53 protein-coding genes, 1 tRNA gene, 1 other RNA gene and 1 pseudogene (1 of these 56 only partly in view) are annotated in these 53,841 nt (G+C 69.3%); 25 read left to right on the forward strand and 31 right to left on the reverse strand.

All coding sequences use genetic code 11. From position 1 onward, the window contains the following. Window positions 1-345 precede the first annotated feature (345 nt). Window positions 346-1,245: an SDR family NAD(P)-dependent oxidoreductase gene (locus AC1RRF_RS16920; RefSeq protein ID WP_492836759.1), complete on the forward strand. Its 900-nt coding sequence runs from the start codon at window positions 346-348 to the stop codon at window positions 1,243-1,245. 132 nt (window positions 1,246-1,377) lie between these two features. Further along, window positions 1,378-2,583, forward strand: a complete 1,206-nt coding sequence (locus AC1RRF_RS16925; RefSeq protein WP_492836660.1) for an acetyl-CoA C-acyltransferase — start codon at window positions 1,378-1,380, stop codon at window positions 2,581-2,583. A 131-nt stretch (window positions 2,584-2,714) separates the two neighbouring features. On the opposite strand, the gene AC1RRF_RS16930 is transcribed toward AC1RRF_RS16925, so the two are convergent. Then, a complete protein-coding gene (locus tag AC1RRF_RS16930; protein WP_492836662.1) occupies window positions 2,715-3,446 on the reverse strand; it encodes a helix-turn-helix transcriptional regulator in 732 nt (243 codons plus the stop codon). 225 nt (window positions 3,447-3,671) lie between these two features. Between AC1RRF_RS16930 and AC1RRF_RS16935 the strand changes: the two genes are divergently transcribed. Then, entirely contained in the window at window positions 3,672-4,286 is a 615-nt protein-coding gene (locus AC1RRF_RS16935; RefSeq protein WP_492836664.1) for a glutathione S-transferase family protein, read from the forward strand. A 4-nt stretch (window positions 4,287-4,290) separates the two neighbouring features. On the opposite strand, the gene AC1RRF_RS16940 is transcribed toward AC1RRF_RS16935, so the two are convergent. From AC1RRF_RS16940 to otsB, 3 genes are read right to left on the reverse strand one after another with little or no spacing between them, the layout of a single operon-like run. Beyond that, entirely contained in the window at window positions 4,291-5,724 is a 1,434-nt protein-coding gene (locus AC1RRF_RS16940; protein WP_492836666.1) for an alpha,alpha-trehalose-phosphate synthase (UDP-forming), read from the reverse strand. Window positions 5,725-5,730: 6 nt separating this feature from the next. Then, window positions 5,731-7,518 carry a glycoside hydrolase family 15 protein gene (locus AC1RRF_RS16945; protein ID WP_492836668.1) on the reverse strand — a complete coding sequence of 596 codons (1,788 nt, stop codon included), beginning with the start codon at window positions 7,516-7,518 and terminating at the stop codon, window positions 5,731-5,733. Then, window positions 7,515-8,303, reverse strand: a complete 789-nt coding sequence (otsB, locus tag AC1RRF_RS16950; protein ID WP_492836669.1) for a trehalose-phosphatase — start codon at window positions 8,301-8,303, stop codon at window positions 7,515-7,517. The genes AC1RRF_RS16945 and otsB overlap by 4 nt, the downstream gene beginning before the upstream one ends. A gap of 122 nt (window positions 8,304-8,425) precedes the next feature. Between otsB and AC1RRF_RS16955 the strand changes: the two genes are divergently transcribed. Further along, window positions 8,426-9,415, forward strand: coding sequence for a KpsF/GutQ family sugar-phosphate isomerase (locus tag AC1RRF_RS16955; protein WP_492836671.1), 990 nt, complete (start codon window positions 8,426-8,428; stop codon window positions 9,413-9,415). Between the two features lie 9 nt (window positions 9,416-9,424). Here AC1RRF_RS16955 and AC1RRF_RS16960 read toward each other — a convergent pair whose 3' ends face one another. Both AC1RRF_RS16960 and AC1RRF_RS16965 read right to left on the reverse strand, forming a co-directional pair. Then, window positions 9,425-9,994, reverse strand: a complete 570-nt coding sequence (locus tag AC1RRF_RS16960; RefSeq protein ID WP_492836673.1) for a CAP domain-containing protein — start codon at window positions 9,992-9,994, stop codon at window positions 9,425-9,427. A gap of 57 nt (window positions 9,995-10,051) precedes the next feature. Then, the gene (locus AC1RRF_RS16965) at window positions 10,052-10,615 is read right to left on the reverse strand and encodes a hemerythrin domain-containing protein (RefSeq protein ID WP_492836675.1); all 564 of its coding nucleotides are present in this window, start codon (window positions 10,613-10,615) and stop codon (window positions 10,052-10,054) included. Between the two features lie 170 nt (window positions 10,616-10,785). Between AC1RRF_RS16965 and AC1RRF_RS16970 the strand changes: the two genes are divergently transcribed. The 4 genes from AC1RRF_RS16970 to AC1RRF_RS16985 all read left to right on the forward strand — a co-directional run bounded on the left by AC1RRF_RS16970 (window position 10,786) and on the right by AC1RRF_RS16985 (window position 15,125). Further along, the gene (locus AC1RRF_RS16970; protein ID WP_492836677.1) at window positions 10,786-11,163 is read left to right on the forward strand and encodes a VOC family protein; all 378 of its coding nucleotides are present in this window, start codon (window positions 10,786-10,788) and stop codon (window positions 11,161-11,163) included. A 161-nt stretch (window positions 11,164-11,324) separates the two neighbouring features. Further along, a complete protein-coding gene (locus tag AC1RRF_RS16975) occupies window positions 11,325-12,530 on the forward strand; it encodes an acetyl-CoA C-acetyltransferase (protein WP_492836679.1) in 1,206 nt (401 codons plus the stop codon). 16 nt (window positions 12,531-12,546) lie between these two features. Then, the gene (locus tag AC1RRF_RS16980) at window positions 12,547-14,721 is read left to right on the forward strand and encodes a 3-hydroxyacyl-CoA dehydrogenase NAD-binding domain-containing protein (RefSeq protein ID WP_492836681.1); all 2,175 of its coding nucleotides are present in this window, start codon (window positions 12,547-12,549) and stop codon (window positions 14,719-14,721) included. Further along, window positions 14,721-15,125 (forward strand): hypothetical protein, encoded by a 405-nt coding sequence (locus AC1RRF_RS16985; protein WP_492836683.1) that lies wholly within the window; start codon window positions 14,721-14,723, stop codon window positions 15,123-15,125. The genes AC1RRF_RS16980 and AC1RRF_RS16985 overlap by 1 nt, the downstream gene beginning before the upstream one ends. On the opposite strand, the gene AC1RRF_RS16990 is transcribed toward AC1RRF_RS16985, so the two are convergent. Then, window positions 15,122-15,553, reverse strand: a complete 432-nt coding sequence (locus AC1RRF_RS16990) for a DUF488 domain-containing protein (RefSeq protein WP_492836685.1) — start codon at window positions 15,551-15,553, stop codon at window positions 15,122-15,124. The genes AC1RRF_RS16985 and AC1RRF_RS16990 overlap by 4 nt on opposite strands. An 82-nt stretch (window positions 15,554-15,635) precedes the next feature. On the opposite strand from AC1RRF_RS16990, the gene AC1RRF_RS16995 reads away from it, so the two are divergent. Then, window positions 15,636-17,348 carry an amidohydrolase gene (locus tag AC1RRF_RS16995; protein ID WP_492836687.1) on the forward strand — a complete coding sequence of 571 codons (1,713 nt, stop codon included), beginning with the start codon at window positions 15,636-15,638 and terminating at the stop codon, window positions 17,346-17,348. Between the two features lie 38 nt (window positions 17,349-17,386). Continuing rightward, window positions 17,387-17,460, forward strand: a tRNA-Gly gene (locus AC1RRF_RS17000). A 4-nt stretch (window positions 17,461-17,464) separates the two neighbouring features. On the opposite strand, the gene AC1RRF_RS17005 is transcribed toward AC1RRF_RS17000, so the two are convergent. The 8 genes from AC1RRF_RS17005 to AC1RRF_RS17040 form a co-directional block, all read right to left on the reverse strand. Further along, entirely contained in the window at window positions 17,465-18,442 is a 978-nt protein-coding gene (locus AC1RRF_RS17005) for a TraB/GumN family protein (RefSeq protein WP_492836689.1), read from the reverse strand. Window positions 18,443-18,497: 55 nt separating this feature from the next. Further along, the gene (locus AC1RRF_RS17010; protein WP_492836691.1) at window positions 18,498-19,151 is read right to left on the reverse strand and encodes a hypothetical protein; all 654 of its coding nucleotides are present in this window, start codon (window positions 19,149-19,151) and stop codon (window positions 18,498-18,500) included. Window positions 19,152-19,160: 9 nt separating this feature from the next. Continuing rightward, window positions 19,161-19,349: a helix-turn-helix transcriptional regulator gene (locus AC1RRF_RS17015; RefSeq protein WP_291837405.1), complete on the reverse strand. Its 189-nt coding sequence runs from the start codon at window positions 19,347-19,349 to the stop codon at window positions 19,161-19,163. Between the two features lie 10 nt (window positions 19,350-19,359). Next, the gene (locus AC1RRF_RS17020; protein WP_492836694.1) at window positions 19,360-19,800 is read right to left on the reverse strand and encodes a hypothetical protein; all 441 of its coding nucleotides are present in this window, start codon (window positions 19,798-19,800) and stop codon (window positions 19,360-19,362) included. A gap of 89 nt (window positions 19,801-19,889) precedes the next feature. Further along, window positions 19,890-21,155, reverse strand: coding sequence for a DNA recombination protein RmuC (locus tag AC1RRF_RS17025; protein WP_492836696.1), 1,266 nt, complete (start codon window positions 21,153-21,155; stop codon window positions 19,890-19,892). A gap of 159 nt (window positions 21,156-21,314) precedes the next feature. Next, window positions 21,315-21,917, reverse strand: a complete 603-nt coding sequence (gene recR / locus AC1RRF_RS17030; protein WP_492836698.1) for a recombination mediator RecR — start codon at window positions 21,915-21,917, stop codon at window positions 21,315-21,317. Beyond that, on the reverse strand, window positions 21,917-22,252 hold the full coding sequence (locus AC1RRF_RS17035; RefSeq protein ID WP_492836700.1) for a CPCC family cysteine-rich protein: 336 nt from the start codon (window positions 22,250-22,252) through the stop codon (window positions 21,917-21,919). The genes recR and AC1RRF_RS17035 overlap by 1 nt, the downstream gene beginning before the upstream one ends. Next, on the reverse strand, window positions 22,252-22,581 hold the full coding sequence (locus tag AC1RRF_RS17040; RefSeq protein ID WP_291837392.1) for a YbaB/EbfC family nucleoid-associated protein: 330 nt from the start codon (window positions 22,579-22,581) through the stop codon (window positions 22,252-22,254). Before AC1RRF_RS17040 ends, AC1RRF_RS17035 begins: the two co-directional genes overlap by 1 nt. Window positions 22,582-22,742: 161 nt before the next feature. On the opposite strand from AC1RRF_RS17040, the gene AC1RRF_RS17045 reads away from it, so the two are divergent. Both AC1RRF_RS17045 and AC1RRF_RS17050 read left to right on the forward strand, forming a co-directional pair. After that, complete coding sequence (locus AC1RRF_RS17045) at window positions 22,743-23,357, forward strand: malonic semialdehyde reductase (protein ID WP_492836702.1); 615 nt, start codon at window positions 22,743-22,745, stop codon at window positions 23,355-23,357. Window positions 23,358-23,456: 99 nt separating this feature from the next. Continuing rightward, the gene (locus AC1RRF_RS17050; protein ID WP_492836704.1) at window positions 23,457-25,889 is read left to right on the forward strand and encodes a TonB-dependent receptor plug domain-containing protein; all 2,433 of its coding nucleotides are present in this window, start codon (window positions 23,457-23,459) and stop codon (window positions 25,887-25,889) included. 13 nt (window positions 25,890-25,902) lie between these two features. Here the strand turns inward: AC1RRF_RS17050 and AC1RRF_RS17055 are convergent, their stop codons facing one another. Next, entirely contained in the window at window positions 25,903-27,777 is a 1,875-nt protein-coding gene (locus AC1RRF_RS17055) for a DNA polymerase III subunit gamma/tau (protein WP_492836706.1), read from the reverse strand. Between the two features lie 135 nt (window positions 27,778-27,912). On the opposite strand from AC1RRF_RS17055, the gene AC1RRF_RS17060 reads away from it, so the two are divergent. Next, the gene (locus tag AC1RRF_RS17060) at window positions 27,913-28,530 is read left to right on the forward strand and encodes a hypothetical protein (protein ID WP_492836708.1); all 618 of its coding nucleotides are present in this window, start codon (window positions 27,913-27,915) and stop codon (window positions 28,528-28,530) included. 17 nt (window positions 28,531-28,547) lie between these two features. Here the strand turns inward: AC1RRF_RS17060 and ffs are convergent. Further along, window positions 28,548-28,641: signal recognition particle sRNA small type (gene ffs, locus AC1RRF_RS17065), an RNA gene on the reverse strand. Window positions 28,642-28,698: 57 nt separating this feature from the next. On the opposite strand from ffs, the gene nudC reads away from it, so the two are divergent. Next, window positions 28,699-29,640, forward strand: a complete 942-nt coding sequence (nudC, locus tag AC1RRF_RS17070; protein WP_492836710.1) for an NAD(+) diphosphatase — start codon at window positions 28,699-28,701, stop codon at window positions 29,638-29,640. Here the strand turns inward: nudC and AC1RRF_RS17075 are convergent. Further along, window positions 29,628-30,026: a hypothetical protein gene (locus tag AC1RRF_RS17075; protein ID WP_492836712.1), complete on the reverse strand. Its 399-nt coding sequence runs from the start codon at window positions 30,024-30,026 to the stop codon at window positions 29,628-29,630. The genes nudC and AC1RRF_RS17075 overlap by 13 nt on opposite strands. 107 nt (window positions 30,027-30,133) lie before the next feature. Here AC1RRF_RS17075 and AC1RRF_RS17080 point away from each other — a divergent pair, with 107 nt between their 5' ends. Continuing rightward, window positions 30,134-30,949, forward strand: coding sequence for a helix-turn-helix domain-containing protein (locus tag AC1RRF_RS17080; RefSeq protein WP_492836714.1), 816 nt, complete (start codon window positions 30,134-30,136; stop codon window positions 30,947-30,949). A gap of 135 nt (window positions 30,950-31,084) precedes the next feature. Here AC1RRF_RS17080 and AC1RRF_RS17085 read toward each other — a convergent pair whose 3' ends face one another. Next, a complete protein-coding gene (locus AC1RRF_RS17085) occupies window positions 31,085-31,807 on the reverse strand; it encodes a 3-deoxy-manno-octulosonate cytidylyltransferase (RefSeq protein WP_492836716.1) in 723 nt (240 codons plus the stop codon). A gap of 151 nt (window positions 31,808-31,958) precedes the next feature. On the opposite strand from AC1RRF_RS17085, the gene AC1RRF_RS17090 reads away from it, so the two are divergent. Beyond that, on the forward strand, window positions 31,959-32,681 hold the full coding sequence (locus AC1RRF_RS17090; protein WP_492836718.1) for a c-type cytochrome: 723 nt from the start codon (window positions 31,959-31,961) through the stop codon (window positions 32,679-32,681). 73 nt (window positions 32,682-32,754) lie between these two features. Here AC1RRF_RS17090 and AC1RRF_RS17095 read toward each other — a convergent pair whose 3' ends face one another. After that, a complete protein-coding gene (locus tag AC1RRF_RS17095) occupies window positions 32,755-33,528 on the reverse strand; it encodes a C40 family peptidase (protein WP_492836720.1) in 774 nt (257 codons plus the stop codon). A 156-nt stretch (window positions 33,529-33,684) separates the two neighbouring features. Beyond that, the gene (locus AC1RRF_RS17100; RefSeq protein WP_492836723.1) at window positions 33,685-35,064 is read right to left on the reverse strand and encodes a leucyl aminopeptidase family protein; all 1,380 of its coding nucleotides are present in this window, start codon (window positions 35,062-35,064) and stop codon (window positions 33,685-33,687) included. A gap of 74 nt (window positions 35,065-35,138) precedes the next feature. On the opposite strand from AC1RRF_RS17100, the gene AC1RRF_RS17105 reads away from it, so the two are divergent. The 4 genes from AC1RRF_RS17105 to thrS are packed head-to-tail and all read left to right on the forward strand — an operon-like array spanning window position 35,139 to window position 38,670. Continuing rightward, the gene (locus AC1RRF_RS17105; protein ID WP_492836725.1) at window positions 35,139-35,951 is read left to right on the forward strand and encodes a tetratricopeptide repeat protein; all 813 of its coding nucleotides are present in this window, start codon (window positions 35,139-35,141) and stop codon (window positions 35,949-35,951) included. A 29-nt stretch (window positions 35,952-35,980) separates the two neighbouring features. Beyond that, window positions 35,981-36,445, forward strand: a complete 465-nt coding sequence (locus tag AC1RRF_RS17110) for an iron-sulfur cluster assembly scaffold protein (RefSeq protein WP_492836727.1) — start codon at window positions 35,981-35,983, stop codon at window positions 36,443-36,445. A 42-nt stretch (window positions 36,446-36,487) separates the two neighbouring features. Next, complete coding sequence (yidD, locus tag AC1RRF_RS17115) at window positions 36,488-36,748, forward strand: membrane protein insertion efficiency factor YidD (protein ID WP_291834641.1); 261 nt, start codon at window positions 36,488-36,490, stop codon at window positions 36,746-36,748. Then, a complete protein-coding gene (thrS, locus tag AC1RRF_RS17120; protein ID WP_492836729.1) occupies window positions 36,745-38,670 on the forward strand; it encodes a threonine--tRNA ligase in 1,926 nt (641 codons plus the stop codon). Before yidD ends, thrS begins: the two co-directional genes overlap by 4 nt. Window positions 38,671-38,749: 79 nt before the next feature. Here the strand turns inward: thrS and phnE are convergent, their stop codons facing one another. The 6 genes and pseudogenes from phnE to AC1RRF_RS17150 all read right to left on the reverse strand — a co-directional run bounded on the left by phnE (window position 38,750) and on the right by AC1RRF_RS17150 (window position 46,412). After that, window positions 38,750-39,508, reverse strand: a complete 759-nt coding sequence (gene phnE / locus AC1RRF_RS17125) for a phosphonate ABC transporter, permease protein PhnE (RefSeq protein WP_492836761.1) — start codon at window positions 39,506-39,508, stop codon at window positions 38,750-38,752. A 231-nt stretch (window positions 39,509-39,739) separates the two neighbouring features. Further along, window positions 39,740-40,597 (reverse strand): annotated as a pseudogene (phnD, locus tag AC1RRF_RS17130) (phosphate/phosphite/phosphonate ABC transporter substrate-binding protein); the annotation flags it as partial. A gap of 50 nt (window positions 40,598-40,647) precedes the next feature. Continuing rightward, on the reverse strand, window positions 40,648-41,664 hold the full coding sequence (phnD, locus tag AC1RRF_RS17135; RefSeq protein ID WP_492836731.1) for a phosphate/phosphite/phosphonate ABC transporter substrate-binding protein: 1,017 nt from the start codon (window positions 41,662-41,664) through the stop codon (window positions 40,648-40,650). Beyond that, window positions 41,661-42,458 carry a phosphonate ABC transporter ATP-binding protein gene (gene phnC, locus AC1RRF_RS17140; RefSeq protein ID WP_492836733.1) on the reverse strand — a complete coding sequence of 266 codons (798 nt, stop codon included), beginning with the start codon at window positions 42,456-42,458 and terminating at the stop codon, window positions 41,661-41,663. The genes phnD (AC1RRF_RS17135) and phnC overlap by 4 nt, the downstream gene beginning before the upstream one ends. 123 nt (window positions 42,459-42,581) lie before the next feature. After that, window positions 42,582-45,365 (reverse strand): M16 family metallopeptidase, encoded by a 2,784-nt coding sequence (locus AC1RRF_RS17145; RefSeq protein WP_492836735.1) that lies wholly within the window; start codon window positions 45,363-45,365, stop codon window positions 42,582-42,584. 99 nt (window positions 45,366-45,464) lie between these two features. After that, the gene (locus AC1RRF_RS17150; RefSeq protein ID WP_492836737.1) at window positions 45,465-46,412 is read right to left on the reverse strand and encodes an amidohydrolase family protein; all 948 of its coding nucleotides are present in this window, start codon (window positions 46,410-46,412) and stop codon (window positions 45,465-45,467) included. 258 nt (window positions 46,413-46,670) lie between these two features. Here AC1RRF_RS17150 and AC1RRF_RS17155 point away from each other — a divergent pair, with 258 nt between their 5' ends. After that, the gene (locus AC1RRF_RS17155) at window positions 46,671-47,936 is read left to right on the forward strand and encodes a type III PLP-dependent enzyme (RefSeq protein WP_492836739.1); all 1,266 of its coding nucleotides are present in this window, start codon (window positions 46,671-46,673) and stop codon (window positions 47,934-47,936) included. 100 nt (window positions 47,937-48,036) lie between these two features. Next, entirely contained in the window at window positions 48,037-49,092 is a 1,056-nt protein-coding gene (locus AC1RRF_RS17160) for a 1,9-bis(guanidino)-5-aza-nonane synthase (protein ID WP_492836741.1), read from the forward strand. Window positions 49,093-49,164: 72 nt separating this feature from the next. Here AC1RRF_RS17160 and AC1RRF_RS17165 read toward each other — a convergent pair whose 3' ends face one another. Together AC1RRF_RS17165 and AC1RRF_RS17170 are read right to left on the reverse strand one after the other, a co-directional pair. Continuing rightward, window positions 49,165-49,530, reverse strand: coding sequence for a SpoIIAA family protein (locus AC1RRF_RS17165; RefSeq protein ID WP_492836743.1), 366 nt, complete (start codon window positions 49,528-49,530; stop codon window positions 49,165-49,167). A 103-nt stretch (window positions 49,531-49,633) separates the two neighbouring features. Beyond that, entirely contained in the window at window positions 49,634-50,080 is a 447-nt protein-coding gene (locus AC1RRF_RS17170) for a PadR family transcriptional regulator (RefSeq protein ID WP_492314103.1), read from the reverse strand. 352 nt (window positions 50,081-50,432) lie between these two features. Here AC1RRF_RS17170 and AC1RRF_RS17175 point away from each other — a divergent pair, with 352 nt between their 5' ends. The 3 genes from AC1RRF_RS17175 (at window position 50,433) to AC1RRF_RS17185 (ending at window position 52,090) form a co-directional block, all read left to right on the forward strand. Further along, window positions 50,433-50,723, forward strand: a complete 291-nt coding sequence (locus AC1RRF_RS17175; RefSeq protein ID WP_492836745.1) for a ribonuclease — start codon at window positions 50,433-50,435, stop codon at window positions 50,721-50,723. Between the two features lie 105 nt (window positions 50,724-50,828). Then, window positions 50,829-51,317, forward strand: a complete 489-nt coding sequence (locus AC1RRF_RS17180; protein ID WP_492836747.1) for a hypothetical protein — start codon at window positions 50,829-50,831, stop codon at window positions 51,315-51,317. Next, window positions 51,299-52,090, forward strand: a complete 792-nt coding sequence (locus AC1RRF_RS17185) for a phosphatase PAP2 family protein (protein WP_492836749.1) — start codon at window positions 51,299-51,301, stop codon at window positions 52,088-52,090. The genes AC1RRF_RS17180 and AC1RRF_RS17185 overlap by 19 nt, the downstream gene beginning before the upstream one ends. Before the next feature lies 1 nt (window position 52,091). Here AC1RRF_RS17185 and aguB read toward each other — a convergent pair whose 3' ends face one another. Continuing rightward, a complete protein-coding gene (gene aguB, locus AC1RRF_RS17190; RefSeq protein WP_492836751.1) occupies window positions 52,092-52,958 on the reverse strand; it encodes an N-carbamoylputrescine amidase in 867 nt (288 codons plus the stop codon). Next, on the reverse strand, window positions 52,958-53,841 hold the 3' portion of the coding sequence (locus AC1RRF_RS17195; protein ID WP_492836753.1) for an agmatine deiminase family protein. The gene runs 121 nt beyond the window's last position; only the last 884 of its 1,005 coding nucleotides appear in the window; the start codon falls outside the window, past its right edge; the stop codon is at window positions 52,958-52,960. Before AC1RRF_RS17195 ends, aguB begins: the two co-directional genes overlap by 1 nt.

The following is a 53,841-nucleotide window of genomic DNA, read 5'->3' on the forward strand; positions in this document are numbered from 1 at the left end:
CTGTTTTGCGACGTCAGTTCAAGGTCGTCGATGGTGTGGTACCCGGCGTCAATCGCCCCGTACCAACCGTTCGGCTCTGCCGCGGCAGCGCCAGCTGCAAACAGCCCCGCCATCGCGACGCCGGCGAGAAGTTTCACCTTCATCATATCCCTCACTCAAGGTTGCCCGATAGAGCCACGCTTTACACGGGGCGCTCCCGGCACCTAACCACAATGTACCCTTCCGGTTCCGCAATCTGGCTCTGAATGCGGCGACTGTGGCGCCGTTTCAACACATTGGCCGGGTTTCCCCGGATGAAACGCCTGCTAGGAGAATACTCACCACAGGGAGAATGTTCGAATGACGATGAGTTTTGAGGGCCGCGTGGCCATCGTGACCGGCGCCGGGGGCGGTTTGGGGCGCGAACACGCCCTCGCCCTCGCCAAACGCGGCGCAAAAGTGGTCGTCAACGATCTGGGCGGCGCCCGCGACGGATCGGGAAGCTCCGCCACCGCCGCCGAGGCCGTGGTCGCCGAAATCGAGGCCCTGGGCGGTGAAGCCATCGCCAACGCCGCCTCGGTCACCGACTACGCCGCCGTCGAGGCCATGGTCGCCGCCGCCATGGCGAAATGGGGCCGCGTCGACATCCTGGTGAACAACGCCGGCGTCCTGCGCGACAAGAGCTTCGCCAAGATGGAGATCGCCGACTTCCAGTTCGTGATGGACGTCCACCTGATGGGCGCGGTGAACTGCACCAAGGCGGTGTGGGAGATCATGCGGACCCAGAACTACGGCCGCATCGTCATGACCACGTCGTCGTCGGGCCTGTACGGCAATTTCGGCCAGGCCAACTACGGCGCCGCCAAGATGGCCCTGGTCGGTTTCATGCAGACCCTGGCCATCGAGGGCGCCAAGAACGACATCCGGGTCAACAGCCTGGCCCCGACCGCCCACACCCGCATGACCGAAGACCTCGGCGCCGCCCTGCCGCTGGAAGCCCTGGGGCCGGAGCTGGTCTCGCCGGGCCTGCTGTATCTGGTCAGCGAGAACGCCCCCACCCGCTGCATCCTGGCCGCCGGCGCCGGCGGTTTCGAGCGCGCCTACGTCACCCTGACCCAGGGCGTCCGCATCGTGGGCGAGGACGCGCCCGAACAGATCGAGGCGCGCTTCGCCGAGATCTCGGACCGCGCCGGCGAGATCGTGCCGGAGATGGGCGCCGCCCAGGGCATGATCGAACTCACCAAGGCCCAGCAAGCCCACGCCTGATCGCGACCTCCCGCCGCCGCGCCACACTTGCGTTGACGTGGCGGCAGGAGCCTAACCTCGTCTCCTCCCCGCGCTCATGCAGCGAGCGACCGCGTCGCGAGCGATAGCGCCCCTAAAGAGAGAACATCGAAGATGTCCCGCGAAGCCGTCATCGTCTCCACCGCCCGCACCCCCATCGGCCGCGCCTATCGCGGGGCCTTCAACGACACCCAGGCCCAGCAGCTGGGCGCCCATGCGGTGCGGCACGCCGTCGCCCGCGCCGGCGTCGATCCGGCCGAGATCGAGGATGTGGTCATGGGCGCGGCCCTGCAGCAGGGCTCGACCGGCACCAACGTCGCCCGCCAGATCGCCCTGGCCGCCGGACTGCCCTCCTCCGTCCCCGGCATGTCGCTGGACCGCCAGTGCGCCTCGGGCCTGATGGGCATCGCCACGGCGGCCAAGCAGGTCATCTTCGACCAGCAGAAGATGGCGGTCGGCGGCGGCCTGGAGAGCATTTCGCTGGTCCAGAACCAGTACATGAACCTGTACCGGGGCAAGGACGAGGACCTGCTGAAGCTGGCGCCGCATATGTATATGTCGATGCTGGAGACGGCCGAGGTCGTGGCCCGCCGCTACAACATCGACCGCGACCGGCAGGACGAGTACGCCCTGCAGTCGCAGCAGCGCACCGCCCGGGCACAGGCCGAGGGCCGTCTCGACGCCGAGATCGTGCCGATGACCACCACCATGCTGGTCACGGACAAGGCCACCGGCGAGACCTCGAAGAAGGAAATCACCCTCTCCAAGGACGAGGGCAACCGCGCCGACACGACGCTGGAGGGCCTGAAGTCGCTCAAGACCGTGTTCGGCTCGGGCGAGGAGATCCAGCAGGGCGAATTCATCACCGCCGGCAACGCCTCCCAGCTGTCGGACGGCGCCTCGGCCTGCGTGATCATGGAGGCGGGCGAGGCGGTGAAGCGCGGCCTGCAGCCGCTGGGCGCCTATCGCGGCATGGCCGTCGCGGGCTGCGAGCCGGACGAGATGGGCATCGGCCCGGTCTTCGCCGTGCCCAAGCTGCTCAAGCGCCACGGCCTGACCATCGACGACATCGGCATCTGGGAGCTGAACGAGGCCTTCGCCGTGCAGGTGCTGTACTGCCGCGACACCCTGGGAATCCCCAACGAACTGCTGAACGTCTCGGGCGGCGCCATCTCGATCGGCCACCCCTACGGCATGTCGGGCGCCCGGATGACCGGCCACGTCCTCACCGAAGGCAAGCGCCGCGGCGCCAAGTACGGCGTCGTGACGATGTGCATCGGCGGCGGCATGGGCGCGGCCGGCCTGTTCGAAATCTACTGAGAACGGCATTCCTCCCCTCGGGGAGGCGGCGTGGCGCGCTTGCGCCGTGACGGAGGGGGACCTGGGCCAGGCTCGGCGCCGCCGCATCCCCCTCCACCGCTTCGTGGTCCCCCTCCCCCGCGGGGGAGGAACTAGCTGTGCGGATCCGGTTTGCCCGCCACGATCCAGGCCGCTCTGTCGGCCTCCACCTTCGCGGTCCATCGGGCGCGCAGCACCGCGGGCCGGCCCGGATAGCGCTCTTCCAGGAACTCGGCCGACACCACCCGGTCGGTGCGGAAGGTGCGGAAGTCGTCGCGCGCCTCGCACCATCCGACCAGCAGCCGCGTCGTCTCGCGATAACCGACCAGGAAGGGCCAGATGGTGCGCGTGGTCTCGCGCCCCTGCTCGTCCGCGTAATGCAGGGCCAGCTTGCGGCCCGCGTGAATCCACATCCGCACCTGCGCCATGTCCAGCGCGTCCGTCTTGCGTTCCTTGGTCCACACCGGCGGACCCGCCACGGCGGGCTCCAGCACCACGGGCCGCAGGCGTTCCGGCACGGTGGCGGCGATCTTGGCGATCAGGTCGCGCGCGGCCCGGGCCAGCGCCGGGTCGCCCCGGCCGGCCACCCATTGCGCGCCCAGCACCGCCGCCTCGATCTCGTCGGAGGTCAGCATCAGGGGCGGCATGTCGAACCCGCCCTCCAGCACATAGCCCAGCCCGGCCTCGCCCCGGATCGGCACCCGCTGCCCCATCAGGGTGGCGATGTCGCGATAGATAGAGCGTTTGGATGTTTCCAGCTCGGCGGCGATCGCGTCGGCCGTCACCGGCTTGGACGAGCGCCGCAGCACCTGGATGATCTGGAAGAGGCGGTCGGCGCGTCTCATGGGTGTCCTTTGGCGCTATCGCTCGCGACGCGGTCGCTCACGGCTTGAGCGCCGCCTTCTCCTTCTGGACCACGACTGCTGACAGCATGCTGGCAGCAGGGTGGCAGTAGTCAATGGTCTGCCGGCGACGAGGGGTCGCCGGACGCCGGGCCCCAACCGCGAATTGTCATCCCCACGAAAGGGAGGACGGGTAACGGGCGGCGGCCGCCAAGATGGAGAGACACGATGCTGACCCTGTTTCACGCGCCCTGGTCCCGCTCGGGCCGCATCGTCTGGCTGATGGAGGAGATCGGCGCGCCCTGCGAGATCGAATACGTCGACATCATCCGCGCCCAGACCGCCTCGGGCCGCCGCGACCCGGCCAACCTGCATCCGGACGGCAAGGTTCCGGCCCTGCTGCACGACGGCGCCCTGGTCACCGAATCCGCCGCCATCGCCCTGTATCTGACCGACCTCTTCCCCGCCGCCGACCTCGGCGCGCCGGTCGGGTCGCCGGAGCGGGCCGCCTATGTCACCTGGCTGGCGTGGACGGCGGGCGAGATGGAGCCGGCCTACTGGGGCAAGATCAGCGGCCTGACCGAGACCGATCCGGCGGCGCAGGCCCGCTATGATCAGGTCAACGCCCGCATTCTGACCGCGCTGGAGCATGGCCCCTATCTGATGGGCCACCGGTTCACGGCGGTGGACGTCATGGTCGGCTCGGCCATGGCCTGGGGCCGGGAGTTCGCCCCCAAGAGTGAGCTGATGGACCGCTGGCTGGCCCGGATCACGGACCGTCCGGCCAACCTGTTGGCGACCGCCAAGGACGGCACGCCGCCGGTGATGGCCGAGGTCGCCTGACCGATCAGGCGGCGTGGGTGGTGGCGCGCCCGCCGCCGCCCACGTCCCCGGCCGTTCGCACGACCGCCTGCAGCGAGGCCACGAAGTCGTCGCGCCAGACCCCCACGTCGGTCTCGCGCACGACCTGCATCAGCGCCTCCCACTTCCGCTTGCGCTCCTCCAGCGGCATGTCCAGCGCCCGCTTGATGGCGTCGGACAGTTCCTCGCGGCTGAACGGATTGACCAGCAGGGCCTCGCCCATCTGCTCGGCCGCCCCGGCGAAGCGCGACAGCACCAGCACGCCCGGATCCTCCGGATTCTGGGCCGCCACATATTCCTTGGCCACCAGGTTCATGCCGTCGCGCAGCGGCGTCACCAGCCCGACCCGCGCGGCGCGGTAGATCCCCGCCAGCTGGTCGCGGCGGTAGGTGCGGTTCAGATAGCGGATCGGCTGCCAGTCCATGTCGGCGAACTCGCCGTTGATCCGGCCGGCCAGACCTTCCAGCCGCCCGCGGATGTCCTGGTAGGTGTCCACGTCGTCCCGGCTGATCGGGGTGACCTGCAGCAGGAAGACGTCGCCCCGCTTGTCGGCGTTGTCCTTCAGGAACTGCTCGTAGCCCAGCAGCCGCTCCTCCAGCCCCTTGGAGTAGTCCAGCCGGTCCACCCCGACCATCATCGAGCGGAAGGCGGACGACGCCGCCATCCGGTCGTAGGTCCGGCGGCCGAAGGCCGAGTTCCGCGCCTTCAGGAAGCCGTCCACGTCGATGCCGATGGGGAAGACGCCGGTCTGGACCGTCTTGCCGAAGGCTTCCAGCGCGTCATGGGGCAGCAGCCTGCCGTTCACGCTGGGCTCGGAGGCCACATAGTCGCGGAACAGGTCCAGCCACTCGCGGGTCTGGAATCCGAGCAGGTCGTAGTCGAACATCGACTCCACCAGCCGCCGGTGATGCGGCAGGGTCACCAGCAACTGCCGCGCCGGCCAGGGCGTGTGCAGGAAGAAGCCGATGCGGTTCTTGATGCCCAGCCGGCGCAGGTCCCGGGCCATCGGGATCATGTGATAGTCGTGGATCCAGATGACGTCGTCCGGCTGGATCAGCGGCGCCAGCACCTCGGCGAACCGGGCGTTGGTCCGTTCATAGCCTTCGCCGTACGACCGCTCATAGGCCGCCAGGTCGGTGCGGTGATGGAACAGCGGCCACAGGGTCTTGTTGGCGTAGCCGTTGTAGTACTCCTCGACGTCCTGGGCCTCGAGATCGACCAGGGCGACCGTCACCCCGGCGCGATCCTCGATCTGCAGTTCGCCTGTGAAATGCTCGACCGTCTCGCCCGACCAGCCGAACCACAGGCCGTCGTATTTCTTGAGCGCCGCCGACAGGGCCATGGCCAGCCCGCCGGCCGAACCCGCGGCGGGGTCCTTGGGGGCCGAGACCCGGTTGGAGACGACGATCAACCTACTCATGGAAACTCACCGGACATCCGTCCACGACCGGCTCAGCAGCACGGCGCAGTTGATGATGCCCACCAGCGAATAGGTCTGCGGGTAGTTCCCCCACAGCTCGTCATCGCCCAGCGAGATGTCCTCGCTCAGCAGGCCCGCATGGGTCCGGCGGCTCAGCATCTGTTCGAAGATCTCGCGCGCCTCGTCCGTCCGACCGTTCTGGTGCAGGGCCTCAATGAACCAGAAGGTGCAGAAGTTGAACGCCGTCTCCGGCTCGCCGAAATCGTCCGGCTCGACGTAGCGGAACAGGTAGGGGCCCTTCTTGAGGTCCCGTTCGATGGCGTCGAAGGTCGCCACCTGGCGCGGATCGCGGGCGTCCAGGAAGCCGAGATCCGTCATCTGGAGCAGGGAGGCGTCCAGCTCGCGGTTGCCGAAGCTGGCGGCGAACCGGCCCTCGTCCGGCAGGAAAGCCTCCTTCTCGATCCGCGCACGGATCTGGTCGGCCCGCGCGCGCCAGACCTCGGTCCTGGAGGTCAGTCCGAGATGGTCCGCCGCCTTGGCCAGACGGTCGCAGGCCGCCCAGCACATGACCGAGGAATAGGTGTGCACCCGCGCGATCGTCCGGAACTCCCACAGGCCGGCGTCGACCTGGTCGTGCATGGCGAAGGCCCGCTCGCCGACCTTCTCCAGGGCATGGAAGTCGTCGATGGTGCCGGGCCGCAGGAGGCGCTGGTCGTAGAAGGCCTGCACCAGAGGCAGAACGATCTGTCCGTACACGTCGTGCTGCAGGTGTTCGCGCGCCTGATTGCCGACACGGACCGGCTTCATGCCGCGATAGCCGGCGACCGTGTCTGTGATCCGCTCGTCGATGTCCTCTTCCAGACCGACGCCGTAGACCGGTTGCACATGGCCGCCGCCCGAGGCGTCGACCAGATTGCGCAGATAGCCGAGATAGTTTTCCAGCAGATCCACCGCGCCCAGACGGTTCAGCGCCCGCACGACATAGTAGGCGTCGCGGATCCAGCAGTAGCGGTAGTCCCAGTTGCGCCCGCTCTCCGGGAACTCGGGCACCGAGGTGGTCAGGGCCGCGACGATGGCCCCCGTCTCCTCATAGGCGCAGAGTTTGAGCGTGATCGCCGCGCGGATCACCGCCTCCTGCCAGTCCAGCGGCAGGTAGAGCTTGCGCACCCAGTCCTGCCAGTAGGCCACGGTGCGATCCAGCGCCGCCGACACGCCCGGCCCGACATCCTGGTCGTAACCCTCGTCCGGCCCCAGGAAGAAGGCGTGGGCCTTCTCCAGCCGGAAGGTCCGCTCGTTCATCACATGCGACACCGGGCAGTCGGTCGTCAGCCGCAGGATCACGTCCGTGCACAGATAGCGGATATGATTGGAGCCGCTGGTGCGCTCGGCAGGGCGCGCGCCCCAGTCCGCCGAGGGCCGCAGCCGCACCCGGATGCGGGGCGATCCCTCCAGCGGCCGCACGATCCGGGCGAAGGCCAGCGGGCGGTAGGTGCGGCTATGCTTGGGGTGGCGCGGCGCGAAGTCGAGGATCTCGACCATGGCCCCGTCCACGCTGGTCAGCACGGTCCGCAGCACGGGGGTGTTGCGGACATAGGCCTGGCTGATGTGCTTCAGCCCCTCCAGCTCGATGTCCCAGAAGCCGTGCTGCGGATCGTTGCCGTCCATCAGCGCCGAGAAGACGGGGTCGCCGTCCACCCGGGGCGCGCAGGCCCAGACGAAGCGACCGCGCCGGTCGATCAGGGCGCTGATCGAGCAGTTGCCGATGGGGGCCAGGTCCAGGTCGGGCTGGGTCATGCCTCCACCTCGAGCTGTTCCAGCCAGTCCAGCACGGCGTCCACTCCGGACAAGCCGTAGAGGGCGGCGGTCTCGCGCGGCGACCCGACCAGAACGCCGAAGCCGCCCAGTTCGCTCGCGGCCCGAAAGCCGTCCTCGTCGGTCAGGTCGTCGCCCAGCATGACCGGGACCGCTCCGGCGAAGGGCGCTTCGGCCATGAAGGCCTTCAGCGCCGTGCCCTTGCTGGCCCCCGGCGTCTTCAACTCGATGACCATGTTGCCGGGTTGGAGCGTCAGGCCGGTCTCGGCGGCCAGGCGGCGGGTCAAGGCCTCGACGTCTCCCGCCGTCTCGGGCGCGCCGCGATAGTGCAGGCCTGCGGCCACGGCCTTGTCCTCGACCACCACGCCGGGGCGGGTGCGGGCGAAATCCTCGAAAGCCCGCACCGCGCCGCGCATGGCCTCCGACGCCTCGGTGCGCAGGAATGCGCCGTCGGCGCGGCGGCGCTCCAGGCCATGCACGCCCGAAGCCGACGCCATGCTGGAATCCGAGATCCGGTCGATGTCGGCGATGGTCCGCCCACTGATGATCGCCACCCTGCCGTTCAACCGAGGCGCCAGCGACTGCAGCACGGCGGTGCGGCGGGCGTCGGGGACCACGGCGTCTGGCGTCGGGGCCAGCTCGGCCAGCACGCCGTCGAGGTCGAGGAAGAGCGCCGGTCGGCTCAGGCGCGCGGGCGGCGCGGGCAAACGCGGGATGGCATCGACCGCCGCGGCGTCGGCGTCGAGAGTCAGGTCGGACGTCCCCATGGCCGTCCTAACGCATCAGGCCCCAAGGGTTTCCCTCAGCTTGGCCTTTTGTTTCGCAGGTGCAGCAAACAGCGGCGCGCTTCCGAGTTGGCAAACGGCCCGCAATCCGCCAATTCCTCGCCATGACCGAACCCACCCTGTCCGCCGATCCCGCCGCCATGGTCGCCCGCGCCCGCGAGGTGATCGAGATGAACATCGCGGCCCTGCAGCAGCTGGAGGCCGCCATCGACGACAGCCTGGCCAGGGCGGTTGAGATCATCCTGTCGCGGCCCGGCTATCTGGTCGTCACCGGCATGGGCAAGTCGGGCCATATCGGCGGCAAGATCGCCGCCACCCTGGCCTCCACCGGGACCAACGCCTTCTTTGTCCACCCGGCCGAGATGAGCCACGGCGACCTGGGCATGCTTCGCAAGGACGTGACCCTTCTGGCCATCTCCAACTCGGGCGAGAGTCGCGAACTGCGCGATCCGCTGATCTATTGCCAGCGCGAGGGCATTCCGGTCATCGGCATCACCCAGCGCCCCAACAGCTTCCTGGGCCGCTCGTCCGCCGTCTGCCTGACCCTGCCCAATGCGCCCGAGGCGCATCCGGACGGCCTGGCCCCCACCACCTCGACCCTGATGACCCTGGCCATGGGCGACGCCCTGGCCATGGTCCTGACCGAACGGCGCGGCTTCACGGCCGAGGACTTCGGCCTGCACCATCCGGGCGGCAAGCTGGGCATGAGCCTGCAGAGCGTGCGCGACTGGATGGGCGACCGCCCACCGACGCCCGCGACCGTGCCCCTGACCGCGACCTTCGCCGAGGTGGTCTCGGCCATCACCGAGGGCCGCAAGGGCGCCGCCGCCGTGGTCAACGGCGACGGGACCCTGGCCGGGATCGTCACCGACGGCGACGTCCGCCGTGCGTTCGCTCGCGGCGACCTGTCGGGCCTGACCGCCGCCGATGTGATGAGCCCCCGGCCCAAGGTCATCGATCCCAGCGCGCGCATGAGCGACGCCATCGACCTGATGACCCAGAACAGGATCGCCACCCTGCTGATCGTCGAGGACGAGCGCCCCCTGGCCATCGTCCACATCGCCGAGCTGATGCAGGCGGGGTACGTCAGCTAGCGAAAGAGTTCAGTACGCCCGCATCCCGTCGATGTTGCCCGGCGGGGAATAGCGGCAGTTCAGCACCGACCGGTCGCCGCGCCGGACGACGGCGCAGCCCACATGCGTCGTGCCGCTCCAGACCAGCTGGGTGTAGTGACCGACGGCGGTCCAGTCGCCGGTGCGGCTGACGGCGGGGAAGACGCCGTGACGGTACTGGGCCTTCTCGTCGATCCATTCCCCGACCATTTCCTCGGGCGTCCAGCGGCGATCGCCCCATCCGGTCCACAGGTTCTCGCCATGGCCGTGCTGGGCCGGGTCGTGCGCGAAACTGCCGGTGTCGATCAGGTGCTGGGCCCAGACCCGCGCCTCACGCTCCAGCCCCTCGTCCCAGATCAGCGCCGGCGCCCCGACCCGCGCCCGCTCGGCGTTGTGCGCCCGCAGCACCCGCACCTCGATCGCGTCCGAAGGCAGCCCGTCCTGCGGCGGCCGGACCGGCCGCACCGCGCGCGGCCCGTCGCCCGGATCGGACGCGGCGGCGCAGCCCGGCGTGGCGGACAGGACGCTCAGGACGAGGGACAGGCAGGCGAGACGGCGCATCGGATCTCCGGACAGGACGGACCGGATCAAAGCGTACGCCGCCCGTTCGCGTTCCGCCTAGCGCTCAAGCGGGACCCCTTGCCCATCCATCGGCTCGTCGGTCAGGGCGCTCTCGACATCGTCGCCCTCGAAGGTGCGCGTCTGGGCGGGCTTGCCGGCCTGAAACTCCTCCATCGCCGTCGCCTTGCGAGCCCGCATCCGGTCTGCCAGGTCATCCATGTCCAGGCCGGCGTCGCGAGCCTGGCTGAACATGCCTTCAACGCGCTGCTCCTCTTCCTTGACGTGGTGCTCGATCATCTCGGACAGCACCTTCACCTTGGCGTCGTAGAAGTCCTCCGCCGGGCTGCCCGCCTCGATCTCGTTGATCAGGGTCTTGGCCGCGTCATGCTCGACGTAGCCCTCATCCAGCAGATCGTCCTCGATCCGACCGCGGCAGGCCGGATAGAAGATCTCCTCCTCGATGGCGGTGTGGACCTTCAGTTCCAGACAGGCCTGTTCGGCCAGCGCCTGCTTGCGGTCGCGGCTGGTCGCCTTTTCGAACGCCTCGAAAATTCCTTCCACCTTGCGGTGGTCAGCCTTCAGCATCGCGATCGCGTCCATCTCTTCGTAGGTCTGGGCCATGGGGTTCCTCCTGAGCGGCTTCGACCCCGGGTAAGCCGGCGTGGTCACTAGCGTTCCGACGGTGAAGCTAGCTGAGAGTCGTTCGCTCGAATTCAGCCCTTTGGCCGTCCGGTCGCTGACACAATGGCCCGTTTCGCGCGTTTGAAACCGGACACAGGAGATCGCCCGCCATGCTCGACCACATCGGCCTCGACGTCGCCGACATCGCCCGCTCCCGCGCCTTCTATGAAAAGGCCCTCGCCCCGCTCGGCTACGCCGTGGTGCACGAGATCGCCGAGGACGGGACCACCGTCGTCATGTTCGGCGTCGGCGGCGAGATCGATTTCGTGATCGCCGACAAGGACCGCCCGGGCGAGGCCAACCACATCGCCTTCCGCGCCGCCAGCCGCGCCCAGGTCGACGCCTTCCACGCCGCGGCGCTGGCGGCGGGCGGCCGCGACAACGGCGCCCCGGGTCCCCGCCCCCACTACGGCGCGACCTACTACGCCGCCTTCGCCCTCGACCCTGACGGCTTCAATGTCGAGGCCGTCTGCCACGCGGCGGAGTGACGCCGCCCACACCCCCTTGCGGACGCCTTCGCGGTTGTTACTTGACGTTGACGTAAACGTACGCTTTCTGCTGCCCGAGTTTCAATTCCGCACCCTCCCCCTCAAGTCGCGAGGCGCCGCGCGCCGAGCGTTAGGGGGGACTCAAGAAAGAGACCTCCTCCATGGCCGACGCCTATATCTACGACGCCGTGCGCACCCCGCGCGGCAAGGGCAAGAAGGACGGATCCCTGCACGAGATCACGGCCCTGTCGCTGGCCACCCAGGTGCTGGAAGCCCTGCGTGACCGCAACGGCCTGGACACCTCCAAGGTGGACGACGTCATCCTGGGCTGCGTCTCGCCGGTGGGCGAGCAGGGCGCCGACATCGCCCGCACCGCCGTGCTGAACTCGGGCTGGGCCCAGACGGTCGCCGGCGTCCAGATCAACCGCTTCTGCGCCTCGGGCCTGGAAGCGGTGAACATGGCCGCGGCCAAGGTGAAGTCCGGCGAGGCCGACTTCGCCGTCGGCGGCGGGGTCGAGGCCATGAGCCGCGTGCCGATGGGCTCGGACGGCGGCGCTTGGCCGGTCGATCCGTCCTCGGCCTTCCCGACCTGGTTCGTGCCGCAGGGCGTCTCAGCCGACATGATCGCCTCCAAATGGGGCTTCAGCCGCGACGACGTCGACGCCTACTCGGTGGAAAGCCACAAGCGCTCGGCCAAGAGCTGGGCCGAGGGCCGGTTCAAGGGCTCGGTCGTGCCGGTCAAGGACCAGCTGGGCCTGATCCGTCTGGACCATGACGAGACCATCCGCCCCAACACCGACATGCAGACCCTGGGCGCGCTGAACCCGTCCTTCGCCATGATGGGCGAGATGGCCTTCGACGCCGTGATCAACCAGCGCTACCCCGAGGTGGCGCGCGTCAATCACGTCCACACCCCGGGCAACTCCTCGGGCATCGTCGACGGCTCGGCGGGCGTGCTGATCGGTTCGCTGGAAGCCGGCAAGGCCCTGGGCCTGAAGCCGCGCGCCAAGATCCGCGGCGCCGCCTCGATCGGCTCGGAGCCCTCGATCATGCTGACCGGCCCCGAGTTCGTGGCCAACAAGCTGCTGGGCAAGCTGGGCATGTCCAAGTCGGACATCGACCTGTGGGAGCTGAACGAGGCCTTCGCCGCCGTCGTCCTGCGCTTCATGCAGGCGCTGGATATCCCGCATGACAAGATCAACGTCTGCGGCGGCGCCATCGCCATGGGCCACCCGCTGGGCGCCACCGGAGCCATGATCACCGGCGTGGTGCTGGACGAGCTGGAGCGCTCGAACAAGGAAACCGCCCTGATCACCCTGTGCATCGGCGGCGGCATGGGCACCGCCACCGTCATCGAACGCGTCTGATCCGGAGATCATGAACATGGAAAACTTCAAGATCGACGTCGACGCCGACGGCATCGCCCTGATCACCTTCGACGTCCCGGGACGGTCGATGAACACCCTCACCGGCGCTGTGATGCAGGAGATCCCCGAGTGGGTCGAACGCATCAAGACCGACGACGCCATCAAGGGCGCGGTCCTGACCTCGGGCAAGACGAGCGGCTTCTGCGCCGGCGCCGACCTGGGCGACATGGCCGGCGGCATGCTGGCCGGCGGTTCACTGCAGGAGGCCTATGACGCAGGCTGGAGGCTGAACGGCGCCCTGCGCGCGCTGGAGACCTGCGGCAAGCCGGTGGCCGCGGCCATCAACGGCCTGGCGCTGGGCGGCGGCCTGGAACTCACCCTCGCCTGCCACTACCGCGTCGTGGGCGACAGCTCGAAGATCCAGCTGGGCCTGCCCGAGATCAAGGTCGGCCTGTTCCCCGGCGGCGGCGGCACCCAGCGCCTGACGCGCCTGATCGGCGTGCAGGCCGCGATGATGGCCATGACCGAGGGCAAGTCGTTCCGTCCGAATGACGCCAAGGGCGCCGGCTTCGTCCACGAGGTCGTTCCCGTCGGCACCGAGGTCGAGGCCGCCAAGGCCTGGATCAAGGGCGGCGGCAAGGCCGTCCAGCCGTGGGACACCAAGGAATTCAAGCTGCCCGGCGGCGGCCCCTATCACCCGGTCGGGGTCCAGAACTTCATCGTCGGCAACGCGATGATCCGCAAGCAGACCTACGGCAACTATCCGGCCGCCATCAACCTGATGAAGGCCGTCTATGAGGGCGTTCAGGTCCCGATGGACGCGGCCCTGCGCATCGAGACCCGCTACTTCATCAAGACCCTGATGACGCCGCAGGCCCAGGCCATGATCCGCTCGCTGTTCCTGTCCAAGCAGGAACTCGACAAGGGCGCCGTCCGCCCCGCGGGCGTGCCCAAGTCGGACCCCAAGAAGGTCACCGTCCTCGGCGCCGGCATGATGGGCGCGGGCATCGCCTATGTGCAGGCGCTGGCCGGCATCGAGACCATCCTGATCGACCAGACCCAGGAAGCCGCCGACAAGGGCAAGGCCCACGTCGAGGAACTGCTGAAGAAGCGCCTGTCGCGCGGCCAGATCGACCAGGCGAAGTACGACGCCCTGCTCGGCTCGGTCACCGCCACCACCGACTACGACCTGATCAAGGGTTCGGACCTGGTCATCGAGGCCGTGTTCGAGAACCGCGAGATCAAGGCCGAGGTGACCAAGCGCGCCGAGGCCCAGCTGGCTCCGGGGGCGATCTTCGGCTCCAACACCTCGACCCTGCCGATCACCGGCCTGGCCGAGGCCTCGGTCCGTCCCGAGGACTTCATCGGCATCCACTTCTTCTCGCCCGTCGACAAGATGATGCTGGTCGAGATCATCCTGGGTGAGAAGACCGGCGAGGCGGCCATCGCCAAGTCGCTGGACTACATCCTGAAGATCAAGAAGACCCCGATCGTCGTCAACGACGGCCGCGGCTTCTACACTTCGCGCTGCTTCGCCACCTACGTCGCCGAAGGTCTGGCGATGCTGGAGGAGGGCTACGCCCCGGCCCTGATCGACAACCTGGGCCGCATGACCGGCATGCCGCGCGGCCCGCTGGAAATGCACGACGACGTCGCGCTGGACCTGTCGGTCAAGGTCGCCAAGCAGACCGCGCTGGACCTGGGCGACAAGTACGTGCCCTTGCCGGGCTCCGAGATCGTCCGCGTGATGGTCGAGGACCTGGGCCGCTACGGCCGCAAGAACGGCAAGGGCTTCTACGACTACGACACCAAGCCCAAGACCCTGTGGGCCGGCCTGTCGGATCTTGCTCCGGTGAAGATCAACGACTCCACGCCCGAGTTGGTCGAGGACCAGAAGCAGCGCCTGCTGTACCGGCAGGCGGTCGAGGTCGCGAAATGCTGGGACGAGGGCGTCATCGACGACCCGCGCGAGGCCGACGTCGGCGCCATCCTGGCCTGGGGCTTCGCGCCCTGGACCGGCGGCCCGATCACCTTCATCGACCAGACCGGCCTGAAGGCCTTCGTGGCCAAGGCGGACGAGTACGCCGAACGCTACGGCGACCGCTTCAAGGTCCCGCAGTTCGTGCGCGACATGGCCGCCAAGGGTGAGACCTTCTACGGAAACTTCGAAGGCAAGAAGGCGGCGGCCTGATGGAAGGGACAGCGGTCAATGCGGGTTTCGCGGCCGCCGCCGTCCTCTCCCTGATCACCTTCGCGGTGCACACCTTCGTGGGCGGGCGGTTCGCCGCCCGTCCGCTGCTGGCCTCAAGCGAGTTGCCCAAGGCCAGCCTGTGGCTGAACTATTTCACCTGGCACATGGCCACGGTGATGCTGCTCTTCATGGCCGGGGGCTTCGGCGTGGCCGCCCGCTACCCCGGCGCCCTTGCTGCAGGAGCGTTGCTGACCTTGATGGCGGCGACGTTCTCGCCGCTTTGCATCTGGGTCGCTCTCAAGGGCGGCATTTCCCCTTGGCGTTTCCCGGCCTCTTGGCTGTTCGCCCTGATTGCTCTGGTGGCGTACCTTGGCCAAATCCAGTTCACGATCCGGGAGGTCTAGAGGTTCACCACCTCGAACCCGTCCTCGCCCGCCAGCCGCTCAGCCAGGACCGCGCGATGACACCCGGCGTGGTCGGCCTCAAAGCACAGCAGCGCCGTCTGCTTCTCCGCCGCCAGCGCGCGCAGCTGCTGGAACGCCGCCTCTGAGGCGGGTTCGGCCATATGGCCCGCGAAGATCTCGCGCATCTCGCCGATGCGGCCCTTCTTCGCCGCCTCGCGCCCGGCCTTGGGCGTGCCAAGGGGGCGCAGGTGGAGATAGTCGATCCCGGCCTCACGCAGGCTGTTCCCCAGCACCGTCTTGGAGAAGCCCGCCCGCCGTGATGCAGCGACCGCGCGCACATCGACCAGCACCTGGACGCCCGCCGCCTTGAGCCGGTCGATCACCGCCGCCTGCGGTTCGCCTTCATAGCCGATGGTGAAGAGCCTCATCCCGAGGACATGGGAAGGCGCTCGCCTTGACGCCAGCGGTTTTCGGCTCCACCGCTCGGGGATCGACTCGGGGAGCCGTCGTATGATCCGTTCCGTCGCCATCGCCCTGATGCTGTACGCCGCCGCCTCGACGGCCCAGGCGCAGGACCTGCTCATCCGGGGCGGGCCGATCTACACCGGGGTCGAGGGCGCGCCGACCGCCGAGGTGGTCCAGGTCCGCAGCGGCCGCATCGCCTATGTCGGACCGGCCCGGGGCGCGCCGGACGCCGCGGATCTGGAGGTGGTGGACCTGCAGGGTGCGGCCCTGTTCCCCGGCTTTACCGACGGCCACGCCCACCTGGACGGCGTGGGCTGGCGCGAACTTACCCTGAACCTGGAGGGCTCGACCTCGGTCGCCGACGCCATGGCCCGGCTGACGGCCTGGGCTCAGGCGCATCCGGACGGCCCCATCGTCGGGCGCGGCTGGATCGAGACCCACTGGCCGGAGGGCCGCTTCCTGACCGCCGCCGACCTGGACGCCGCCGCGCCGGGGCGCATCGTCCTGCTGAGCCGCGCCGACGGGCATGCGGTCGTCGCCTCCTCCCCCGCCCTGGCCGCCGCCGGGGTGGACGCCGCCACCGTCGCCCCGGCGGGCGGCGAGATTCTGAAGAGCGCCGACGGCCGGCCCGCAGGCATGCTGGTCGACGCCGCCGAGCAACTGGTCGCGGGCCTTCAACCCCAGGCCGATCCGGCCGCGACGCGCGAAGCCTATCTCGCCGGCTTCCACGTCGAGGCCGCCTATGGCTGGACCGGCGTGCATTTCATGAGCGCCCCTTGGAAGGACGTGCCCCTGCTGGAGCAGATGGCCCGCGACGGCGAGGTCCCCCTGCGCATCTACAACAGCGTCACGCCGGATGGGGCTCGCGCGCTGTTCGCCTCCGGTCCGCGCAGCGTCGCGGACGGCCTGGTCGTCACTCGCGCCGTCAAATACTACGCCGACGGCGCCCTGGGGTCGCGAGGGGCGGCCCTGTTCGAACCCTACGCGGACCAGCCGGGCACGGTCGGCCTGATGCAGGCCACGGCCGAGGAAGCGGTCCCGATCTACGAGGCTGCCCTTCGCGCGGGGATCCAGGTCGCCACCCATGCGATCGGGGATCGCGGCAACGCCGAGGTCGCCGCCTGGTACGCCCAGGCCCTGCAGGCCGTGCCGCCGGCCGAACGGCCGAACGGCGCGGACGTCCGCTGGCGGATCGAGCACGCCCAGATCGTGCGCCCGTCGGACTATCACTGGTTCCACGACCTGCCGATCATCGCCTCGATGCAGCCCAGCCACGCCATCGGCGACCTGCATTTCGCCCCCGCGCGACTGGGCGACGCCCGGCTGGACGGCGCCTACGCCTGGCATAGCCTGGTCGACCGGGGCGTCATCGTCGTCGGCGGCTCGGACGCGCCGGTAGAGCGCGGCTCCCCCCTGATCGAGTTCTACGCCGCCGTCGCGCGGCGCGATCTGGAGGGCTTCCAGGGCCCGGACTGGCGGCCGAACGAGGCGGTGGACCGCGCCACGGCTCTGAAGATGTTCACCCTGTGGCCGGCCTACGCCAGCTTCCGCGAGGCCGAGCTGGGCACCATCGAGGTCGGCAAGCGCGCCGACCTGACCGCCTTCGACGTGGACCTGATGACCGCGCCCCTGGCTGACATCCCCAAGGGACGGGCCGTGCTGACGATCGTGGACGGCTCGACCGTTTATGCCGTCATCTCGGCCACAGACGGCGTGGAGTTCCGTCTGCCCGGAACCCCTGCGCGCATCTCGCCTTGATGCGCCGCGGGGTTCCGCCTAAGGCTGCGTTTGGCTGCGCGGGCGTGATGTAGTGGTAGCCTGAAAGCTTCCCAAGCTTTTCGTGCGGGTTCGATTCCCGCCGCCCGCTCCAGCCCCTACTCGACCCGCGTGGCGTGGACGCCGCGACGTTCGAGGATCGACTGGACGCTGTCAGCCCCCGCCAGGTGAGCCGCGCCGACCGCGATGAAGACGGTGCCCGAGCCGTCCAGCAGGGTCTGGATCTGCCCCGCCCAGTTGACGTTCCGGTTGGTCAGCAGGGTGTCGTAGACGACCTTGTTGTCGTCCTTCATGTCCTGCACGCCGTAGCGCTCGATGGCCGCCACATCGCCCTGCGACCAGGCGCTGACCAACCGGTCGAGCTCGACGGTGGCGTTGTCATAAGTCTCCAGCGTGCTGCGCAGGAAGTCGAGCTGGGCGTCGTCGGGCAGGCCCGCGATCAGCCCGACCTGTTCCTCCAGCGTCTCGAAGCCGTGGAGCGGCTTTCCGGCGGCCTGGGCGCGGGCCTTCAGCACCAGTTCGACGCCCGAGGCCGGATCGTAGCCCGCCTTGACCAGCGGCGCGATCGACAGGGTCAGGCCGGCCAGCCACGGGCGGAAGATGTCCATCCGGGCGGCGGGCATGCCGATCGAGGCCGCGGCCGCCTGCAGGTCGGCGTTCTCCTTGGCGTTCAGCAGGCTGGACAGGGGCGTCTGCGGCGAGAGGCCCAGGCGCTGCACGATCGGCATCATGGCCGCCTGATCGTCCGGGTTCGAGATCTCGAACCAGATCTGGTCGGCGCTGTCGAAGGCGGTGTCGATCCGGTCGGTAGCCCAGCCGGTGGTCGGGCGCAGCACGTGGACGGTGCCGAACAGATAGATGGTCGAGTCCGCGTCGCGGATGACCCACAGGGCGGGACCGGCGCCCTCGGCGCGCGGCGCGGCGGCGGCGACCGGGGCGGCGGGCGCGGCGGCCTGGGCCAGCGCCGGGGCGGGCTGGAAGGCGATGGCGGCGGCGAGGCCCAGCCCCGCGGCGACACCGAAGACGGTGCGACCGGTCAGGGCGGCGGTGGATTTCAGGCGCGAGGCGAGCGTCATCAGAACTGTCTCCTGGAGAAAGGCTGGATCGGAAAAACGGTGGCGGTAGGGCGGATCAGGCGAGGCCGCGGCGGAAGGTCACGACCATCGACACGACGAGGTAGACGCTCATCAGGACGACATAGATGTCCCAGGCGGTGAGCGGCGGGGCGACGGCCAGGCGTTCGGCGGCGGCCCAGATGAAGAGCAGGCCCTGTCCGAGCCAGAAGGTCAGGGCGCCGGCCTCGACCACCACGCGGCGGAACAGTTCGTCGACCGAGCGGTAGAGGCGCAGGTTCAACGCCGTATGCAGGACCAGCAGGAGGCCGATCCCGGCGAGGGAGGCGGTCACCGGCACGGCCAGGCTGGAGAGGATCATCGGCAGGACCATGATGACGCCCGACAGGCCCAGGATGGCGGCCTGCACGCGGGCGTCGCGGACCTCGGCGTCACCGGCGGGGCCTTCCAGCTTGAGGACGCGCCCCAGGCTCTTGCGATAGAAGGAGGTGATCCCGGTGCCGAGGCAGCTGACCAGCAGCACCGCGGCCACCAGGCCGGCGACGATGTCGGCCCAGCGCAGGTCGGGCAGGTCCGGATCGAGGCCGGGGAAGAGGCGGGCGGCGAGCTGGCCGATGGCGTAGCCGACGGCGCCGAAGACGGCGCCCGCGAGGACGGCCTTGCTCAGCTGGCGGGCCCATTCGGGCGTGGAGGCGGGGAAGAGGCCGGACATCGCAGGCTCCTATTCCGAGAAGATGGATTCGATGGGTTGGTCGAAGACCCTGGCGATCTTGAAGGCCAGCGGCAGGGACGGGTCGTAGCGGCCGGTCTCGAGCGCATTGACGGTCTGGCGGGACACGCCCAGCGCATCGGCGAGATCGGCCTGGCTCCAGTTGCGCTCGGCGCGCAGCACCTTGAGACGGTTGTTCATGACAGGGTCCTCACCGGCGCTTCGCCCACCACACCGCCCAGGCGATGCAGTAGCCGATGACCTGACAGGCGAACATCAGGGTCATGCCCGCGACCAGGATGTCATTGGGCGGCATGCCGCCCAGCCCCATGTCGCCGTCCCGGTGCAGGGCGGTCAGCAGGATGGCGCCGCCGACGAGCGCGCCGGAGCAGCCGCCCCACCACCAGGCCCATTTGTGAGCCTCCTGCGCGGCCTCATCGATCCGACGCCACCACCAGATGCAGAGGAACAGGGCTGCGGCCATGGCGGCGCCGTTGACAGCCAGCGACGCGGCCAGTCCTGGCGCGCCCGGAACCTCGCCGGCGAAGACGCTGCCGACGCCCGCGAAGACGCCGATGAGGATGGACAGGCCGAATATGAGGCCGAAGGCGGCCACGCCGGTCAGGGGGCGTTTGGGTTTGGCGGACGACATGACAAGCTCCCCTGTCTGTTTGACAAGGACGTTTTACACTATCGCCAATGCGTGTCAAGCGCCCTTGTCATTGGACATCAGGCCGTGTCTCAGCCGCCTTCGGTCAGACTCAGGCGGGCGTTCTCGGTGAGTTCGGGGCGGCTGAGCGTGCGGGGCGCCTGTTCGACGGGGGCGAGCTCGGGAATGTCCTTGCCCTCGTGATCGACGTGCAGGTCCTCGAAGCGGCGCGCCGAGACCATGACCTGGCTTTCCAGCGAACCGACGAACTGGTTGTATTTGCCGACCGCGGTGTCGAGCGCCCGCCCCACGGCGGCGGCGTGGCCGCCCATGACCGACAGGCGCTTGTAGAGTTCCTTGCCCAGCTTCGCGACGTCCTCGGCGTTCTTGGCCTGCTCCTCGGCGCGCCAGCCGTACGCAACAGCTTTGCACAAGGCGAACAGGGTGGTGGGGGTCGCGATGAGCACGCGCGACGCCATGGCCTGGGTGATCAGTTCGGGCTCGTGGTCCAGGGCGGCGGCGAGGAAGGACTCGCCCGGAACGAACATAACGACAACGTCCGGACTGGGCTTGAACTGGTCCTGATAGGCCTTGGAGGCCAGCTGGCGCGCATGGGTCTTCATGCTGGCCGCGATCCGCATCGAGGCGGCCCGCGCCTGGGCCTCCTCGTCGCCGTCGGCGGGATCGTCGAAGGTCAGGGGCACCTTGGCGTCGATGATGAACATGCCGCCGCCGGGCATGCGGACGATGAAGTCGGGCCGTTTCTGGCGCCCTTCCTCGTCGGCGTAGGACGACTGTTCCTCGAAGTCGAAGCGGCCGGCCATGCCGGCGGCCTCCAGCACGTTGCGGCAGGTCTGCTCGCCCCAGCGGCCGCGGCGGCCGGTGTTGCCGCGCAGGGCCTCGGTCAGCTTGCGCGCCTCGTCGCGGGTGGCGCTGGAGGCGGTCATCAGCTGGGCCAGCTGTTCCTTCAGCCCGCCGGTCTCCTCGACGCGGGTCTTCTCGAGGGCGGCGACCTGCTCCTGGAACAGCTTGAGGGTATCGGCCACCGGCTTGAGCTGGGCGTCCATGCGCTGCTGGGAGAGCAGTTCGCGGTTTCGGAAGGTCTCATCGGTGCGCTTGAGCACCTCCTCGGCCGCGGACTGGGCCGACTGCGCCGCCTGGGCGCGCAGCAGTTCGGTCTGGGTGGCGGCCATGTCCTCGGCATGATGCAGCCGGGCCTCGGTGGCGGCGAAGCGCTGGGACAGGTCCCAGGCCCGGGCGTCGGCGACGGCGGCCCGGCGGCGCTCCATCACCGCCCATGCGAGGGCGATCAGGGCGACGACGGAGGCGGCGAGTGCGGCGACGAGCGAGGCGTTCATGCTCCGTTCCTTATCCGGAGTCGCGGGGGGCCGCCACGTCCGACTGAAAACACCGTCCGATGCGTCCGATGCGTCCGGGAGTGTGATGAGTCGTCCGGGAAGCAACAGGCCCCGGTATAGCCAACGGCTGCGTCAGAAACGGACGCACCCCGCCGGCCGTCAAGCCGGGCGGCGGGCCCGCAGGGCCTGGACGATGGTGCCGTCGTCCAGCCAGTCCAGCTCGCCGCCGACGGGGACGCCACGGGCCAGGCTGGTGATCTCGACGCTGTCGCCCGCCAGCCGTTCGGCGATGTAGTGGGCTGTGGTCTGACCGTCGACGGTGGCGGGCAGGGCCAGGACCACCTCGCGGGTTTCGCCGCCGCGCACGCGCCCGACCAGTTCGGCGATGCGCAGGGCGTCCGGGCCGATCCCGTCCAGCGCCGACAGCAGGCCGCCCAGCACATGATATTTGCCGCGGAAGGCGCCCGACCGCTCCATGGCCCACAGGGCGCCGGCCTCCTCGACCACGCAGATCAGGCCGTTGTCGCGGGCGCCGTCCGAGCAGATGGAGCAGGGGTTGCGGGTGTCCGGCGCGCCGCAGACCGAGCAGGACGACACCTTCTCGGCCGTCTCGGCCAGGGAGGCGGCCAGCGGGACCAGCAGCTGTTCACGCTTCTTGAGCAGGGCCAGGGCCGCGCGGCGGGCGGAGCGGGGCCCCATGCCCGGCAGCTTGGCCAGCAGGCTGATCAGGCGCTCGATCTCGGGTCCGGCGGAGGCGGCCATCAGGTGCGCAGCCAGTAGGGTTCGGTCGCCATCATGATCGGGCCGCCCTGCATGTCGCGGCCGTTCTCGAGCGGCCGCCATTCGGGATCCGGCTCGTCCTCGGCGGGCGCGCGCACGTGGGCGGAGAAGCGGGGATCGCTGACCCCGGCGCTGATGAAATACAGCTGCGCCTCGGCCAGGCTGACCGAATTGGCGCCGTCGCGCAGGAGAGGATTGGCCAGCTGCTGCCCGTCGTCTTCCCACCAGCAGATGGGACAGACCTGGAACGAACCCCAGCCCTCAGCGAGCGTGCGGTAGCCGCAGCACGGGCATGTGGTCCCCTCCCCGCCGGTCATCAGAACAGCTTGGGCATGCCGGGAATGTTCATCCCGGCCATCGGACCGGCGGCCTCGCGCATCAGGGCGGCGTTGACCTCGTCCAACCGGCGTTTGGCGTCGGCGTGGGCCGCGACGATGAGGTCGGCCAGGATCTCGGTGTCGCCGGGGACCATCAGGCTGTCGTCGATGGTCACGGCGGTGATGTCGCCCGGCCCCTTCAGGGCCACGGTGACAAGGCCGCCGCCGGAGCTGCCGGAGGCGGAGGTTTCAGCCATCTTGGCCTGGGCGTCCTGCAGCCTTTGCTGCATCTGCGCGGCCTGTTGCATCAGGGCGTTGAGGTCTTTCATGGCCCCTAGATAAGCGGTTCGCGCGCCCGGCGACAGGGGGCGGCGGAATGACGGATCCGCGATCTGCAACAGAAATTGTTCCAGAACCCTTGGCGCCGTCTTCAGGCCCTCCTATTTGGCATCTGCTGCTGTTGCAGTTGTATATCAGGAGGGACCACACGATGGCCTTTGACGCTCTGACCGATCGCGACGCCCCGCTCTCCGAAGCGGCGCTGGCGCAACTCTTCACCGAAGCCCGCACCCGCAACGGCTGGACCGACCGTCCGGTGTCCGAGGCGCTGCTGCGCAAGCTGTACGACCTGACCAAATTCGGCCCGACGGCGGTCAACATGACCCCGGCCCGCTTCGTCTTCGTGACCTCGCCCGAGGCCAAGGCGCGCCTCGTGCCGCTGATGTCGGAAGGCAACCAGGCCAAGACGGCCCAGGCGCCGGTGACCATCATCATCGCCCAGGACATCGACTTCCACGAACACCTGCCGACCCTGTTCCCGCACGCGCCCGGCGCGAAGGACTGGTTCGGCGAGGAAGCCGGCCGCCGCGAGGCCGCCTTCCGCAACAGCTCGCTGCAGGGCGGCTACCTGACCATCGCCGCGCGGGCGCTGGGGCTGGACGTCGGCCCGATGTCGGGCTTCGACGCCGCCGCCGTGAAGGCCGAGTTCTTCCCGGATTCGAACGTCGAGCCGAACTTCATCATGAACATCGGCTACGGCACCGACGAGAACCTGTTCCCGCGCTCGCCGCGGCTGAGCTTCGAGGACGCGTCGCAGATCCTGTAGGCGCGGGGCGGAAGCCGGATGCGGCGGTTGACACCCGCCGCGTCTCCAAACTAAGCAGGCCCGATATGTTATGTTATTACATAACGATTGGGGGTCTGTATGAAGAATGTCATTTTGAGCGGGTTGGCGGCGGCCTCCCTGGCCGGCGGCTGGGCTTCCCAAGCCGCCGCCCAGGACACTCCGAGGGCGGGAGCGCCCGCCGAGACCCGCGAAGACAGCGATGAAGACGCGTACTCTGTCGGCGACATCATCGTCACGGGCTCGCTGATCCGCGGCCTGCCGAAGGAATATATGGCCAGCCCGGTGTTCACCCACGGGCGGGACGACATCGTGCAGTCCGGGGCGGGTTCCGTTTCGGAATACATGCTCACCATCCCGCAGAATTTCGCGGGCGACCTCAGCGAACTGGCCACCACCGGGGCCGGGATCGGCAGTCCGCTGGGCAATGCGACGCCTTACAATCAATACGACGGCTTCGCCGGGTTCGCCTTGCGGGGACTGGGGTCGGACGCGACGCTGACCCTGCTCAACGGCCGGCGGATGCCGTCGGTCGGCATGAGCGAGGCGCCGACGGTATCGGTCATTCCGTCGATGCTGATCGAGCGGATCGATATCATTCCCGACGGGGCCTCGGCGACCTACGGCGCCGATGCTGTCGCCGGCGTCGTGAATATCGTGACCCGCCGGCCGACCCACGGCCTGGAACTGCAGGTGCGCGGCGCGACCGCCACGCAGACCGACAAGAAGGACCTGCATATCGGCGCCCTGGCCGGTCACGACTGGAGCGGCGGCCGCGCCTACGCCATGGCCATGTACCAGGACCGGGCTCCGTACGTGGGCGACCCCGTCATGGCGCAGGGCGAGACGCTTCAGATCACCCAATTGCCGAACGAGCGGCTGACGGGCCTCTACGCCGGGGCGGAACAGGCGGTGGGCGACGTCACCCTGTCCATCGACGCTTCCCACTTCCAGCGCGATCGGGAGGCGCAGCAGCTCTATCTGGATCACCCCGCATTCAGCCGGGCGTTCAGGACGAAGACCGAAGGCTCGTCGGTCTACACCGGCGCGCATTGGCAAGGCGGAGACTTCACCAGCCTGGACCTGACGGTCGACTATCACCGCAACCAGACCGACAACAGCGTCGGCCGGATGGGGCGGCCGCCCGGCACACAGAGGGACGTCAACACCCTGTTCGTCGCCGAACTGCGAGGCCAGACCACGCTGGCGACCCTGCCGGCGGGGCCCGTCTTCGCGGCGGCGGGTCTGCAGTACCGCAAGGAGAAACTGCACACCGACGCGACCATCTTCTTCAACCGCAACGGCGGCGCGCGCGAGGTCAGGTCGATCTTCGGCGAGCTCAACGTGCCGATCGTGGGCGCGGAGCAGGCCGTGCCGTTCATGCGGTCCTTGGCCCTGTCCGTCGCGGCCCGGTACGAAGATCTGAGCTTCGACACCGCCCTGTCGCCGAAAATCGGCCTGCGCTGGCAGGTCGACCGGTCCTTCACGCTGCGGGGGACCTATGCGCGGTCGTTCCTGACGCCCCGCTTCCGCAACACCATCGGCATCGCCGAGCAGGTGTCGTTCGGGATCTACGACTACGGCTTCCTCGATCCCGCCGATCAGGACCCCGCCCTGCCGCCGGGACAGGCGCTGGTCATGTTCCGGGCGGGCGCCAATCCGGACCTGAAGACCCAGAACGCCGACACCCTGACGCTGGGGTTCGACTTCACCCCGACCTTCATTCCCGGCCTGACGGTCAAGGCTAACTATTACAGGGTCAAGATTTCCGACCGGATCGGCACGCCGTCCCCCGACGACAGCCTGTCCGTCCGGGATCTGCAGATCTTCAACATCTCGCGGCCGACGCCGGCGCAGGTGCGCGCCGTCGTGGACAATCCGGCGGTGTTCCGCCGGTTCGCGGAGGTCCCGTCCATCAACGGCGGGGACCTCACCTTCTTCGATTCCCCGGGCCAGGTTCCCGCCGGCCTGCTGTCGCAGGTGCAGCTGATCGCCGACATCCGCGCCCAGAATTTCGCCGTGGAATCCACCGACGGCTTCGATCTGGACCTGGGCTATCGCGGCGAACTGTTCGGCGGTTCGGTGGCCGTGAACGTCAGCGGCCAGTACATCCTGAACCTAGAGATGAAGGCCGGGGGCTCGACCGCGATCTCGCGGCTGGACGGATACGCCAAGCCGGCCGATCTGCGGCTGAACGGCTCCGTCGTCTGGGGACGGGACGGCTATTCCATCGGATCGGTGGTGAACTATGTCGACGGCTTCACCGATGATCGGCCGGGGCGGACCCGGCAGAAGGTCGGCGCCTTCACCACCGCCTCGCTGTTCGTCGGCCTGGACCTGGACGCCCTGTCGGCGGCGCCGTGGCTGTCGGACAGCGAACTGCAGGTGACCGTGTCCAATGTGTTCGACCAACAGCCGCCGCACATCGTCGACGGCGTGATCGGCTTCGACCCGTACAACAACCCGCCGACGCCCCGCACCGTCGCCCTGGTGCTCACCAAGCGGTTCTGGTGACAGCGGTCCGCTGCTAGTCCTCGTCGTCCGCCTCGTCGGGGATGACCGGCAGCTCCACCGGCGCGGCGGTCGTACGGATCTCGCCGATCTTCGCGCCGGGGAAGGCTTCCATGATCGCCTTCACGAAGGGATCGGCTTCGACCTCGGCGCGCTCTTCCGAGCGTTTGCGGCGGTCGATCTCGATGATGGTCTCGCCGCCGCCCTGGCCGTTGGCGGCGATCAGCCAGGTCCGGCCGGTCCATTCCCTGAGCCGGGCGGACAGTTTGCGGGCCAGGTCGATCGGCGCGCCCTGCACGCTCTCATAGGTGATGGCGCCGGGCTTGAAGGCCACGGGACGGACGAAGCGCTGCACGTCCATCTGCAGGCCGACCTCCCGCTTCTCGCCGATCAGGGCCACGACCTGTTCGAAGGACTGGGGATCGGGCAGGGCCGGGGCCGCGACCGGGCGGGCGGCCAGCTGGGCCGAGGCGCCGCCTCCCCCGCCGCCGCCGCGCGGGGCCGAGCCGCCGCCGGAGCCTCCCACCGGGTCGCCGTCGCGCAGCGCCTTGAGCGCCTCTTCCGGTCCCGGCAGATCGGCGGCGTAGGCCAGGCGGATGATGGCCATCTCCACGGCGTCGGCGGGATTGGGCGCGCGCCGGACCTCGTCCAGCGCCTTGAGCAGCATCTGCCAGACGCGGGCCAGCGTGCCCGCCGAGATGACCGCGCCCAGGGCCGTCAGCTTCTGGGCCTGATCATTGGGCAGGCGGGTGGCGTTGGGGCCCAGCATCTTGGCCACCGAGGCGGCGTGGCAATGCTCGAGCAGGTCGTTGGTCACCTGCACCGGGTCGGCGCCGTAGCCGTACAGGGTGCGGAACAGCTCCAGCGCCTCGGGCGTGCGCCCGGCCATGATGGATTCGAACAGGGCGATGGTCTGGGTGCGGTCGGCCAGACCCAGCATGTCGCGCACGATCTCGGTCTTGACCGTCTCACCGCGCTCGCCCTGGACCAGGGCCTGATCCAGCAGGGACAGGCCGTCGCGGACCGAGCCCTCGGCGGCGCGCGAGATCAGGGCCAGGGCCTCCTGCTCGATCCGCATGCCCTCGCGGTCGGCGACCCGGCCCAGGTGTTCGACCAGCACCTCGGGCTCGACGCGGCGCAGGTCGAAGCGCTGGCAGCGGGACAGGATGGTCACCGGCACCTTGCGGATCTCGGTGGTGGCGAAGATGAATTTGGCGTGGGGCGGCGGCTCCTCCAGCGTCTTCAGCAGGGCGTTGAACGCCTGCGTCGACAACATGTGGACCTCGTCCAGGACATAGACCTTGTAGCGGGCCTCGACCGGGGCGTAGCGGACGCTTTCCAGGATGTCGCGGATATCGTTGACGCCGGTGTGCGACGCCGCGTCCATCTCCATGACGTCCATGTGCTGGCCGGCCATGATGGCGGCGTCGTGCCGGCCATGGGCGGTCAGCTCCAGCGAGGGCCGGTCGATGACGTCGGTCTCGTTGTTCAAGGCGCGGGCCAGCAGGCGGGCCGTGGTCGTCTTGCCGACCCCCCGCACGCCCGTGAGCATGAAGGCGTGGGCGATGCGGCCGGTGGCGAAGGCGTTGGTCAGGGTGCGGACCATGGCCTCCTGGCCGATCAGGTCCTCGAAGGTGCGCGGCCGGTATTTGCGGGCCAGCACCTGATAGGCGGCGCCGTCGTTCTCGTGGGCCGGCTGTTCGGCGGCGAGCGCGGGCTTCGGCGGCGAAGGCGCGGCGGCCTCGGCCAGGGCGACCTCCTTCTCGGGCTCGGGAGCCGCGGGCGGAGCGCCGAACATGTCCTCGGTATTGGGATCGCGCTCTTCCGCCGCCCCGTCCGGGGCGTCCTCGTCCCACGGGGGGCCTTCGAGACTCGGGTCGATGTCGCTCATCGGATTGTCTTAGCGTGGGCGAAGAGATTCCGGGAGGGCGTTGTGCGCCGCCGCGTGTCCCGAGCGGGGACAATCGGTTGCCCCGGCGGGGCGGCATGCTAGCCTCGAGACACCCGAGGGGGTTGGGGATCATCGATGTCGAAATTCGTTCACGCCGCGTCGGCCGCGGTCGCTCTTCTGCTGGTCGCCTCTCCGGCGGCGGCGGACCCGTTCCACTCGTTTCTGAAGGCCTGTGTGGTCACTGACGGCGCCACGGGAGCCGCCGTCGCGGCGGTCGGCGCCCTGGGGTGGAAACCGATGCCCGCCGAAGCCATGGGAGAAGACCTTCCGGCGGACATGGAAAACGTGGCGCTTCACCTCAATTTCGATCCTCAAGGCGGCAGCCTGCCGGAGAGTATCGAGGTGCTGATGACCGGCCAGGCCGACGGCGCGATCTTGGTGGACGCGCCGGGCGTGACGATGGATGTCTGCGGCGTGGTGGTTCCGGACGGCGACGCCGCGACCCTGATCCGTCAGGCGACGGACTACTTCGGCGGTCCAGCCGAGATCACCGACGGCGGCTACACGCTGTGGATCTATTCCCGTGAGAACGGCCGGATCACATCGGAAGGCGATCTGGCGAACGCCGAGGACGACGAGATCCTGGCGGCCGTGCGGCAGCGTCCGCTGTTCGCCGTCTTCACGCTCGACGAAGACAGCGCGGCGGGCATCCTGCTCGGCGCCTTCCGTTCGACGAAGGGCGCGGCGCGCTAGGGCCTGATTGTCTGGGAAAGGGTGGAGACCGCGACCCGAAGGGGAATTCGTTGTGGCTGCTGCCTTCCGGCCCTGACCAGATTGGCGAAGCCTTCGCCCGCGATCTCCGATCGGGGATATGACGATTCCGGCTCGCGGATGCAAGCGCCGCCTTGCTAGAACGTGGCCATGCCCCTCCCCCTCCTGAACACCTTCGCCGGCAATCCGCTCGACCGGGCGGGCGACCGGCGCAACGATCCCGAATGGCTGGTCGAGCAGGCGGCCAATCCCGAGGCGCTGGCGCTGGTCATGTGGCAGGGCAAACCGCTGGTCGAGGACCATGCCGAGGGACCGCGCCTGCAATGGCTGGCGCTGAACCACGCCCGGGCCGTGGTCCCGGACCGCGAGGTCTTCCTCGGCCTGTGGAAATCGGCCCCGGTCTTCGCCGTCGAGGTCGAGGGGCCGGTCGATCCGACCGCCGGGCCGCTGCAGGGGCTGGGCGCCTTTCCGGAGATGCGCGAGGCGGCAGGCGTGTTGTCGGACGCCGACGCCGCCATGGCCGGACTGGCCAAGAGCCTGTTCGACTGGCGCGCGCGGCACGGCTTCTGCGCCGCCTGCGGCCAGGCCAGCGATACGGCGTCGGGCGGCTGGAAGCGCATCTGCCCGGCCTGCGGGACCGAGCATTTCCCGCGCGTCGATCCGGTGACCATCATGCTGGCGATCTACAAGGGCGGGGCGGAGCCGAAATGTCTGCTGGGCCGCCAGGCCGCCTGGCCGGAGGGACGGATGTCGGCGCTGGCCGGTTTCCTGGAGCCCGGCGAGACCATCGAGGAAGGCTGCGCCCGCGAGATCGAGGAAGAAGCCGGGCTGACGGTGACGGCGGTCCGCTACCACTCCAGCCAGCCCTGGCCCTTCCCGTCCCAGCTGATGATCGGCCTGTTCGCCGATGTGGATTCGGACGACGCCCGACCGGATCAGACCGAGCTGGAGGCGGTGGCCTGGCTGACACGGCAGGAGGCGGCCGACGTGCTGGCCGGCCGCCATCCCTCGATCAAGGCTCCGCCGAAGATCGCCATCGCCCGCAGCCTGCTGCAGGCCTGGGTCGACGGCGCCGACGATCACGCCGCCTGACGGGCGCCCCGGATCGCGAAGATCTGCAGGCCGGCGAAGCCCGCCACCACCGCCGCCTGGGCAAGGACGAAGGCGACGCCGAGCGCATTCGGCTGCAGCCAGCCCAGCACCAGGGTCATGACGCTCTCGATCGCCCACAGGACGTTGACCGCGATGACGGCCATGACCAGCGGTCGGGCCGGGCGGGCCTGCAGCGCGAGGGCAACGACGCCCAGGGCCCAGGCGACCAGGAACAGGCCGGCGGGTTGAGTGATGGCGGCGTTCAGACCCAGCAGGTCTTCCAGCAGGCCGGAGCCGAAGGCCAGCAGCAGGCCGGTGGCCCCGCTGGCGACGGCGTCGAGGCCCAGAACGCGGCGCAGGAACAGGGGGGTGTTGGCGGTGGTCATGTCATCCTCCTCGGTTGTGACGCTCCGAGATTGACGACGGCGATCAGGCGGGTCGATTACGCCGGAGGTAATGGTCAGACCCACCTCGGAGGGATTGGATCGTCGTCATGCAGAACATCATCGACACAGCCCCGACCTCTGGCCCGACCTCTGGTCTCACCTTCGGCCACGCCCTGCGCGACTGGCGCCGCCGGCGCCGCCTGAGCCAGATGGACCTGGCCATCGAGGCCGATATCTCGACCCGCCACCTCAGCTTCCTGGAGACCGGTCGGGCGCGGCCCAGCCGGGAGATGGTGCTGAATCTGGCCGAGCGGCTGGAGGTGCCGATGCGCGAACGCAACGCCCTGCTGAGCCTGGCCGGCTTCGCCGCCGTCCATGCCGAGCGCGCGCTGGACGCCCCGGACATGGCCGTGGCCCGGGCGGCGATCGAGCGGCTGCTGAAGGCGCACGAGCCCTACCCCGCCCTGGCCGTCGACCGCGGCTGGAACCTGGTGATGGCCAACGCCGCCGTGGGGCCGTTGCTGGCGGGCGCCGCGCCCCACCTGCTGGAGGGGCCGATCAATGTGCTGCGCCTGAGCCTGCATCCCGAAGGTCTGGCGCCGCGCATCCGCAACCTGCCGGAGTGGCGGGCTCATGCGCTGGAGCGGCTGCGGGCCCAGTTCGCGGCCTCGGCCGATCCCGGCATCCTGGCGCTGCTGGACGAGCTGTGGGCCTATCCCGCGCCGCCGGGGCCGCGCGCCCATCCCGCGCCGGGCAGCGCCATCGCCACGCCGCTGGTGCTGGATGGTCCGGACGGGCCGCTGTCCTTCCTGACCACCACGACGGTGTTCGGCACCCCGCTGGACGTAACCCTGTCCGAGATCGCCATCGAATCCTTCTTCCCGGCGGACGAGGCGACGGCGCGGGCGTTGGGCGGGCGGTGATTCTCCCTCCCCCGAAGTGGGGAGGGATGTCGACGCGCCAGCGACGACAGGGTGGGGTTCGTATCCGAGCGCTCGGTTCCCCACCCGTCTCGCTTCGCGAGCCACCCTCCCCAGGAGGGGAGGGAGAAGACGATGTCAGGCCAGCTGTCGGGCCGCCTCGAGGTCCGCCGGGTTGTCGACCGACAGAGGGGCCTCGTCGATGACGGCCGCCCAGATCTGCAACCCCATCTCCAACGCCCGGAGCTGTTCCAGCTTTTCGCGCTTCTCCAGCGGCGAGGGCGGGGCGGCGCAGAATTTCAGCAGGGCCTCGCGGCGGTAGCCATACAGGCCGATGTGCCGCCAGACGGGGGCGTCGCCGTACAGGGTCGAGCGGGTGAAATAGAGGGCCTGGCCGTGGCGTTCGCCCTCGGGCAGGGCGAGGACCGCCTTGACCACGTCCGGGTTGGTCCGGTCCGACACGTCCGCCTCGCGCGCCACCAGGGTGGCGATGTCGCAGCGCGGCTCGCCGTGCAACAGGGCGGCGCAGGCGGTGGCCAGGCCGGGGTCGGCGAACGGCATGTCGCCCTGAAGATTGATCACCGCGTCGTGGACGCCGTCCGGATCGATGGCCTCCAGCGCGGCGCGGATACGGTCCGAGCCCGAGGGCAGGTCCGGATCGGTCAGGACGGCGACGCCGCCGATGGCTTCGATGGCGTCCACGATCGCCTGATCCCCCGCCGCCACGGCCACCGGCAGGCCCGACAGGGCGGCCTGCTCATAGGCGCGCACGATCATGGGCTTGCCGCCGATGTCGGCCAGCGGCTTGTCCGGCAGGCGGGTCGCCGCCATGCGAGCGGGAATCATTATCAACGGATTCATCGGTCTGCCTCGCTGCCTGCGACGCCGGACCACCTGAAAGGTCGCTCCGGCCCGGTTGCGAAGGCCGCGCTAGCGTGTAAGAGACGCCCACGCAAGAATTCGCCCGCCGTCCATAACGGCCGGGCCCAATCTACGGGATGCGACGACGCGCATGAGCGGCAATCTGAACGGTAACAAGATCCTGGGCGCCGCTCTGGCGACCGCCTTCGTCATCATCGGCGTGCAGCAGGTGACCGGCGCGATCTACCACACGGAAGCCCCTGAAAAGATGGGCTACTTCGTCGACGCGCCGGAAGAAGCCGCGGGCGGTCCGGCCGAAGTCATCCTGCCGCCGGATTGGGGCACGGTCCTGCCGGCCGCCGATCTGGCCGCCGGTGAAGCCGCCTTCGCGCGCTGCCAGGCCTGCCACGACGCGCACTCGGGCGGCGCCGACAAGATCGGCCCGAATCTGTGGGGCGTCGTCGGCGGCCCGGTCATGCACCGCGCCGGCTTCGCCTATTCGGACGCCATGGCGACCCACAAGGCCGAGGCGCCGACCTGGGGCTATGACCAGCTGGACCAGTTCATCACCGCGCCGGGCCGCTACGTCCCGGGCACCAAGATGTCGTTCGCGGGCATCCGCGACCAGCAGACCCGCATCAACCTGATCGCCTGGCTGCGTTCGCAAGGCTCGGGCGGCTTCGCCATCCCGGCGCCGGATCCCGCGCGTCAGCCGGGCGCCGCCGCTCCGGCGGAAGGCGCCGCTCCGGCTGAAGGCGCCGCCGCCACCGAAGGCGCGGCCCCGGCCGCCGAAGGCGCCGCTCCGGCGACGACCCAGGCCACGCCGGCGGCTCCGCCCGCCGCGACCAGCCCGGCCCCGGCCCCGGCCCACTAAGCTTCGCGACAGATACGGAAAGGCCCCGCCGGCGACGGCGGGGCCTTTTTCGTTCCGGGTGTCCGGTTGCGGCTCAGAGCCTGCGGAAGCGCGGCGGCTTGAAGCCTTCGGCGGCATAGCGGGCTTCCGCCTCGGCCAGCGGCTCGATGACCACCGCGCCGTGATGGCCGGTGGCGTGCAGGACGCGGTCGGCGTCGATCAGGATGGCCGAATGGCCGTTCCACGGTCCCATGTCGTCATGCAGCCAGATGACCAGATCGCCGCGACGGGCCTCAGCGCGCGCGACTTCGGCGCCCAGTTCGACCTGCTGGTCCGGATAGCGCGGCGCGGCGCGGCCGCAGGCGTAGAGCGCCTGCTGGACCAGGCCAGCGCAGTCGGTGCCGCGCGAGGAGCGGCCGCCGGGAACATGAGGCACGCCGAGCAGGCGTTCGGCCACGGCGACGGGATCGGTCTCGAACGCGCCGATGGGCTGGAAGCTGGGATCTTCGCCCTCGAGGACGAGGGCGTTCAGCGGCAGGGCGGCGTCGACCGCGGCCACCCTGGCGCGGGCCAGGGGCGCGCCCTCGGCCAGGTTCGAGGCCTTCACCCAGCCGACCACGCCGTCGCGGCGGGCGCGGCCCCAAAGGCGGTCGCCGTCGGTGTCGAGGATGTCGAAGACCTCGCCGAAGACCAGCTGGTCGATCCGGGAGCCCGTTTCGCCATGGATGTCGGCCACCGGGGCGGTGCAGCGCATCGCCCGGGTCGCGCGGTAGGCCGCGGCGCGGACCACGCCTTCCAGCGCCTGCTCGGCCAGATCGGGCCGGGCCAGGGTGGTGCGGGGGTCCAGAATGTCGGCGGCAGCGGTCAAACGAAGCTCGTCTGGTTGAGCCGGTGTTGTAGCGCGCGGTGGTGGAAGGGCCGTTAACGGGAGGAATTAGGGCGTAGGAATTGGGAATTGGGGAGGATGGCGTAACCGCTCACAGCGGCACGAACCTGCTAATTCCTACGCCCTAATTCCTACTCCCTAAGCCGCGAAGCGGCGCTTCAGCATCTCGAACGACGCCCGCAGGCCTTGCGCTTCGCCGCCTTCGGGCCAGCCGGGCCGGGCGCGGGGGTTCCAGGCGAAGATGTCCATGTGCGCCCAGGCGCCGGTCTCGGGCGCGAACTTTTGCAGGAACAGGGCAGCGCAGACCGAGCCGGCCTGCGCCCAGGCGGAGGAATCGTTCTTGAGATCGGCGATCTCGGTCTCCAGCGCGGCCCGGTAGCCGGCCCACAGCGGCATGCGCCACAGGGGGTCGCACACGGCGGCGGCGGCCGTCAGCATGTCGGCGGCCAGGGCCTCGTCATCCGTGTAGAGCGGCGGCAACTCCGGCCCCAGCGCGATCCGCGCCGCGCCGGTCAGGGTGGCGAAGTCCAGCGTCAGGTCGGGCGCATGCTCCGCCGCCCGGGTCAGGACGTCGGCGAGGATCAGCCGGCCCTCGGCGTCCGTATTGCCGATCTCTATGGTCAGGCCCTTGCGGCTGGACAGGACGTCGCCGGGGCGGAAGGCGTCGCCCGACACCGCGTTCTCGACGGCGGCGACCAGCACCACCAGCCGCACCCGCAGCTTCGCCTGCATGACCAGACGGCCCAAGGCCAGGACGTGGGCCGAGCCGCCCATGTCCTTCTTCATGTTGCGCATGCCCGCGGCGGGCTTGAGGTCCAGGCCGCCGGTGTCGAAGACGACGCCCTTGCCGACCAGGGCCACCAGCGGCAGGCCCGTCTGGTCGAGGTTCCAGCCGATCTCGATGACCCGGGGCGCCCGGTGCGGGGCGGCGGCGCGGCCAACGGCGTGGACGGCGGGGTAGTTCTCTTCCAGCAGGGCGTCGCCGGTGATGACGCTCAGGGCCGCGCCGTGGGCCTCGGCGATCTCGCGGGCGATGGTCTCGATCTGCAGGGGGCCCATGTCGCCGGCGGGGGTGTCGACCATCTCGCGGGCCAGAGCGCAGGCCGAGGCGATGTTCAGCAGGGGCTGCACATCCACTCCGGGCGCGGCCAGACGCGCGCTCTGAGCGGGACGGCTCTTGTAGCGGTCGAAGCGATAGGCCCCCAGGGCGAAGGCGAGGGCCGCCTGCGAGGCCGCCTCCCCGTCCGCGCCGTCCAGCCGCCACAGGCCGGCGGGCAGTCTGGCCGCCAGCGCCCGGGCGGCCATGGGATCGAAGCGGTCGCCGGCGCCGAACAGGGCGCCCGAGGCGGCGCCGTCGGCGCCGGGCAGGACCAGCAGTTGGCCGGCCTTGCCGGTGAAGTCGTTGACGGCGGCCCAGGCCGCCTCGGCGCCGGTCAAGACCGCGTCCTTGCCGACCACGCGGACCGGAAGCGCGCCCGTGGCGTCAGCGGTCAGCACATCGGGATAAAGAACGGACATGGAGACGGCCTTTGTTAACCAACAGTTGACGCGGAGGGCCGATTCTATGGCCGACCTTTCCGGAGCGCCTTCTCATGTCGCGCACGACCGCCTGTATCGCAACCGTCGTCCTGTTCACCGCCCTCGCCGCCCCGGCGCTGGCGCAGGTCACGCCTGTTCCGCAACAGGCCGCCGAGCCCGCGCCGCCGCGCACGCCCGCGACCGCCGAGGTGCGCGCCGCCTATGAGCGGGCCGACGCCCTGTCGCGATCGGTCTTCTGGACCCAGGAAGCCGAGATCACGCCGCTGGACCCGGTCGCCGGGGTGAAGGCCTCGCAGGCGCTGCGCGAACTGGGCCGCCACGACCAGGCCGCCGACATCGCCCAGCGCGTTCTGCTGGTCCAGCCGGGCAACTACGACGCCATGCTGGAGCTGGGCCGGGCCCATATCGCGCGCGGCCAGGCCTTCTACGGCATCCTAGCGCTGGAGCGGGCCCGCGACATGAAGCCGGACGACTGGCACCCCTGGTCGCTGCTGGGCACGGCCTATGAGCAGGTGCGCCGGACCGACGACGCGCGCGCCGCCTGGGCCCAGGCCCTGGCCCTGTCGCCCGAAAATCCCGACGTGCTGACCAATATGGCCGTCTCGGCCATGACGCGCGGCGACAACGCCTCCGCCGAGCCCCTGCTGCGCCGCGCCGCCGCCCAGCCGGGCGCCTCGCTGAAGGTGCGGCTGAACCTGGCGCTGGCCCTGGGCCTGAACGGCAAGATGGGCGAGGCCGAGCAGATCCTGCGCCGCGACCTGCCGCCGGAACAGGCCGACAGCAACCTAGCCTGGCTGAATGCCCGCAACGCCGCGGGCTCGCAACAGGCGGCCGCCCGCACATGGACCTCGCTGCAAGGTAGCTGAGGGGCGGTTGATCCCCTACATTGGGTTCCATGATCGACGAGCTCTACAGCACGCGCATCCTGACGCTGGCGGCCAACCTGCCGCACAGCGGCCGCCTGCCCGCGCCGGAAGGCACGGGCGAGCGGGTCGCCAAGCTGTGCGGCTCGAAGGCCGTGGTGGACGTGACGCTGGACGGCGAAGGGCGCATCGCGACCTTCGCCCAGGACGTGAAGGCCTGCGCCCTGGGCCAGGCCGCCGCGGGCGTGCTGGGCGAGGCGGTGATCGGCGCGACGGCGGACGAGCTGTCCGCGGCCCGCGACGCCATGCTGGCCATGCTGAAATCCGGCGGCGAAGGGCCCGAGGGACGGTTCGAGGGGCTGCGCGCCCTCAAACAGGTCGCCGACTATCCGGCCCGCCACGCCTCCACCATGGTCGCCATCGAGGCGACGCTGGACGCGGTGCGCGAGGCGCTGGAGCGCAAGGCTCCGGACACCCGAACTCGCCTCGCCGGCTAGGCGGTTGCCCCCATCTCCTTCGCAGGGGATAAGCGCGGCGACATGGCTTCCGGCGGAACTCTCTACGAACGCGGCGTCCGATTGGCCCATCGCGGGTACAAGGTGACGCTGTCGCCCCTGATCGGACAGCAATGCCGGTTCCGGCCGACCTGCTCCGACTACGGGCGGGACGCGCTGATCCAGCACGGACCGCTCAAGGGGGGATGGCTCACGGTCAGACGCCTTTGTAAATGCCACCCCTTCAGCGGCATGGACTGGACCTATGATCCGGTGCCTCCGCCGCCCGAAAAGACAGACCGATGATCGAACTCAAATTCCCCGACGGCGCCAGCCGACAGTTTCCCGCCGACGCGACGGGCCGTGACGTCGCGGCCTCCATCTCCCCGTCCCTGGCCAAGCGCGCCGCGCTGGTCGAGATCAACGGCCAGCAGTGGGACGTCGACCGTCCGCTGGAGGTCGGCGGCGACTTCAAGCTGATCATGCGCGACGACCCGGACGCGCTGGAGACCATCCGCCACGACGCCGCGCACATCCTGGCGCAGGCCGTGCAGGAGCTGTTCCCCGGCACCCAGGTCACCATCGGCCCGGCCATCGAGGACGGCTTCTATTATGACTTCTTCCGCGAGGAGCCGTTCTCGACGGACGACTTCGCCGCGATCGAGAAGCGGATGGCCGAGATCGTCGACCGCGACGAGAAGCTGGTCCGCGAGGTCTGGAACCGCGACGAGGCCATCGCGATGTTCGAGGCCAAGGGCGAGAGCTTCAAGGCCGAGCTGATCCGCGACCTTCCTGCCAGCGAGACGATCACCGTCTATCGGACCGGCGACTGGGCGGACCTGTGCCGCGGGCCGCACTTCCCGTCGACGAAGTTCGTGGGCAAGGCCTTCAAGCTGACCAAGCTGGCCGGCGCCTACTGGCGCGGCGACCACCGCAATCCGCAGCTGCAGCGCATCTATGCGACGGCCTGGGCCAGCCAGGCCGACCTGGACGCCTATCTGCTGCGGATCGAGGAGGCCGAGAAGCGCGACCACCGCAAGCTGGGCCGCGCCATGGAGCTCTTCCACATGCAGGAAGAGGGCCGGGGCATGGTCTTCTGGCACCCCAAGGGCTGGGTGCTGTGGCAGGTCATCGAGGCCTATATGCGCCGCCGCCTGGACGCGGCCGGCTATGTCGAGGTCAAGACGCCCCAGGTGCTGGACCGCACCTTCTGGGAGAAGTCGGGCCACTGGGAGAAATACCGCCCCAACATGTTCGTCTGCGAGACGGTCGAGGGCGAGACCCTCAGCCTGAAGCCGATGAACTGCCCGGGCCACGTGCAGATCTTCGGCATCGGCCAGCGCTCGTACCGCGAGCTGCCGCTGCGCATGGCCGAGTTCGGGGCCTGCCACCGCTATGAGCCGTCGGGCGCCCTGCACGGCCTGATGCGCGTGCGCGGCTTCACCCAGGACGACGCCCACATCTTCTGCCGCGAGGACCAGATCGTCGAGGAGACGGAACGCTTCATCCGCCTGACGAAGATGGTCCACGCCGACCTGGGCATGGAAACGGCCTACATCAACCTGGCTACCCGCCCGGAGATCCGCGCCGGCTCGGACGAGTTCTGGGACAAGGCCGAGGGCATGCTGGCCGAAGCCGCCAAGGCGGCGGGCGTCGATCCGGTGATCGCCGAGGGCGACGGCGCCTTCTACGCGCCCAAGCTGGACTTCGTGGTCAAGGACGCTATCGGCCGCGAATGGACCTGCGGCACGCTGCAGCTGGACTACGTCCTGCCCGAGCGGCTGGACGCGACCTATATCGGCGAGGACGGCCAGAAGCACCGGCCGGTCATGCTGCACCGCGCGATCCTGGGCTCGTTCGAGCGCTTCATCGGCATCATGATCGAGAACTACGCCGGGGCCTTCCCGCTGTGGCTGGCCCCGACGCAGGCGGTGGTCGCGACCATCGTCTCTGACGCCGACGACTACGCCCAAGAGGTGGTGGCCAAGTTCAAGGCCGCCGGACTGCGGACCGAGATCGACCTGCGCAACGAGAAGGTCGGCTACAAGGTGCGCGAGCACTCGGTCGGCAAGGTCCCGGTCATCGCCGTCGTCGGCAAGAAGGAGGCCGAGGAAGGCATGGTCGCGCTGCGCCGCCTCGGCTCTCAGGCCCAGGAACTGGTCACCGTCGAGGAGGCCATCCGCGTGCTTACGGAAGAGGCGACGCCGCCGGACCTGCGGCAGGGCTGATCGCGCTTTCAGGCTGAAACAGAAAGCCCGCCCCGTGGACCACAGGGCGGGCTTTTTCGTGCGCCGAATGGCGAAGCGGTCAGAGCAGCCGCTTGCGCATCGCCTGGGACAGCATGTCGATCAGGGTCACGGCCACGACGATGATGATCGCGATGGTCGAGACCTTGGAATATTCGAACGCTTGCAGGCTTTCGAACAGGGTCTGGCCGATGCCGCCGGCGCCGATCAGGCCCAGCACGGTGGCGGCGCGGCTGTTCGATTCGAAACGGTAGAGGGCGAAGGAGGTCCACAGCGGAGCCACCTGCGGGATGACGCCCCAGGCGATCTCGTGCAGGCCGCCCGCGCCGGTCGCCTTGACGCCCTCGATGGGCCCCTTGTCGATCGACTCGACCGCTTCCGAGAACAGCTTGGCCAGCACGCCGGCGGTGTTCAGGGCGATGGCCAGCACCCCGGCCAGCGGCCCCAGGCCCACGGCGACGATGAACAGGGTGGCGACGACCAGGTCGGGCACCGAGCGCAGCAGGTCCATCACGCGGCGCACCGGCCAGACGAGCCAGGCGGGCGACAGGTTGCGCGACGCCATCAGACTGAGCGGGATGGCGATGAAGACCGCCAGGAAGGTGCCCCACAGGGCGATCTGCACCGTCAGCCACATCTGGCCGACCAGCATGCGCCACTGGCTGAAGTCCGGGCTCAGGAAGGCCTGACCGTATTTCTGCATCTTCTCCGGGCTGGAGAAGAGGTTGCCGATATTGGGCAGGCCGACATGGCCGACCGCCGCCAGCAGGATGATGGCGAAGCCGCCCCACAGCAGGACGTCCAGCGACCAGGCGGCCATGGACTTCTTCGGCGGAGCCGGAACCACCGCCGGATCGCTCGGCACGGAAGCCGGCTTGGGCAGGATGTTCAGGACGATGGCCAGCAGCACCAGGGCGCCGATCAGGGCGAACGGCCCCCAGCGGGTGATCTGGTCCGTCCTGGACGGCGGCGCGACCTCAGGCGGACGGCCTTCGCGGCGAGCCTGGTCGGCCTTCATCTCGCGGATGGGATCCAGGTAGCTGTTATCGGCGGCGCGGAACTGGGAATAGTTCAGCTTGGTCATCACCGCGCGCTGGTGCTCGACGTCGGGGCCGTAGCCCTGGCCGTAGGTGACGAAGAACTGACGAATCTTGGCCTTCACGTCGGCGGGAAGGTCGCCGCGGATCAGGATGCCCGATTCCGGGATCGGCGGGGATTGCCAGATGACCTCGATCTGGTCGGCGATAGCCGGGTTCTCGCGGCGCAGGAAGATGGTGTTGACCGAGTTGGAGGTCGCCACGTCGACCAGGCCGTTGGCCACGGCGAAGGAGTTGGCCTGATGGCTGGCCGAGCGGACGGTGGCGAAGCAGGCCGACGGCGTGATGTTCCGCGGACTGAAGAAATAGGTCATCGGCGCCAGGGTGCCGGAGGTCGACTGGGCGTCGCCGATGCCGAAGTCGTAACGCTTTCCGCAACGCTCGACGTCGGCGAGCGTGATGCCCGAGCCCTTCTTCACGATCAGGGAGGAGGTGTAGGAATCCTTGCCCTCGATATCGACGGTGCGGGCGATGACCTCGGCGCCGGCGCGGTCGATGGCCTGGACGGCAGGCAGGGCCGAGAACCAGCCGATCTGGGCTTGGTCGGCGCTCATGGCCTCGACCAGGACGCTGTAGTTGGAGCCGAAGATGGGCTCGACCGGAATGCCGACCGCGCGCTCCAGATCGTCCAGCAGCGGCTGCCACATCGGACCGGACGAGGCCTGGCCTTCCGCCGACAGGATGGTGAAGACCAGCTTGGTCGGACGCTGCGGCTGGTTCTGCGCGGCGGCGGGGACCGCGGTCAGTCCGAGGACGACGACGGCGAGCGCCAGGACGGCGGCGAAGACGGTACGAAGGCGGCTCATGCCCATGGCTTTCCGGAACGCGCCCGAACGGGCGGCAGTTGTGGTCTTGAGGGGGTTCACGGCTGAACCTCGCGTTTCGCCCGCAGGCGTTGCAGTTCCTGCTCGGCCTCGGCGACGCCGGCGGCGTTGCGTTCGGCCCGGGCGGCGATCAGCCTCTGGTCGGCCATCATTTCCCGCACGGGGTCCAGATAGTCGTCGTCGGCGGCGTTGAAGCGCGAATAGCGCAGTCCGGCCAGCACGCGGCGCTGGCGCTCGGCCTCGACCCCGGCGCCCTGGCCGTAGGTCAGGAAGAAGCTGCGGATCTTTTCCTTCAGCGCCGGGTCCAGATCCTCGCGCACCACGATCCCGCCCTCGGGGATCGGCGGCGACTGCCAGATGATCTGGATCTGTTCGGCGAGGGTCGGGTTCTGGCCCTGCAGGGCCGCGACGCTGACGGTGTTGGAGGTGGCCACGTCCAGCACGCCGGAGGCGACCTCGAAGGCGTTGCGCTCATGGTTGGCCGAGCGGACGCTGCTGAAGCAGCGCTCCGGATCGATGCCGCGCGGCGTGAACAGATAGGTCAGAGGGGCCAGGGTGCCCGAGGTCGACTGGGCGTCGCCGATGCCGAAGCTGTAGCGCCGTCCGCAGGCCATGACGCTGTCCAGGGTGATGCCCGAACCCGCCTTGACGATCAGGGCGGCGCGATAGTTGTCCTGGCCCTGCTGGTTGACGGTGCGGGCGATCAGCTCGGCGTTGGCGTCATCGATGGCGTCGATGGCGGGCTGGGCCGAGAACCAGCCGGCCTGGACCTGGCCGCGCTTCATGTCCCCGACCAGATCGGCGTAGGTCGAGGCGAAGTGCGGCGTCACCGGCGCGCCGACGGCCTTGGACATGTCGTCCAGAAGAGGCTGCCACAGGGGGCCGGCGGACGCCTGGCCCTGGGCCGAGAGGATGGAGAAGGTCACGGCCTCGGCCGGCTTTCCGGGCGCGGCGTTGCGCTCGCCGCAGCCGGCCAGAACCACACCGGTCAGGCCCAGCGCGGCGACGGCGAGAGCGCCGATCCCGGAACGGCGAGCCCAACCGGAAAGGATCATGCCTTGGTTTCCCAGAAGGCGTCCTCGAATTCAGGGCCGTAGATGTCGATCAGGCGGGCGGTGTCCAGGCCGGTCGACGGGCCGTCATAGACGATCTTGCCGCCTTGCAGGGCGATGACGCGGTCGCAATAGCGGATGGCGTAGTCGACCTGGTGCAGGGTGACGATGACGCCCATGCCGTCGCGCTGGTTCAGCTCGACCAGCAGCTCCATGACCTTGCGGGCCGAAACGGGGTCCAGCGAGGCGACGGGCTCGTCGGCCAGGATGGCCTTGGCGCCCTGCACGATGGCGCGGGCGATAGCGCCGCGCTGCTGCTGGCCGCCGGACAGGGTGTTGGCGCGCTGGGCCGCATAGTCGGACACGCCGACGCGGTGCAGGGCGGCCATGGCGCGTTCCTTGTCCGCGCTCGGCCAGGCGCCGAACAGACCCCGCCAGCCCGGCACGCGGCCGAGCGCGCCCAGCATGACGTTGGAGAACAGCGACAGGCGGCCGACCAGATTGAACTGCTGGAAGATCATGCCCAGCTTCTGGCGCGCGGCGCGGACCTGACCGGTCACGCGACCGTTCTTCTGCACCACCTCGCCGAAGACGGTGATGGTGCCCTTGCCGCCGTCGATCGACTGCAGGCCGGTGATCGAGCGCAGCAGGGTCGATTTGCCGGAGCCGGAGGGGCCGATCAGGGCGACCATCTCGCCGGCCCCGACCTCGACGGAGACGCCGTTCAACGCCTTCCGGGCGCCGAAGGTTTTGGACACGTCCTTGACGGACGCGACAGCGGCGGGAGCTGAGGTCATGAGCACGCGAGTATGCGGTTGCAAGGGCGCGCCGCATGGCCCGACAGGGCCCGCGAGGCAAGTCTTAATGGCACGTCCGCGACGATTTCGTCCAGCGGAACGGCGCCGGGGTCACGCCTTGCCCTACTGCGCCGTCCGCACCTCGACCGGCAGGCCGAGGCCCTCCAGCTGGGGCCGCACCGTCGCCGCGTCGCCGACCACCACCCAGACGAATTTGGAGCCGTCCAGCGCCTGACGGGCGGCGGCGTCCATCTGGGCGGGCGTCAGGGCCTGGTAGCGGGGCGCCAGCGTCTCCCAATAGTTATCCGGACGGTTGTAGAGGGCGTTGGTGCGCAGGGCGTTGAGCACCGCCGCCGAGGTTTCGAAACTGCCCGGCAGCTGGCCGATGTTGCCGTTGACGATGCGCTGGCGCTCGGCGTCCGTGACGCCGCGGTCGGACAGGAAGCCCTTGTACTGATCGATCAGGACGGCGATCGACTCGCCGGTGCGGTTCGACTGGACCGGCGCGCTGATCAGATAGGGCGTCTGGTGTTCGACCAGATTGACCCGGCCGTTCAGGCCGTAGGACCAGCCACGCGTCTCGCGGATGTCCTGATTGATGCGGGCGAGGAAGCCATTGCCGATGGCCTCGTTGGCGGCGTTCAGGGTCACCAGGTCATCCTGACCGGTGACCGGCATGACGAAGCCGCCGAGGATCAGGGACTGGGGCGACTGGGGCCGGTCGATCAGGACGATGCGCGGGGTGGGCGCCGGAATGGCGGCGTCGAAGCTCTTGGTCCCCTTCGCGGCCGACGGTGCGGCCCAGGCGCCCAGGCGGCTTTCCAGCAGCGGCGTCAGTTCGGCCAGCGGCATGTCGGAGACGACGAAGATCCGGGCGTTGTCCGGGCGGATCCAGCGCTGGTGGAAGGCGATCAGGTCGTCGCGGTCCAGCGCCCGGACCGCCGCCGGGTTTCCCAGCCCCGAGGCCGCGCGGCCATAGGGGTGGTCGGGGCCGTAGAAGACCGCCGGCCAGGCCCGCCCGCCCATGCCGTTGGGCGAGCTCTGTTCCTGGGCGATGGCGGCCAGCTGCTGGGCGCGGGTGCGCTCCAGATCGGCCGGGGCGAAGGCGGGGTTGCGGATGACGTCGGCCAGCAGGTCCAGCGCGGGAGCCAGATTGGGGGTGACCACGCCGAGATTGACGGCGGTCCGGTCGAGCGTGGCGTTGGCGTTCAGACTGGCGCCCAGACGCTCGGTCTGTTCGGCGATCTGGACGACGTTCAGATGGGTGGTGCCCTGGGTCAGCAGGGACAGCATCAGCCGCTGCGTGCCCAGCGCATCAGCGGGATCGGCCGCGACGCCGGCGTCGAACTCGACCGCGATCTGGGTGGTCGGGACGGTGGTCGAGCGGGCGTAGACGATCTCCATGCCGTTCGACAGGCGCGCGCGTTCCACGGTCGGGAAGTCGAGCGCCTTCATCGTTCCCACCTCGGGCATGGGACCGCGCGGCGTGATCTCCAGCGGGGCGGCGGCGGCGGGCGGCGGGCGGTTGTCGGCGGCCTCGGCGTAGGGTTCGCGCTCGCCCGGATCGACCCGGATGGCCAGCACCGGCCGGCTGAGCCAGCGGCGCATGGCCGCCGTCGCCGAAGCGGGGGTTACCGCGCCGAGGTCCGCCAGCTCCTTGCGGTAATGACCCGGATCGCCGGCGTAGAGTTCGCCCTCGGCCAGCACGACGGCCTTGCCGCCGAAACCACCGACAGGCTCCAGCGCCGAGATCTGTCCCGCCATGCGGGAGTTGACGACGCGGGCCACCTCGTCGGCCGTCGGACCGCCGGCGATGAAGTCGGCCATCAGTTGATCGAGCTTGGCGGAGACCGCGTCGGCGTCCTGACCCGGCTTCACATCGACGCTCACCTGGAACATGCCGATGCGGTGGAAGGACTGGACCCCGGCGGTCACCGAGGTCGCCGTCTGGTCGCCGCGCACCAGCGCATTGTCGAGACGGGAGCTGGCCAGACCGCCGAAGACGGCGGCGGCCACGTCCAGATCGGCGGCGGCCCCGTCCAGCATGCCGGGCACGATCCAGTAGCGGATCAGCCGGGTGTTGGGCACGCGGTCATGCAGGGTCTTGTCGATGCGGGCCGGCAGGGTGGGGACGTCGGCCTGGGCCGGCTCGTTCTGCGCCCCGCGCGGGATATGGCCGAAATACTGCTGAACCAGCGTCCGGGCCTGGGCCGTGTCGATGTCGCCGGCCAGCACCAGCACGGCGTTGTTCGGGCCGTAGTTGTCGCGGTGCCACTGGCGCAGATCCTCAAGGCTGGCGGCGTCCAGATCGGCCATGGAGCCGATGGTGGAGTGGCGATAGGGATGGCCCGGCGGCAGCAGGTTCTCCAGCGCCGTATAGTAGACCAGGCCATAGGGCTGGTTGTCGCCCTGGCGCTTCTCGTTCTGGACCACGCCCCGCTGGTTATCGAGCCGCTCCTGGTTGAGCGCGCCCAGCAGGTGGCCCATCCGGTCGCTCTCCATATAGAGCGCGCGTTCGACGGCCGAGGTCGGGACCGTCTGGAAGAAGTTGGTGCGGTCGAACCAGGTGGTGCCGTTCCAGTCGGTGGCGCCCATGGCCCGCAGCGGCTCCATCAGGCCGCCGGGCAGGTTCTCGGTCGGATTGAACAGGCCGATATGCTCGAACAGGTGGGCGTAGCCGGTCTGGCCGGCCGGTTCATCCTTGGAGCCGACGTTGTACCAGGCCGCGATCGCCACCACCGGCGCCTTGCGGTCGGTGTGGACGACCACCCTCAGGCCGTTGTCGAGCGTGAACTCCTCGAAGGGGATGTCGACGCTGCGGGCCAGTTCGGAGGCCGGAACCTGGGCGAAGGCCTGCCACGGCGTGACGGCGAGAAAGACGGCGGCGAGAAGAGCGGCGCGGCGCATGGAACAGTCCCCCGAATGATAATGCGGGCGGGACGGTATCAGCGCGACGGGGGTCGGCAAGTTACGGCTGAGTCACGAAAGCTCCGGCGGGGGGCCGGGTCAGCGCATATACGGGGCCAGGTTGCCGGCGATGGTGTCGAACTCCTCGTCGGTGAGATCGAGCTTGCTGTGGAAGAGCGCCCACGCCGGCCCCGGGGCCGGATTGCCGCCGACCGAGGCGTCCGCCCCGAACAGCACCCGCCGCGGGCCCGCCCTGCGGATCGCCTGGACGATGGTCGCGACATTGTCGGGCGTCGCGTCCGGCGTGACCACCGTCGTCACATCGAACCAGACATTGCGGACACGCGGATCGCCGGCCGCGATGGCGTCGGCGAAGACGTTGAAGGCCTGTTGGGCGTTGTCGGGGAAGCCGGGACCCGCGCCGCCGAGGTGGGCGATCTGCACCGGGACGTGCGGCGCGGCTGGAAGGATCTCGTTCAGGAAGATCGCGGCCTCCGCGCCCCCGGACGGCATCCCGCCACGTGCCCGCATGTGGACCACGACGGCCGCGCCCCTGCGTTCGGCGAGGCCGAAGATCGCGGCCAGCCGCGCGACGTGGTCCGGATTGTGGACGTCCACGCCGGAGTTGCCGAAGTGCAGCTTCACCCCCTTCATGCCGGGCAGGTCGAGACAGCGCTCGAGCTCGGCCGCCGCGTCGTCCCGCAAGGGGCTGGCGCTGCAGAAACCGACGAGGCGGGTCGGGAAGCGGGCGACCTGCGCCGCGGTCCAGTCGTTTTCCTCCCGGGTGCGCTCCGCAGGGTTGTCGATCGGCCTGCGGTCGTCACCCCAGACATAGGCCATCGACAGAACGACGGCCCGTTCGATACCGGCCGCGTCGAGCTCGGCGATCAGGGCCGCCGCGTCGATTCCGGGCTGACCCCACGCCGCCGAGGCGGCGGGGCTGATCAGATGCTGATGGTGCGATGCGACCGGCGCGCGGTCGGCGGCCGCGGCCGATGTCGCGGACAGGAGGACGGCGAGCAGGCCGAAAAGGGCGGTGCGGCGCATGGAAGGCAGTCCCCGATTGATTTCGGGGCGGACGCTATCAGCGCGCCTTCCGGCGGCAAGTTACGACTGCGTCACGTTGGACGGCCCAGCTCGGTCCGCATGCGGACAAATCCCGAGCAAGATCAAAGCCTGCCTAGAAAAAACCTCTTTACATGACAGTCGTATGACCTCATATCGCGCCTTCCGGCGGACCCCGTAGGTCTAACGTTGCGCTGCTAACGCCGGTCTGGGTTTAACAATTACAGGGGTTTACGTGAATTGCGCACGTATCCATTTCCCCTGGACCTGGTCCGCGAGCGGTCCCCTGAGCGTCCCGTCGCCCTCGTGCGACCGCGTTCGGTTTCCGTAGCGGCGCGCTGGTTCCAGGACAATCTGAACGCTGACGTCTTCTATGCGGTGAAGGCGAACCCTTCGCGCTGGGTCATCGAGACCCTGATCGAAGCGGGCGTCACCGCCTTCGACGTGGCCTCCATCGGCGAGATCGAGCTGGTTCGCTCGGTGAGCGCTGACGCACGCCTGGCCTTCATGCACCCGGTCAAGAGCCGCGGCGCGATCACCAAGGCCTATTTCGACCACGGCGTCCGCACCTTCTCGCTCGACAGCCATGACGAGCTGCAGAAGATCATCGAATCCACCGGCGGCGCGACCGACCTGAACCTGCTGGTTCGGATGGCGGTTTCGGCGGACGGCGCGGCCTATTCCCTGTCGGGCAAGTTCGGCGTTTCTCCGGACCAGGCCCCGTCCCTGCTGCTGGCCACCCGCCAGGCGGTGAAGGACGGCCTGATGGGCGTCTGCTTCCACGTCGGTTCGCAATGCATGCGCCCGTCCGCCTATGAGGCCGCCATGGCCCAGGTCGGCCGCGCCATCAGCCGCGCGGGCGTGTTCGTGGACATCGTCGATGTCGGCGGCGGCTTCCCCTCGGTCTATCCGGGCATGGTCCCGCCGGACATGAGCGAATACGCCGACGCCATCCATCGCGGCTTCCGCGAGATGCCCGTGTCGGAAACGACCGAGCTGTGGTGCGAGCCGGGCCGTTCGCTGGTCGCCGAATCCTCGTCGGTCCTGTGCCGCGTGGACCTGCGCAAGGGCGACGCCCTGTACCTGAACGACGGCTCGTACGGCTCGCTGTTCGACGCCACCCACTCGCGCTGGCCCTTCCCGACCAAGCTGGTCCGGGACGGAGATGCGTCGTCCGACCTGAAGCCCTTCCGCTTCTACGGCCCGACCTGCGATTCCATCGACCACATGCCGGGCCCGTTCTGGCTGCCGGCCGATGTGCAGGAAGGCGATTTCATCGAGATCGGCATGCTCGGCGCCTATGGCGTCGCCATGACGACCGGCTTCAACGGCTATGGCGAGCATGAGATCGCCGCGGTCGAGGACGCCCCGATGGCCTCGCTCTACGGCCTGGCGCCACGCTCTATCCCGACCGTGCGCACCTCGGCGGAAGAGCAGGCCCGCAAGATCGTCCGCCTGTCGCGCCCGAAGGGCAAGGCGGGCCAGCGGAAGAAGCAACGGCGCTAAACCGTCGCTTTCGCGTTGTAACAAGCAGCGGCCCGTCGCTCCGTCCGGGCCGCTGTTCTCTTTTGACGACGGGCGCTCAAATCAAAGGGAAACCCTTGCAATGAACGCTCCCGTTCAATCGAACCAGAAGGCCCAGCTGCTCCAGAACACGGTGGAGCACGTCGACATCACCTCGTTCGACGCCCGTCCGATCATCGACAGCATGCGCAAGATGAGCTTCTCGTCGCGCGACACGGCCCGGGCCGCCGACATCTTCAACATGGCGATCGAGGACAAGGACTGCTCGCCGTGGCTGATCCTGGCCGGCTCGACCTCGGCCGGCGGCTGCATGCACGTGTACCGCGACATGGTGAAGTTCGGCATGATCGACGCCGTGGTCGCCACCGGCGCCTCGATCGTCGACATGGATTTCTTCGAGGCCCTGGGCTTCAAGCACTACCATGCCGCCGGCGAGGTGGACGACAACGTCCTGCGCGACAACTACATCGACCGGATCTACGACACCTATATCGACGAGGAAGAGCTTCAGGCCTGCGACCACACCATCCTGGAGATCTGCAACCGTCTGGAACCGCGCGGTTATTCCTCGCGCGAGTTCATCTGGGAGATGGGCAAGTGGCTCTCGGAAGGTAACGCCAAGAAACCCGGCTCGCTGATCCAGACCGCCTATGAAGAAGGCGTGCCGATCTTCTGCCCGGCCTTCGTCGACAGCTCGGCCGGCTTCGGCCTGGTCAAGCACCAGAAGGAACAGATCGCGGCGGGCAAGCCGTATCTGATGATCGACGCGGTCGCCGACTTCCGCGAACTGACCGACATCAAGATCGCCGCCGGCGTCACCGGCCTGTTCATGGTCGGCGGCGGCGTGCCCAAGAACTTCGCCCAGGACACCGTCGTCTGCGCCGAGATCCTCGGCATCGAGGCCGAGATGCACCGCTATGCGGTCCAGATCACCGTCGCCGACGTGCGCGACGGCGCCTGCTCGTCCTCGACGCTCAAGGAAGCCGCCTCCTGGGGCAAGGTGCAGACCACCCACGAACAGATGGTCTTCGCCGAAGCCACCACGGTCGTGCCGCTGATCGGCTCGGACGCCTATCACCGCGGAACCTGGAAGAACCGCGACAAGCGCCGCTGGAACAAGCTGTTCGGCAAAGCCTGACGGCGTTCCCGCATTCTTGTGGGCCGCAAATGAACTGGAGAGGGGCCGGAGCGATCCGGCCCTTTTTCGTTTCTAGCTTCCCGCCGCCCAGTCGATCGCCTCGGCGGTCTTGCCGGGCTCGAACACCTTCATCTGAACACCGGGGATGATCGGATCCCAGAAGGCCACCGCCTTCAGCCAGCCGGCGTCGGTGACGAGGGCGCAGCGGGGAAAGCGATTCCAGTCGCCGATCCGTTTGAGATTGTACTGCAAGTCCTTCCACAGGGCCTCGCCGGTCAGGCCGTGGAAGTCGGTCATTTCGGCCACGATGCCGATCTTCGGGTGACGCTTCAGCGTCTCGTCGACCACGGCGATGATGCGGTCGTAGTCAGCGCCGTCCAGCCTGCCGGTGGTGCGCAGGGCGACGACGTTGTCGGGCGACTCCAGAAGTTCGATCATGGCGCTCTCCTCGCACCGGAAACGGTCAGCCCGCCGCCGCCGTTCCCGCGCATGACAAAGGGGCCGCGATCGCTCACGGCCCCTTCTTCATTCGGATGAGGCGTTACTGGCCGCTGATCTCGCGGACCGCCTTCATCAGGCTTTCGACCACCCGGGCGGTTTCCGGATCGCTCCAGTCGCCGGGCTTGGTGACGATGGCCTGACGCAGGGTGTGCAGGGCCTCGCGCACCACCTCCGGAGCCTGTTCGCCCGAGACCATCCGGGCCGCCAGCACCATGCGCTGCATGACGCCGTCCACGGCCGTGCGGTTCGCATCCAGCCAGGCCTGGCCGGCCTCCGTCACCGAGAAGACCTGCTTGCCGCCGGCTTCGACGCCGGCGATCAGGCCCTCGTCCGAGAGCAGCGACAGGTTGGGGTAGACCACGCCCGGCGAAGGGGCGTAGCCGCCGCCGAAGGCGGTCTCGATAGCCTTGATCAGATCGTAGCCGTGGCGAGGCTCCTGCTCGATGAGGGCCAGCAGCACCAGCCTCAGGTCGCCCGGGCCGAACATGCGCCGGCCTCGGCCGCCGCCCCTTCCTCCCATGCCGCGACCGCCCATCCCGGGTCCGCCCCGGCCAAACATGCCGCGACCAAAGCCGCGGCCTTCGCCGTCGCCCCGATCCGCGCCGCAACGGGCGCCGTGGCCCCATTCCCGGTCGTGACCGCGATGCCGGTCGTGATGGCGACCGTGATGGCCGCGTTCGTCTTCGTGAAATCCAAACATCATGTGTCCTTTCGTTTTCATGGGGCAAAGATATATCTTAAAGAGCATTACGCAATAGTCGTAAGATATGTTTTTGCGCACCGGCGACGCTCCGGAACCTCGTCCGCTCCCGACCGCTATGTTCGGGAAGGAGTTTTTCATGACCCAGCAGCAGCAACCGCAGCAGACCGAGGACGCCCGCGAAGCCGACGACATGGGTGAAAAGCCGGACCTGGGCCGCACCCCGGACGCCCTGACCGAGGCCCTGTCGGGCTCGGACATGGGATCGGACACGCGCGCGGGCTCCCTGCAGGGCGGGGCCGCGACAGGCTCGGACGACGACCCCGACCAGGACCTGATCAATGAGACCCTGGCCAGCGAGGGCATGGCCTCCGCCGGCGCGAAGCCGGATCCGGCGAAGGCCCCGGACGAGGAGAAGGCGGCCGACTGACACAGGACAATGTTCGGTCGCCGAAGCGGCCTCTTGACGCCTTGCCGCCGCCGCATCGTTGGGCCACGGTGAAGCCAACAATGAAGTCTCAAGGACGGATACGGGATGAAGCGCATGCTTTGGGCCGCCGCGATCACGGCGGCCATCGTCATGACCGGTTGCGACAGCAACGCGAAGAAGGAGGACGCGGCCATCGACGCGACGCCGACGGACGGCGCCACCGAGGCCGCGACAGCGGCCGGTCCCGCCGCCGCGACCGTCACGGCGACCGCTGAGCCCGCCGCGCCGAACGCCCCGGAATTCGCGGTGATCTATCCGGGCGGCGCGCCGAAATCCCCGGCGATCTCGGCCCAGGGGCCCGCGGGCCCGGGCGGCATGCTTGATTTCACCACCGACGCCACCCCGGACGAAATCGTCGCCTTCTATCGCCAGCGCGCCGAAGCCGCCGGCCTCAAGCCGATCAACAGCCTGAACCGGGGCGAGGCGCGGGCCTATTCGGCCGGCGACGGCGGAACCCGTCTGCTGACCGTCGTCGTGACCCCGGTCGACGGCGCCCCCAACGACGTCCAGCTGTCGTGGACCAGCGGCCACTGATCCGCACAGCCGCCGTCGCGGCCCTGATCCTGCTGCCGGGCGCCTGCGCCACAGGCGGCGGGAGCGGCCCTACGGCCCTTCCGGCGTCCGGCTATCTGGACGCCGCCACGCTGGGCGCTCTGTCCGACACCATCACCCCCTCGCTCGAGACCCTGACCTGGACCGGCGAAGAGACGCCCGGCGCCGGGCCCGGCTCCGACCGCTGGTGGATGGCCACCGCCCAGGCCGAACTGCGTCCGCCCGAGGCGGCCCAGCATTTCGACTGCGCCCTGGGGACCCGTCTGGCCGGCGCGCCCCGCCCGGCCCTGACCCGGCTGATGAGCCGCCTTCTGGTCGACGCCGACAGCCTGACCCGCCGCCTGGCCGCCGAGCATACGCGCGCGCGCCCCATCGCCATCGATCCGGCCCTTCAGCCTTGTCAGCGCGTCACCGACGCCATGCGCGACAGCCCGTCCTGGCCCGCCAACGGCGCGGTGGCGGGCGCCGCCTATGGCGAGATGTTCGCCGACCTCGCGCCCGACCGCGCCGAGGCGGCGCGCCGGGAGGGGGCCGAGATCGGCTTCAGCCGCATCGTCTGCCGCATGAACTGGCCGGGCGACGTGCGGGACGGCGCGAGCATCGGCCGGACGCTTTACGCCCGCGCCGCCGCCACGCCGGACTTCGCCGCCGATCTGGAGGCCGCGCGCGTCGAGGTCGCCGCCGCCCGGGCGGAAGGCCTGACCAACCCGTCCTGCGCCGCCGAGCGCCGGGCGCTTAGGCAGGCGGGCTCCTGACCTAGGCCGGACGCGGCCCGCTGATCACGCCGTAAAGGTCGGTGCGACGATCCCGGAAGAAGCCCCAGGCCGCGCGGTGGCGATCCAGGAAGTCGAGGTCGAAGGTGTGCACCAGCACGCCCTCCTCCCGCTCCAGGCTCTCGACCAGGTCGCCGCGATGGTCGGCGATGAAGGAATGGCCGTAGAAGGTCTGGCCCGCCTCCGTCACCTGCTCATGACCGATGCGGTTGGCGCCGACGACCGGCACGACATTGGACACGGCGTGGCCCTGCATGGCCCGGCGCCACGGCGCGGCGGTATCCAGGGTGTCGTCATGCGGCTCGGTGCCGATGGCGGTCGGATACATCAGGATCTCGGCGCCCTGCAGCATCATCGCGCGGGCGGTCTCCGGGTACCACTGGTCCCAGCAGATGCCGACGCCGATACGGCCGAAACGGGTGTCCCAGACCTTGAAGCCGGTGTCCCCGGGCCGGAAATAGTATTTTTCCTGATAGCCGGGGCCGTCGGGGATGTGGCTCTTGCGATAGACGCCCATCAGGGTCCCGTCGGCGTCGATCATCACCAGCGAGTTGAAGTAGTGCGGCCCCTCGCGCTCGAAGATCGAGACGGGGATGACCACGCCCAGTTCCTTGGCCAGCGGCTGCAGTTGGACGACCGCCGGGTGTTCACGCCACGGATAGGCGGTCCCGAACCACGTCTCCTCCTGCGAGACGCAGAAGTACGGCCCCTGGAACAGTTCGGACGGCAGGATCACCTGCGCGCCACGACCGGCGGCCTCGCGGATGAAGCCGATGGTCTTGTCGATGTTCGCCTGCATGTCCTCGCCGTAGGACGTCTGGATGGCGGCGACGCTGATCGTGCGGGTCATTACGCGGGCTCCTGCTGGCTGATGCAGTGGAACGATCCGCCGCCCGACAGGATGGCGAGGGAGGGCAGCGGGATGATCTCACGGTCCGGATAGACGGTCTTCAGCCCCTGGCAGGCCAGGTCGGCGGCCCGGTCGTCGCCATAGGTCGGGACGATCACCGCCCCATTGGCGATGAGGAAATTCATGTGGCTGGCCGGGATAGGCTTCTCGTCCTCGTCCAGCACCAGACCCGGCGACGGCAGGCGCAGCACCTGGATGGCCTTGCCTTCCGCGTCCGTCATCTCCGACAGGGTCTTGGCCACGGCGTCATAGACGTCGTCGTTCGGGTCGTTCCGGCCCCAGGCGATCGGACAGGCGACCACGCCCGGCGCGACGAAGCGGGCCAGATTGTCGACGTGGCCGTCGGTGTGGTCGTTCAGCAGGCCGTCGCCGAGCCACAGCACCTTGCGGGCGGCCAGCGCCTCCGTCAGCGCGGCCTCGGCCTTCTCTTCGGTCCAGCCGGAGTTGCGGTTGGGATTCAGCAGGCACTGGCGGGTGGTGAGGATCGTCCCCTGCCCGTCGTGGTCCAGCGCCCCGCCCTCGAGGATGAAGTCGTTGCGGTCCAGCGGCGTGCCCGATTGCGCGCCGATCTGGGTCGCGACGGTGTCGTCGTGCTCGAGTTCGTACTTGCCGCCCCAGCCGTTGAAACGGAAGGCGGCGGCGCGGGCGGAAGTCGCGCCGAAGATCGGGCCGGTGTCGCGCAGCCAGATGTCGCCGAAGCGACCGTCGATGACCTCGACCCCGTCCACATCGGCGAAGCGGGCGCGGGCGTCGTCCAGCGCCTCGGCCTTGCCGACCAGCAGCTTGACGTGTTCACGGCCCGGACCGGCCAGGGCGCGGACCA

It is taken from the genome of Brevundimonas sp. GW821-FHT12C05 (assembly GCF_058807475.1).

What these genes read in the sequence shown, in the direction of transcription:
- AC1RRF_RS16935 (WP_492836664.1), top strand. Translation starts at nt 3,672, where the DNA reads ATGCTGACCCTGTTTCACGCGCCCTGGTCCCGCTCGGGCCGCATCGTC.
- AC1RRF_RS17035 (WP_492836700.1), bottom strand. Translation starts at nt 22,252, where the DNA reads ATGACCGGCGGGGAGGGGACCACATGCCCGTGCTGCGGCTACCGCACG.
- AC1RRF_RS16955 (WP_492836671.1), top strand. Translation starts at nt 8,426, where the DNA reads ATGACCGAACCCACCCTGTCCGCCGATCCCGCCGCCATGGTCGCCCGC.
- AC1RRF_RS16985 (WP_492836683.1), top strand. Translation starts at nt 14,721, where the DNA reads ATGGAAGGGACAGCGGTCAATGCGGGTTTCGCGGCCGCCGCCGTCCTC.
- yidD (WP_291834641.1), top strand. Translation starts at nt 36,488, where the DNA reads ATGGCTTCCGGCGGAACTCTCTACGAACGCGGCGTCCGATTGGCCCAT.
- AC1RRF_RS17015 (WP_291837405.1), bottom strand. Translation starts at nt 19,349, where the DNA reads ATGAACAACCGTCTCAAGGTGCTGCGCGCCGAGCGCAACTGGAGCCAG.
- AC1RRF_RS17085 (WP_492836716.1), bottom strand. Translation starts at nt 31,807, where the DNA reads ATGAATCCGTTGATAATGATTCCCGCTCGCATGGCGGCGACCCGCCTG.
- AC1RRF_RS17045 (WP_492836702.1), top strand. Translation starts at nt 22,743, where the DNA reads ATGGCCTTTGACGCTCTGACCGATCGCGACGCCCCGCTCTCCGAAGCG.
- AC1RRF_RS17055 (WP_492836706.1), bottom strand. Translation starts at nt 27,777, where the DNA reads ATGAGCGACATCGACCCGAGTCTCGAAGGCCCCCCGTGGGACGAGGAC.
- AC1RRF_RS17080 (WP_492836714.1), top strand. Translation starts at nt 30,134, where the DNA reads ATGCAGAACATCATCGACACAGCCCCGACCTCTGGCCCGACCTCTGGT.
- thrS (WP_492836729.1), top strand. Translation starts at nt 36,745, where the DNA reads ATGATCGAACTCAAATTCCCCGACGGCGCCAGCCGACAGTTTCCCGCC.
- AC1RRF_RS16995 (WP_492836687.1), top strand. Translation starts at nt 15,636, where the DNA reads ATGATCCGTTCCGTCGCCATCGCCCTGATGCTGTACGCCGCCGCCTCG.
- recR (WP_492836698.1), bottom strand. Translation starts at nt 21,917, where the DNA reads ATGGCCGCCTCCGCCGGACCCGAGATCGAGCGCCTGATCAGCCTGCTG.
- AC1RRF_RS17110 (WP_492836727.1), top strand. Translation starts at nt 35,981, where the DNA reads ATGATCGACGAGCTCTACAGCACGCGCATCCTGACGCTGGCGGCCAAC.
- AC1RRF_RS17175 (WP_492836745.1), top strand. Translation starts at nt 50,433, where the DNA reads ATGACCCAGCAGCAGCAACCGCAGCAGACCGAGGACGCCCGCGAAGCC.
- nudC (WP_492836710.1), top strand. Translation starts at nt 28,699, where the DNA reads ATGCCCCTCCCCCTCCTGAACACCTTCGCCGGCAATCCGCTCGACCGG.
- AC1RRF_RS16965 (WP_492836675.1), bottom strand. Translation starts at nt 10,615, where the DNA reads ATGGCCCAGACCTACGAAGAGATGGACGCGATCGCGATGCTGAAGGCT.
- AC1RRF_RS16940 (WP_492836666.1), bottom strand. Translation starts at nt 5,724, where the DNA reads ATGAGTAGGTTGATCGTCGTCTCCAACCGGGTCTCGGCCCCCAAGGAC.
- AC1RRF_RS17180 (WP_492836747.1), top strand. Translation starts at nt 50,829, where the DNA reads ATGAAGCGCATGCTTTGGGCCGCCGCGATCACGGCGGCCATCGTCATG.
- AC1RRF_RS17040 (WP_291837392.1), bottom strand. Translation starts at nt 22,581, where the DNA reads ATGAAAGACCTCAACGCCCTGATGCAACAGGCCGCGCAGATGCAGCAA.
- AC1RRF_RS16970 (WP_492836677.1), top strand. Translation starts at nt 10,786, where the DNA reads ATGCTCGACCACATCGGCCTCGACGTCGCCGACATCGCCCGCTCCCGC.
- AC1RRF_RS17160 (WP_492836741.1), top strand. Translation starts at nt 48,037, where the DNA reads ATGAACGCTCCCGTTCAATCGAACCAGAAGGCCCAGCTGCTCCAGAAC.
- AC1RRF_RS16945 (WP_492836668.1), bottom strand. Translation starts at nt 7,518, where the DNA reads ATGACCCAGCCCGACCTGGACCTGGCCCCCATCGGCAACTGCTCGATC.
- AC1RRF_RS17145 (WP_492836735.1), bottom strand. Translation starts at nt 45,365, where the DNA reads ATGCGCCGCGCCGCTCTTCTCGCCGCCGTCTTTCTCGCCGTCACGCCG.
- AC1RRF_RS17010 (WP_492836691.1), bottom strand. Translation starts at nt 19,151, where the DNA reads ATGTCCGGCCTCTTCCCCGCCTCCACGCCCGAATGGGCCCGCCAGCTG.
- AC1RRF_RS17060 (WP_492836708.1), top strand. Translation starts at nt 27,913, where the DNA reads ATGTCGAAATTCGTTCACGCCGCGTCGGCCGCGGTCGCTCTTCTGCTG.
- AC1RRF_RS17100 (WP_492836723.1), bottom strand. Translation starts at nt 35,064, where the DNA reads ATGTCCGTTCTTTATCCCGATGTGCTGACCGCTGACGCCACGGGCGCG.
- phnD (WP_492836731.1), bottom strand. Translation starts at nt 41,664, where the DNA reads ATGATCCTTTCCGGTTGGGCTCGCCGTTCCGGGATCGGCGCTCTCGCC.
- AC1RRF_RS17105 (WP_492836725.1), top strand. Translation starts at nt 35,139, where the DNA reads ATGTCGCGCACGACCGCCTGTATCGCAACCGTCGTCCTGTTCACCGCC.
- AC1RRF_RS16975 (WP_492836679.1), top strand. Translation starts at nt 11,325, where the DNA reads ATGGCCGACGCCTATATCTACGACGCCGTGCGCACCCCGCGCGGCAAG.
- aguB (WP_492836751.1), bottom strand. Translation starts at nt 52,958, where the DNA reads ATGACCCGCACGATCAGCGTCGCCGCCATCCAGACGTCCTACGGCGAG.
- AC1RRF_RS17025 (WP_492836696.1), bottom strand. Translation starts at nt 21,155, where the DNA reads ATGAACGCCTCGCTCGTCGCCGCACTCGCCGCCTCCGTCGTCGCCCTG.
- AC1RRF_RS17050 (WP_492836704.1), top strand. Translation starts at nt 23,457, where the DNA reads ATGAAGAATGTCATTTTGAGCGGGTTGGCGGCGGCCTCCCTGGCCGGC.
- AC1RRF_RS17020 (WP_492836694.1), bottom strand. Translation starts at nt 19,800, where the DNA reads ATGTCGTCCGCCAAACCCAAACGCCCCCTGACCGGCGTGGCCGCCTTC.
- AC1RRF_RS17090 (WP_492836718.1), top strand. Translation starts at nt 31,959, where the DNA reads ATGAGCGGCAATCTGAACGGTAACAAGATCCTGGGCGCCGCTCTGGCG.
- AC1RRF_RS17075 (WP_492836712.1), bottom strand. Translation starts at nt 30,026, where the DNA reads ATGACCACCGCCAACACCCCCCTGTTCCTGCGCCGCGTTCTGGGCCTC.
- AC1RRF_RS16920 (WP_492836759.1), top strand. Translation starts at nt 346, where the DNA reads ATGAGTTTTGAGGGCCGCGTGGCCATCGTGACCGGCGCCGGGGGCGGT.
- AC1RRF_RS16930 (WP_492836662.1), bottom strand. Translation starts at nt 3,446, where the DNA reads ATGAGACGCGCCGACCGCCTCTTCCAGATCATCCAGGTGCTGCGGCGC.
- AC1RRF_RS16980 (WP_492836681.1), top strand. Translation starts at nt 12,547, where the DNA reads ATGGAAAACTTCAAGATCGACGTCGACGCCGACGGCATCGCCCTGATC.
- otsB (WP_492836669.1), bottom strand. Translation starts at nt 8,303, where the DNA reads ATGGGGACGTCCGACCTGACTCTCGACGCCGACGCCGCGGCGGTCGAT.
- phnC (WP_492836733.1), bottom strand. Translation starts at nt 42,458, where the DNA reads ATGACCTCAGCTCCCGCCGCTGTCGCGTCCGTCAAGGACGTGTCCAAA.
- AC1RRF_RS17150 (WP_492836737.1), bottom strand. Translation starts at nt 46,412, where the DNA reads ATGCGCCGCACCGCCCTTTTCGGCCTGCTCGCCGTCCTCCTGTCCGCG.
- AC1RRF_RS17165 (WP_492836743.1), bottom strand. Translation starts at nt 49,530, where the DNA reads ATGATCGAACTTCTGGAGTCGCCCGACAACGTCGTCGCCCTGCGCACC.
- AC1RRF_RS17005 (WP_492836689.1), bottom strand. Translation starts at nt 18,442, where the DNA reads ATGACGCTCGCCTCGCGCCTGAAATCCACCGCCGCCCTGACCGGTCGC.
- phnE (WP_492836761.1), bottom strand. Translation starts at nt 39,508, where the DNA reads ATGGCCGCCTGGTCGCTGGACGTCCTGCTGTGGGGCGGCTTCGCCATC.
- AC1RRF_RS17170 (WP_492314103.1), bottom strand. Translation starts at nt 50,080, where the DNA reads ATGTTCGGCCCGGGCGACCTGAGGCTGGTGCTGCTGGCCCTCATCGAG.
- AC1RRF_RS16990 (WP_492836685.1), bottom strand. Translation starts at nt 15,553, where the DNA reads ATGAGGCTCTTCACCATCGGCTATGAAGGCGAACCGCAGGCGGCGGTG.
- AC1RRF_RS16925 (WP_492836660.1), top strand. Translation starts at nt 1,378, where the DNA reads ATGTCCCGCGAAGCCGTCATCGTCTCCACCGCCCGCACCCCCATCGGC.
- AC1RRF_RS16960 (WP_492836673.1), bottom strand. Translation starts at nt 9,994, where the DNA reads ATGCGCCGTCTCGCCTGCCTGTCCCTCGTCCTGAGCGTCCTGTCCGCC.